This is a genomic window from Mesorhizobium sp. CA6, assembly GCF_020165035.1.
GTDB lineage: Bacteria > Pseudomonadota > Alphaproteobacteria > Rhizobiales > Rhizobiaceae > Mesorhizobium.
On record NZ_JAIUHI010000008.1, the window covers coordinates 223,553 to 279,307 of the forward strand.

Sequence of the window (55,755 nt, forward strand, 5' to 3'; positions counted from 1 at the left end):
CCATATAGATGTCGCCGGCGGCGATCTTCGTCCCAAACGCAAGGCTGGTCAGGATCGACAATTTGTGCGCCGTGTCATGGCCTTCGATGTCGAAGGTCGGATCGGCTTCGGCGTAGCCCAGCCGCTGCGCGTCCTTCAGGCAGACGTCGAAGGAGATGCCTTCGGCTTCCATGCGCGTCAGGATGTAGTTGCACGTGCCGTTGAGAATGCCGAAGACGCGGGTCACCGCGTTGCCCGCCATTGCCTCTCGCATCGTCTTGATGACCGGGATGCCGCCGGCCACCGCCGCCTCGTAGTTGAGCAGCACACCCTTCTTCTCGGCGATCTCGGCAAGCGCCACGCCATGCTTAGCAAGCAGCGCCTTGTTGGCGGTCACGACATGGCGCCCGGCCTCGAGCGCCGCTTTCACCGAGAGCCGCGCCGGCCCCTCGTCACCGCCGATCAGCTCGACGAAGACGTCGATATCGGCCTTTTCGGCCAGCTTGGCCGGATCGTCGAACCATTTGGCGACGCTGAGATCAATGCCTCGGTCGCGTTTCGGATCGCGGGCCGAAACGGCGGTCACAACGATGTCGCGACCGCACTGCCGGGTAAGCTCGGCCGCCTTGTCGCGCAGCACGCGCGCCACCGAGGCGCCCACCGTGCCAAGGCCGGCAATTCCAACACGCAATGCTTCAGCCATGACCGGCGACGCCCCTCAACTTGCAAAAAATGTCAGGTGCAAAAAATGTCAGGCAACTCAACGATGAGCGGCTAAAGGCACCACATTGTTGGGCTGCTTGGCGGTGGTCGCGAGGAACTTCTTGATGTTGCGCGCGGCCTGGCGGATCCGGTGCTCGTTCTCGACCAGCGCCAAGCGCACATAGTCGTCGCCATGCTCGCCGAAGCCGACGCCCGGCGCCACCGCGACATCCGCATGCTCGATGAGCAGCTTGGAGAATTCCAGCGAGCCGAGATGGCGAAACGGCTCCGGGATCGGCGCCCAGGCGAACATCGACGCGGCCGGCGCGGGAATGGTCCAGCCGGCGCGGCCGAAGGAATCGACCATCACGTCGCGCCGCTTGTGGTAGACCTCGCGCACCTCCTCGATGTCCGCGCCGTCGCCGTTCAGCGCATGCGCCGCCGCAACCTGGATCGGTGTGAACGCGCCATAGTCGAGGTAGGACTTCACCCGCGTCAGCGCCGAAATCAGCCGCTCGTTGCCGACCGCGAAGCCCATGCGCCACCCGGGCATGGAAAAGGTCTTCGACATCGAGGTGAACTCGACGCAGACATCCATCGCGCCCGGCACCTGCAGAACCGATGGCGGCGGATTGCCGTCGAAATAGATTTCCGAATAGGCGAGATCCGACAGGATGATGATGTCGTTCTTCTTCGCGAAGGCCACCACGTCCTTGTAGAAATCGAGCGAGGCGACAAGCGCCGTCGGGTTAGACGGATAATTGAGGATCAGCGCCAGCGGCTTGGGGATCGAATGGCGGATGCCGCGCTCGACCGCCGGGATGAAGCCGTCATCGGGCTCCACCTGCAGCGAGCGGATCACCCCGCCCGACATGATGAAGCCGAAGGCGTGGATCGGATAGGTCGGGTTGGGGCACAGGATAACGTCGCCGGGCGCGGTGATCGCCTGCGCCATGTTGGCGAAGCCCTCTTTCGAGCCCAGCGTCGCCACCACCTGCGTGTCGGGATTGAGCTTCACGCCGAAGCGGCGCTGATAATAATTCGCCTGGGCGCGGCGCAGGCCCGGAATGCCGCGCGAAGCGGAGTAGCGATGCGTGCGCGGATCGCGCACCACTTCGCACAATTTGTCGACGATGGCTTTCGGCGTCGGCAGGTCCGGATTGCCCATGCCAAGGTCGATGATGTCGGCGCCGCGCGAACGGGCGCTGGCCTTCAGCCGGTTGACCTGCTCGAACACGTAAGGCGGAAGCCGGCGGACCTTGTGAAATTCTTCCATTTCAGTTCCAGACCATCAGAGTTTCGGCGCGCGATATAGACCTAATTGCAGCTAGGGTCGAGGGCGGGGTCGCATTTGCCCTCGATCTGCTTCAGCGTGTCGGCGCCATGCGTCTTGGCCAAAGTGTTGAGCGCTGCCGAATTCGCCGGCGCCTTGACGCCGCTGCCCTTGGCAATCTGCATCTGCTCCTCGGCCTTGAGCTGGGCGAGGTTCGCCGCGGTCTCTTCCTTGGTGAGCTGCTTGGCGGCCACCTGCGGCGGGATGTTGAGGTTCGGATAGGAACCGGTGTCCCTCGGACCTTCGGTCAGCGCCGTCGGCGCATTGTTCGTGCTGGTGCTCGTGCAGCCGGCAGCGGGCACAAGCATGCCGACCAGCCCCGCCATCAGCGCCATGCGGCAAATCGAACCCGGCTTGAGAAAAAAAGTCCCGCCAACATTAATCGTCATATTGTTTTCCTGGCAGCCGGGTTAGAGCGAATTGGACCCGGTCAGATGTCCCATGGTAATATGTCAAGAAAACGCTCCGGGAGGAACCCCGCGAACCATGTCCAAACCTGACGATTCGGACAAAGCGGAAAATGGCGGACCTTCGGCCATCGAGCAATATCTGGTGAAGGATCCCGAGCGCTTCGCCCTGAACATGGCGCGCATGGTCGAGCAGGCTGGCAAGGCGGCTTCCGCCTGGGCGGAACCGCGCGAGAAAGGCGAAGTGCGCGACCATGTCGCCGAACCCGTCGTCGACATGGTCAAGACCTTCTCAAAGCTTTCGGAATACTGGCTGGGCGACCCGCAACGCGCGCTCGAAGCGCAGACGCGGCTGTTTGCCGGCTACATGACTGTCTGGGCGAACGCCATCCAGAAGGTCAATCCCAACGCCGAAGCGCCACAGGACGCGGTTCAGCCCGAGCGCGGCGACAAGCGCTTCCAGGACCCCGAATGGGGCCGCAACGCCTTCTTCGACTTCCTCAAGCAGGCCTATCTGGTCACGTCGCGCTGGGCGAACGAGCTTGTCGAGCATGCCGAGGGCCTGGATGAGCACACCCGCCACAAGGCGAGCTTCTACGTCAAGCAGGTGTCGAATGCGATCGCCCCGTCGAACTTCATCCTGACCAATCCCGAGCTGTTCCGCGAGACCATGGCCTCGAATGGCGAGAACCTGGTGCGCGGCATGAAGATGCTGGCCGAGGACATCGCCGCGGGCCGAGGCGACCTGAAGCTGCGCCAGGCCGATTACACGCCCTTCGAGATCGGCAAGAACATCGCCACCACACCCGGCAAGGTCATCGGCCGCAGCGATGTCGCAGAGATCATCCAATACGACCCGGTAACCGAGACGGTGCTGAGACGGCCGCTGCTGATCTGCCCGCCATGGATCAACAAATTCTATATTCTCGACCTCAACCCGCAAAAGTCCTTCATCCGCTGGGCGATCGAGCAGGGCCACACCGTCTTCGTCATCTCCTGGATCAATCCCGACGAGCGTCACGGCGCCAAGGGCTGGGAGGCCTATATCCGCGAAGGCCTGCAATTCGGCCTCGACATGGTGGAGAAGGCGACCGGCGAAAAGGAAGTCAACGCCATCGGTTACTGCGTCGGCGGCACGCTCCTGGCTGCCGCGCTTGCGCTGTTGGCGCAGGAAGGCGACCACCGCATCAGATCGGCCACTTTCTTCGCCACCCAGGTGGACTTCACCTATGCCGGCGACCTCAAGGTGTTCGTCGACGAGGACCAGGTCGCCGCGGTCGAGCGCTCGATGAACGAAAAGGGCTATCTCGACGGCACCAAGATGGCCACCGCCTTCAACATGCTGCGCTCGGGCGACCTGATCTGGCCCTATGTCGTCAACAACTACATGCGCGGCAAGGAGCCCCTGCCCTTCGACCTGCTCTACTGGAATTCCGATTCCACGCGCATGGCGGCGGCCAATCACTCATTCTACCTGCGCAATTGCTATCTCGAGAACAATCTCTCGCGCGGCACAATGGAGCTTGCCGGTCGCACGGTCTCTCTGGCCGACATCACCATCCCCGTCTACAACCTGGCCACGAAGGAAGACCACATCGCGCCGGCGCTTTCGGTGTTCCTGGGGTCGCAGTTTTTCGGCGGCGACGTCGAGTATGTAATGGCGGGTTCCGGTCACATCGCGGGCGTCGTCAACCCGCCTGCCGCCAGGAAATATCAGTACTGGACCGGCGGCAAGCCGGTGGGCGATTTCGGCGCGTGGCTTGCCGCGGCGCACGAGCATCCTGGTTCATGGTGGACGCACTGGCAGCACTGGATCGAGGCCCAGGACGACATTCGCGTACCCGCCCGCAAACCCGGCAAGCGTATGAAAACCTTGGGAGATGCGCCGGGCACCTATGTCAAGGTGCGTGTGTAACGGGCTGTAATGTGTGGTGAGTTGACGGGCCGCCAAAACAGGGCGAAATGGTGGCGTCAATCGTTCGGCGGCCTCAAATCACCTTCCGACGCAGAATAATTCCGAGGCTTGCAGATTCGACACACGTCCCGTTTCCCGGTTGGGAACAGGAGGGTTATCGCGGCGCGATACTGGAGTGGCGCGGCGATGACGAACCGACCGGATCTCGAGGGGGAATTTGTTTTGAAATCAGCAGGTTGGCGTCTTGCACGAGGGGGAAGCTGCAGCATTGCGGCAGCGCTTTTCTCCGTGCTCCTGGCCTCCTGCACATCGACCGGCGACCCAACGATGTCGGTCGTTTCGCCCGCCTACAATTCAACTGCCGGCGAAATGAGCGCGACATCCAGCGCCAAGACTGCGACTTCGGCCGATTCGTCCTTGCAGGCATCGGCGCCGGCCGAAGCGACGTCGACCGTGATGAGCGAGGGCGATGCGCCTTTGCCCGAGAAGGTCGCCTATGTGCCGGAGACGCGGCCGGACGGCACGTTCCCCATCGCCATTCCTGCCGGCGCCCAGGCCATTGCCGGGAGCACGCCGCAACCGCTGGTTCAGCAGGCGCAAACGGCGGAACAGACGCTAGCCGTCGCCAAGCAGGTCGCCGCCGGCGATGCCGCCACCGTCGCGTCGAAGGCGCAGGCGACCACGCAGGCCATGAGCAACGGCGTCTATGTGACCGCGGCCGAGCCGGCGCAGCCGCAGATCGCCGCGCCGAAGAAGAGCCTGTTCGCCTCGCTGTTCAGCACCACGCCGGCTTCGGCCGCCCCCGCCCCCCTGATCAACAATGCGCGCTCCGGCGACCAGCCCGCCGCGCAGGCCAAGACCACGCCGCCGCCGGCCAAGCCGATCGTGACGCTGGCCTCGGCGACCCCGGCCGAAAAGCCGGTGCAACTGGCCTCGCTCGACAACCCGAGCAATCACATCACGGGCGCCGACGCTCTTCCCGGCGTGCGCCAGACGGCGCTGTTCGAGATCAAGCGCAAATCCGGCATCGACGACGAGAGCGACGTCGACCTCAACGAGGACGAAGGCGGCGGCGGTTCCTACCAGGTGGCGTCGGCCGCCGGCTTGGCCAGGCTCGCGCCCAATGGCCTTTTGAAACAGAACGAAAGCGTCGACGTCGCCTGCCTCAAGCCGTCGCTGGTACGGGTGCTGAAGACGATCGAGGGCCATTTCGGCCGCAAGATGATCGTCACCTCCGGCTATCGCGATCCCTCGCGCAACCGCCGCGCCAACGGCGCCAAGAACTCGCTGCACATGTATTGCGCCGCCGCCGACATCCAGTTGCCCGGCGTGTCGAAATGGGAACTGGCGAGCTACGTCCGCTCGATGCCCGGTCGCGGCGGCGTCGGCACCTACTGCCACACCGAATCCGTCCATATCGACGTCGGCCCCGAGCGCGACTGGAACTGGCGCTGCCGCAGGCGCAGCGGCGGCGGCGAGGACGGCTGATACGTTTGGCCTGGTCTGGAGCGGCATGGCCGGTTTTACCCGGTTGCGAGCCGATCGCCGCCAACGCCGACATTCGTCTCAACACGTCACCACAGACGTCAGTTTCAACACGCCACCACAGACGTCGGCGATTAGCCGAAGCCCTTCGAACTTCGTCATCCACGGGCGGAGCGGGAGCGAAGCGGACGCGCAGACCGAGGATCCATCCTTGACCTTGACCGCGGAGTGCAGCGGCGCACGTTCTGCACCGGTGCGGCACGTCAGCCTCGCGGAGTCTATGGTCTGCGCGCGTCGCTTCGCTCCTTGCTCCGCCATAGAATGACGATCGCGAGGATGTTCCGGCTAATCTCCAGGGATGCGCGGCCAAGCGAAACCGCCACCCGAGGGGCTTTGTGCCGCCTTTGAAAAAAGTTGTCGCATATGGCGGCAGATGGGTTGCCGGTTGGCAACAACGCAATTATAAGCCGCTTCGTCTGAGCGCGCCCATCGTCTAGCGGTTAGGACACCGCCCTTTCACGGCGGTAACAGGGGTTCGATTCCCCTTGGGCGTACCAGACTTTTCAAGAACTTAGCGACGCTTATGCCGACTCTGTCCAATCTTTGGCCAATATCGGGCTCGAATCCGGCTTGGTCCGGTGTCGCGTTGACGGTTGGTTAACGTTACGTTACCCTCTCATTAGCTATTGCTAAAGAAGGGGTAACGCTATGAAAACGGCAATCGTTTGTGCGGCTCTCGTTCTCGCGGCGTCAAGTGCCGCTGTGGCCCACGATAAGAAGCCAACGCTCACTGCCCAAAAGACATGTGCAGGGCTGTCGATCAAGGCGACTGCAGCGGCCAAACTTGACTGTACTGCGACCGGAACCGCCAATTCACCACAGACCGAGGTGGGCAGTTCCAAGCCCCGCCTTGGCTACGAGACGAGCCGTCCCGAAGTGTTCTCTTTCGGACTTTAGTTACTGGCGTGCCCGCCCCAATGAGGCAGCGGGCCGCTCAAAGATCGGTGGTGCAGATCGTGTTTTAGTTGATTGCCGAATGCGTCTCGCCGGTCAGGCGCCCTGACGGCCGAAGGTCTCTGCCGCCAGGGCTTTCATCTCCGCAGTCACAATGAATTTCGCCACGCAAACGCGTTCCTGGCTCCCATCACAGGCGCGCTGGTTAACGAAGTAAGACACCCGGAACAGATTGGCTGCCATCGAGAACCCTCGCTGCCACCACCACCGCCGCCCGTCAGTAACGCTCTCCGCACTTATGAGCTTAGTTCAAGCCAGCCCCGTCATGTGGACGAGCCGAAAAAGCCCATGGCCGATCGCGAGCATGAATTCACCATGGTTGGCGGCCAAATCCCAGCCGAAGAACGCAGCCCAACAAAAGAGCACCAAAGTAAAGCGCATTAGCGAATTCTAATGTGCGATAGTTGACCAAACCTTTACGCAATGACCGCATTCCGGCGCCTGGAAATCGGTGGAAAAGGTATAGAAACCTATATCAATGCAGAGATGCTAATTTAGCCTCGCTTTAGCCGACTCTACCCACCCCTACCGAGTCGGCTAGGGCCCGGCGGTTCACCCAACGCAAACCCCAACGCGGAACTGTCGGGCCGCTCTATGGCTAAGGCGTCCCCCTTACGCTGTGCTGGAATTCCGCGCGTTGCTGTATAATGACCCGGTCGCGGAAGGCGCGCTGCCTGTGTTGGATGTGGGCGGAGTCACCTTCAGCAAGCCAGCACGCCCGGCCACCTAAGCAGCCGCGTCAATTGCGACACATGTCGGGTTCTCACTAGACTAGGCATCACAGCTCAAGCTTCGCTGTTTTGCATCTCGACAAGAACTTTGCGATCCGCGGCTCGATGGGCACTCGATAAAAGGCCCTCATATTTGATATCGGCCGCCGGAATCTGTTAGAGTTCGGCTCGACATAAAAAGCGAAATCCGACATGTGATCGTGATTAAATATCGTGCAGTAAATTACCTGCCCGACTACAGCAAAACCTCTTTTTCAGCAAATCCGCCGCTCACGAACTCACGCAATAGCTGATCATTCTTTGCGTTCAGCGTGACTGTAAGTTCGTCGCCAGCACCAATGGCCGTCCAGAGCTTCCAGGGTTGTGGCAGCGTTGACAATCAGGTTGCGCAGCGCGCGGCGGCGCAGGCCGAGCGCGCCGGCGCCGTTATCTCGGTCTCGATGTCGCGGATCAGCCGGTCCAGTTCCACCGCGTCCTGGTTCACCTCCTCGCGCACCAGGCGGATGGCGCTGTCGGCGATGCGGTCGAGCTCGTGAAGATCGCTCAGCCATTTTTCGCACTCCCTCAAGAAACTCGTCTCTGAGCCGCCAAGGACGCGCAGTTAGCTATCGCGCAGTTAGTTATCTAGCCGCGCCCAGAGGTGGGCCTGTGAAGGTCAGACCGAAACGCGCTCCAATGGCGGCGATTTGATCCATGTCATCCGGGATTCGGCACTTGTGTTTGGCCATCTCCGCGAAGAAGCCTTCGAAGCCGCCGGGCGTCATGATGGTGAGCATTCTGGCGGGTCGATCGCCAACCACCCGAAATGCATGCTCGATTCCGCGCGCAACGTGCACGACACAGCCCGGGCCGACTATGCGCGTTTGACCGTTCATCCAGAACTCTACTTCGCCGGACTGGATCTGGAAGGTCTCGTCCTCGTTATTGTGGATGTGGCGCGGAGGACCGTAGCCGGGCTGATCGAGGCTTTCGAACATTCCCAGCCGCGAGGCCGTTTGCTCCGCCGTGAGGCAAATCCGGTAGGACGTTCCAAGCCACTGGACGCTGTAGGGTACCGACGCAGCCACCGAAACCTCCCGCGATCCGACGCCATTTTCGATGCTGCGAAGTTGCCAGAACCGATTTCATAATTGAAATCGATAGCTACTATAAAATATATTCGGCGAATGAATTTATCGAGCTTCGACCTCAATCTCCTGCGGGTGCTCGACGCGCTGCTGCGCGAGCAATCGACCGTAAAGGCCGGAGAACGCATCGGCCTGTCGCAACCGGCGATATCGGCCAGCTTGGGACGACTTCGGAATTTTGTCGGCGATCCGCTGTTCGTGCGCCAGGGACAGCACATCGTGCCGACACAATACGCCCGGAACCTCGAGCTTCCGCTTCGCCGCATCCTCGATGAACTGTCGGCGCTGCTTGCCGGGCCTGGCAGCTTCAATCCGGCCGAAGCCGAGCAAAGCTTCAAGATCGCAGGTTCGGATTTCTTTGCCGAGATGCTGATGCCTGCCCTGGCCAATGCAATCTCCGGGCTTGCTCCCAAAATACTGATCCAACTGGTGGATCTTGTGCCCGACGACTATGTCGGCACGCTCGAAAAGCACGGTATCGACCTTGCCCTCGTTCCCAAGGTCGATTTCCCCAGTTGGATCGACTATCTTCCTGCCTTCCGGTCGACATTCGTGACGATCGCCCGCGCTGGGCACCCAAGACTCGAGCGGGCGAAGGTGAGCCCCGGAGACGTCATTCCGATCGACCTTTTCTGCGACCTCGGCCACGTCGTCTTCTCGCCCGAGGGCAAGCTCAAGGCCATGGGCGACGCGGCGCTGGCCCGGATGGGGCGCGAACGGCGGGTGGCCATGACGATGCCGGTGTTCGGCGGCGTCTGTAGCGCAGTGGCGGGAAGCGATCTGGTCGCTCTCGTTCCGGAACAGCTCGCGCGCAAGGTAGCATCTCGCTTGGGGCTGGCGATCTACAGTCCGCCCATGCCGATCGATCCTGCCCTCATCTGCATCGTCTGGCATAAACGCAACACAACCGATCCTACGCACCGATGGCTGCGGGAAATCGTGTTGAAGCTGCTCTCGCAACTGAGCGCCGGCGAAGCCGGCAGCAGCGCCCATAAACCACGCCCGGTCTGAATGGCGGGCCAGCGTCGTGCCTTGTCGGTAACAAGACAGGACGCAAGCGGAAACGCGCTGTTAACGCCGTTCGCGGACGACAGGAGCCGTCCTCGACTCGAAAGTGTAAAATTCCCTCCGCTCTCGGCCGTGGAGGCGGGAATGAAGATGCTTCGGACAGCGCTCTTATGCGCGGCAATGACCGGCCTGGCAGGCGTGCCGCTCGTTCACGCAGACGATCAGCCTGTCCAGCCGAATAGCCAAGCAATGCCGCGGCCGCCGGCAGTCCATTGCCAAGGGCAAAATTGTCTTCCTCCGGCTGACGATCCGGTGCTGGATTGCAAGGGCCCGGATTGCACGCCGGCCCCGGCAACTGATCAGACGCCGAGCCCGGAGATTCAACCGGAGATTCAAAAGGTCAAGTAAGCCGCATCGGCAGTGTCTGAGGCTCCCGTGAAAAGCCGGGAGAGCTCACAGGCCTTCGGTCAATCCGGAACCATTGGAGCCGGCTCCTCGCACCGGTAAACCATGCACCGGCCGGCGCTGGTCGGAAAACATAGTCGGCCATCGGCGCGTAAGGAGCGTCGCACTCATTGCCGAATTGGCGGACATAGCGGTCATAGGTATTCGGTCCCGTGCTCAGCACCGCAGCGTGCTGGCTCTGGATCAGTGCCTGCGTCTGTTCACACGTCATCTTGCGCGTATCGGATCGGGCGTCGGCGAAATTTGAAGCAGCAACGAGCATGGCTGCCGCGCAAAGCATAATCTTGCGTCCGGACATGGTGGCGTCCTGGCAAAACATCGTATCGCCAAATTCGCATCTTGTGTCGCAGTTCCGCAATGATCGCGCTGTCACGATGCAGCGAGCGAGACCGACATCGTTTCGATTTTGGCATGGCAGCCTGCGATGTCCATCTCCGTGTTGACGGCCCGAGCAAATCTCCGTGAGCGATGGCCGCAAGCAATATCGCACTATATAACAGCATCGTTGAGGTAATGAGATGTCAGGCGCCTACGATCTCGGAACCAATCTGGTCCGCCGCATCTATGAAAAGCGCATAGATGCACCGGCCATTCTTGACGCCGGCACACATTTTCCCAATGCCGCGAAGTTCACCGCAGCCTGGCGCGATATCCGCGACGAGGCCCTGGCGGCGAAGCTGAACAAGGCGCCGCGCTTCCACGACATCATGCCGGAGCAGATCGATATCTCGGCCAATGACGGTCTCGACTGGCGCATGTTCGTGCTCAAGGCCTATGACATGACGATCCCGGCGAACCTCACGCGCATGCCGGTCCTGAGCCGGCTGCTTTCGGAGTGCCCCGAGGTCAAATCGGCCGCCGTCTCGTTCCTCGCCCCGCGCAAGCACATCCCGCCGCATCGCGGACCCTTTCGCGGCATCATGCGGTTCCATCTCGGCCTGGTCATCCCCCAACAGCCTGACGGCCGTCCGGCAACGATCATGATGATCAATCATGAGGAAAGGCGCATCGCCGACGGCGAGTGCTTGCTGTGGGACGATACTTTCGAGCACGAAGTGATGAACAACTCGGATCAGCCCCGCGTCGCTCTCCTGCTCGACGTGTGGCGTCCGCAAATGCCGCTGGATATGGAAATCCTGTCGCGCGTGATCGTGCGCGGCGTGCAGGTGGGAATGCGCTATCGGGGCGTGTCGTTCGGCGGCTGAACCGATCGAAATCTACGCTCTCGCCTCGCGATACGTCCCTGCCCCGCTGCGACGCTTGCCGGGAAACATCGCGTCCCTCGCCAGCAATCCGCTGACGCGGCAGAAGGCTGCGAACGCGCGGCAGGCCTCCTCGGCGCTGGTCACGTCGACCGTCGCCCCGAAGCAGGCATTGAACGCGGCTTCGTAGACCTTGCCTTGGCGGCGCTTCGGCCAATCCTGCAGGAAATCGAGCGCCTGCTCGACGCTGTAGATTTCCTCGATCGGCAGGCCGGGCGCGGGCGTGATGCGCACCGGCACCTCGAATTGCAGTCTGTCCATCCCCTGTCTCCCGAACTGGCGTAGCCGGAGCAACGCCGTTCGTTCTGAAAAGTTGCTTTTGCGGCCTTCTGACTCGCAAATGTGACCTCAGTGCGATGAAGAATCGGTTCGCCGGTGCGGCGGATCCGGGTCAGTCCGCATCGATACCGGCTGCATTGCCAATGCCGGATTTCCACCGTACTGCCGGCCATCGCAGCCCCTTGTCCCTCTTCCACGCCCTTGCCGTTATTGGTTAGCCGGGTCGGTCTCCGCATCATAGGCCATGCGGGTAACTACCATCAGCACATAAGCGGACGGCAGCGCGAAGATGGCGCCGAGCACGATCGCCGCCGTTCCTTCCATGCGAAGGGTGGCGGCAATGGCCCAGTAGACGGTGCCGATGCAGATTGCCGCCTGGACCGCCAGAAAGCAGGCCGCCGCGACCGCGCAGGTGAGTGTCTTGAATGTCTTGATGCGTTGCATTGAACGGAATCCGAACTGACGCGCACGCGACCGGCGGACGACCGGCGGCCGTCACCGGATCGCGGCGCTAAGGAATTTTTGGTTTGAATGCCGCGCCTAGCGGCTAAGGCTTCACGCGGCCGGCGGCGCGCGCGGTTGGTTGGTGCGCGAAGCGGTAGCGCTTGCCGATACGGGCGTGGCGCTAATCTCGGACGGCAACGCCCGGCCGATAACCAGGAAATCGGATGCATGGGCGAGCGCGCCGGAATTGCCGCCGACGAGCTTTGTCGCGAGCGGCCGGCTGGCCCGGACCTCAAGCGCCTGCGCCTTGCCGGTCGTTCTGAGCAGCGCGATCGTATCGCCCTGACGAACGGCGCTGATGCTGGAACCGCCCGAGAACGGGGTCGCGAACGCGGAGATTTCGGCCTGAGCGAAGCCCAGCAGCGCGAGCATCAGCAGCGCCATCAGGCCCGCAAAAGCGGTCCTGGCCGGCAGCAGCATCGATCTTTCGCGTTCAGGCGCCGTCAAGTCAGTCTCCGGATTCCAAGGCCCGACCTAGCTCATGGGATGGCCGAAGGAAAGCCGCAATGGAGGCCGCAATCGCACTTCGTCCTTGAACCTTGCGGCTTCCGGTGCCAAATCTGGAGCAGATTTTTCGCGTTCGGCTCCTTTGAAGCCTACGCCGGCAAACGGACAAAATGGTTACCTATCTCGACGCCTCCACGGCTCCCCCTCGAAATACCGGTCAGATCCGCCTCTATGGCGAGGACGGCTTCGCCGGCATGCGCAAGGCCTGCGACCTCACCGCGCGCTGCCTCGACGAGCTTGTGCCGCTTGTGAAGCCCGGCGTGACCACGGAAACGATCGACCGCTTCGTCTTCGAATTCGGCATGGACCATGGTGCGCTGCCGGCAACGCTCAATTATCGCGGCTACACCAAATCGTCCTGCACCTCGATCAACCATGTCGTCTGCCACGGCATCCCCGACAACAAGCCGCTGAAGGAAGGCGACATCGTCAACATCGACGTCACCTATATCCTCGACGGCTGGCATGGCGATTCCTCGCGCATGTATCCGGTGGGCACGATCAAGCGTGCCGCCGAGCGCTTGCTCGAAGTGACCTATGAGTGCCTGATGCGCGGCATAGCCGCGATCAAGCCCGGCGCCCGCACCGGCGCCATCGGCGCCGCGATCCAGACCTATGCCGAGGCCGAGCGCTGCTCGGTGGTGCGCGACTTCTGCGGCCACGGCGTCGGCCAGCTTTTCCACGACGCGCCCAACATCCTGCATTACGGCACCGTCAATGAAGGCGTCGAGATGCGGCCGGGCATGATCTTTACCGTCGAGCCGATGATCAATCTCGGCCGGCCGCATGTGAAGGTGCTGTCGGACGGCTGGACGGCAGTCACGCGCGACCGCTCGCTGTCGGCGCAGTATGAGCATACGATCGGCGTCACCGACACAGGCTGCGAGATCTTCACGCTGTCGCCGAAAAAGCTCGACCGCCCCGGCCTGCCGGCGTAGCACTTCGACCTAAGCCTGAGGGGAGCGGGCGGACCATGGGCAAAGTCGAGGACGAGCGGGCATTCTTTTCCGAAGGCTGGATTGAACCGCCTGAGGCAGTGCAAAAGAAGGCGGCACCTACCGAGAAACCGCACTATCACGGCCATCGCGACCGCCTGCGCGAGCGCTTTGTCGCCGGCGGACCGGACGCCCTGCCCGACTATGAACTGCTCGAGCTGCTGCTCTTCCGGCTGATCCCGCGCGTCGACACCAAGCCCATCGCCAAGGCGCTCATCGCCCGCTTCGGCTCGCTGGCCGAAGTGCTCGGCGCGCCGGCATCCCTGCTTGAAGAAGTCAAAGGCATCGGACCGGCCGTCGCGACCGATCTCAAGGTCATCGCCGCCACAGCCCAGCGCATGGCGCGCGGCGAGGTGCGCGGCCGCGAAGTCCTGTCCAACTGGACGCAATTGCTCGACTATTGCCGCTCCGCCATGGCCTTCGAGAACCGCGAGCAGTTCCGTATCCTGTTCCTCGACAAGAAGAACGGGCTGATCGCCGACGAGGTGCAGCAGACCGGCACCGTCGACCACACACCGGTCTATCCGCGCGAGGTGGTCAAGCGCGCGCTCGAGCTCTCAGCCAGCGCCGTCATCCTGGTGCACAACCATCCTTCTGGGGACCCCACACCTTCCCGCGCGGACATCGAGATGACCAAGCAGATCATCGACACGGCCAAGCCGCTCGGCATCGCCGTGCACGACCACATCATCATCGGCCGCAAGGGCAACGCCTCGATGAAGGGTCTGCTGCTGATCTGAGGCGTTTGCCCGGCATTTCGGGATTGCCGGGACATCGTCTCCTCATCAGATAGTCGGCTCTGGAATTTCAGCAAGAAATCAAGCATGATGGCACTTGGTATCTTCCCGGGATGCTTCGCGCTCCCGTGAAATACCGGGAGGACGGGACATGGCCATTGTGCTTGTACTCGTTTTGATCGTTGTGGGCTCGGTGCTGTTCCACCTCCTGAGCCCATGGTGGTGGACGCCCATCGCCTCGAACTGGGACTACATCGACAACACCATCACCATCAGCTTTTGGATCACCGGCATCGTCTTTGCCGCTGTCGTGCTCTTTATGGCTTATTGCGTCTTCCGCTTCCGGCATCGGGAAGGCAATCGCGCGGCATATCAACCGGAGAACAGGCGGCTCGAATCGTGGCTGATGATCGCAACGGCGGCCGGTGTCACCGCCTTGCTGGTTCCCGGCCTCTTCGTCTGGAGCCGCTTCGTCAACGTTCCCGGCGAGGCCGCCGATATCGAGGTTGTCGCCCAGCAATGGCAATGGAGCTTCCGTCTGCCCGGCAAGGACGGCAAGCTCGGCACCTCCGACACCCGCATCGTCTCGGCTGAAAACCCGCTCGGCATCGTACCCGGCGACCCGAACGGCCAGGACGACGTCGTGGTCGAGGCGGCGGACCTGCACCTGCCGGTCGGCAAGCCGGTCAAAGTGCTGTTGCGCTCGATCGATGTGCTGCACGATTTCTACATCCCGGAATTCCGCGCCAAGATGGATATGATCCCGGGATCGGTCACGTATTTCTGGTTCACGCCGACGCGGACCGGAACCTTCCAGGTCTTGTGCGCCGAGCTGTGCGGCCAGGGACATCCGCTGATGCATGGCGTGGTCATGGTCGATACCGAGCAGGACTATCTGGCCTGGCTCGGCCAGCAACAGACCTTTGCGCAATTGTCCGCGCCCCAGCAAACGGGCTCGGCGAACCAACCGTCGGAAAAGACGATGGCGTCCAGTTTGGATGTCGCGGCAAAACTCGAAACGCTCGAGGCCCGCTGAACAGGGCGCGGAGGTGCTCCCATGGTCGACGTCACACCCGCAGATGCCGTTCCACCCGCCGAAGTCGCGGAGATGGAACTCTACCATCCGCACAGCTGGTGGACGAAATACGTCTTTTCACAGGACGCCAAGGTCATAGCAGTCCAGTATTCGGCGACGGCCATGGCTATAGGCCTCGTCGCGCTGATGCTGTCCTGGCTGATGCGCCTGCAGCTCGGCTTCCCCGGCACGTTCGATTTCATCACTCCGGAGGCCTACTATCAGTTCATCACCATGCACGGCATGATCATGGTGATCTATTTGCTCACCGCGCTCTTCCTTGGCGGCTTCGGCAATTACCTCATTCCGCTGATGGTCGGCGCCCGCGACATGGTCTTTCCCTATGTCAACATGCTGAGCTATTGGGTCTATCTGCTTGCCGTGCTGGTCCTGGTGTCGAGCTTCTTCGCGCCCGGCGGGCCGACAGGCGCCGGCTGGACGCTTTACCCGCCGCAGGCGATCATGACCGGCACGCCGGGCGGCCAGGACTGGGGCATCATCCTGATGCTCTCTTCGCTCATCCTGTTCATCATCGGCTTTACCATGGGTGGCCTGAACTATGTGGTGACGGTGCTGCAAGGCCGCACCCGCGGCATGACCTTGATGCGCCTGCCGCTCACCGTCTGGGGCATCTTCACCGCCACGGTCATGGCGCTTCTGGCCTTCCCGGCACTGTTCGTTGCTTGTGTGATGATGCTGCTCGACCGTCTGCTCGGCACTTCCTTCTTCATGCCGGCAATCGTCGAGATGGGCGAGCAACTGCAACACAATGGCGGCAGCCCGATCCTGTTCCAGCATCTGTTCTGGTTCTTCGGCCACCCGGAGGTCTACATCGTGGCGCTGCCGGCCTTCGGCATCGTGTCCGACCTGATCAGCACGCATGCGCGCAAAAACATCTTCGGCTATCGCATGATGGTCTGGGCCATCATCGCCATCGGCGCGCTGAGCTTCGTGGTCTGGGCGCACCACATGTATGTCAGCGGCATGAATCCTTATTTCGGCTTCTTCTTTGCCACCACGACGTTGATCATTGCGGTGCCGACCGCGATCAAGGTCTATAACTGGGTGCTGACGTTGTGGCGCGGCGACATCCATCTCACCATCCCGATGCTGTTCGCGCTCGCCTTCATCGTCACCTTCGTCAATGGCGGCCTGACGGGCTTGTTCCTCGGCAACGTCGTCGTCGACGTGCCGCTGTCGGACACGATGTTCGTCGTCGCACATTTCCACATGGTCATGGGCGTCGCGCCGATCCTGGTGATCTTCGGCGCGATCTATCACTGGTATCCGAAGGTCACCGGACGGATGCTGGACGAGACACTCGGCCGCTTCCATTTCTGGATCACCTTTCTCGGCGCCTACCTGATCTTCTTCCCCATGCACTATCTCGGCCTGATGGGCGTTCCGCGGCGCTACGCCGAACTCACCGACATGAATATCATGACGGAATCGGCCCACCATCTGAACTCGTTCATCAGTATCATGGCCTTCATCGTCGGCTTCGCCCAGATGGTGTTCCTGTTCAACCTGATCTGGAGCATTCGCCATGGCCGTGAGGCCGGCGGCAATCCGTGGCGGGCGACGACGCTCGAATGGCAAACGCCTGAGACGCCGCCGGCGCACGGCAATTTCGGCAAGGAACTGCCGATCGTCTATCGTTGGGCCTACGACTACAGCGTGCCGGGCGCCAAGGAGGACTTCATCCCGCAGAACGTGCCGGGCTCCTTCGGCCCCTCCAGGGAGCCGGCATGAGCGTCATCCTGGTCTTCATGTTGGTGATCGCCGGCTTTGCCGGTTGGTGGCTTTCGCACCAGCGGTTGACAGCCAAGCCGTGGCTGGAGCAAGGCGTGGCCGGGGACGTCGTCGGCTTCGACCGGTCTTCCCTGCCCACCGCCAAGATCGGCCTCGGCGTCTTCCTCGCCGTCGTCGGCTGCCTGTTTTCGCTGTTCACCAGCGCCTATTTCATGCGCATGGGCCTGTCGGACTGGCGGCCGCTGCCGCTGCCGCGCCTGCTTTGGCTCAACACCGGCGTGCTGGCGCTGAGCAGCGTCGCGCTGCAATGTGCGGTGGTCGCCGCGCGCAGAGGCCAGGTGGACATGGTAAGGCTTGGTCTTGCAACGGCGGGACTGACCGCCCTCGCCTTCCTCGCCGGCCAGTTGATGGCCTGGCGGCAGCTGACCGAGGACGGCTACCTGTTGGCCTCCAACCCGGCCAACAGTTTCTTCTATCTGATCACGGCGATGCATGGCCTGCACATTCTGGGCGGGCTGGTCGGCCTTGGCCGGACGAGCGCCGGCGCCTGGAACGGAACGCGGCGGGAGCGGCTGCGCCTCAGCGTCGAGCTGTGCGCCATGTACTGGCATTTTCTGCTTTTCGTCTGGCTGTGCATCTTCGCCGTCCTGGCCGGTTGGGCGGCGACGTTCGTGAGCATTTGCCAACGGCTGCTGACCTAGGAGACTGGCGATGGCCGAGACCACGCTGACGCATACCAGCCAGATGGATCGCCCCCAGGGCTTGCGCGGGATCGCCGCCGACTGGGCCTCGGATCAGCGCGCGTTCAAGAACGTGTCCTGGGGCAAGGCCATGATGTGGATCTTCCTGCTCAGCGACACCTTCATTTTCGGTTGCTTCCTGCTTTCCTATATGACGGCGCGGATCTCCACGCGCGTGCCGTGGCCGAATCCAAGCGAGGTCTTCGCCTTGCGCATCGGCGGCTCGGAGATCCCGCTGATCCTGATCGCCATCATGACATTCGTTCTCATCTCGAGCAGCGGAACCATGGCCATGGCGGTCAATTTCGGCTATCGCCGCGATCGTCGCAAGACCGCGATCCTGATGCTTTTGACCGCCGCGCTCGGCGCAACCTTCGTCGGCATGCAGGCCTTCGAATGGACCAAGCTGATCACCGAAGGGGTTCGGCCGTGGGGCAATCCCTGGGGAGCCGCGCAATTCGGCTCGTGCTTTTTCATGATCACCGGCTTCCACGGCACGCACGTCACGATCGGGGTGATCTTCCTGATCATCGTAGCGAGAAAAGTCTGGCGTGGTGACTTCGACACCGGCCGGCCCGGCTTCTTCACCAGCCGCAGGGGCCGCTACGAGAACGTCGAGATCATGGGGCTCTACTGGCACTTCGTCGACCTGGTCTGGGTGTTCATTTTCGCCTTCTTCTATCTGTGGTGAGAGGCAGGTTCTGTTGAGAGGAAGACATGGCTGAAGCAACCGCAAACGGTCTCGGACAACACGCACTGCATCCCGCCCATGATGCGGCGATCGTCGCCAAGGCGGAGACGCATCAGGAGCACCCCATCAAGCTCTATCTGGTCGTCTGGGCGTGGCTGTTCATTCTCAGCACCTGCTCCTATCTGGTCGACTATTTCGGCCTCCACGGCTATCTCAGGTGGTCGCTGATCCTGATCTTCATGATGCTCAAGGCAGGACTGATCGTCGCCGTCTTCATGCACATGGCCTGGGAGCGGCTGGCGATGATGTATGCAATCATCCTGCCGCCGATACTGGTGCTGGTTTTCGTGGCGATGATGGTCTTCGAGGCCGACTATACGCTGCTGACTCGTATCGCGTTTTTCGGGCCTGGCCCCTGACACCCGATACGGGGTCCAGCCGCAGCATGACGGGCCGGGGACGGCCGGTTCCGATGGCTTGAAACAACAGGCCGCCGGCCCATTTTGGTTTGGCGTATGCGCCGTGAACTCAAGCAAAGGACGCGGACAATGACGATAGCGAACAGACTGAGAAACTTTATCGACCGCAAGGGCATCTCCTACGATACCGTGGGGCATCATCGAACTGCCACCAGCAGGCAGGCCGCCATTGCCGCGCACGTGCCCGGCAGCATCATGGCGAAGTCCGTGGTCGTTCACCACGAACTCGGTTATGCGCTGGCCGTGGTGCCAAGCACCCACAGAATCGAACTCGGCAAGCTGCAGGACGTCATGGACAAACGCCTCGGCCTCGCTTCCGAAGACGAAGTGGTATCGCTCTTTGACGATTGCGACGTCGGCGCCATACCGCCGATCGGTGCGGCTTATGATGTGCCGGTCATTCTGGACGAAAGCCTGCGTGATGCCGCCGATATCTATTTCGAGGGCGGCGACCACAAGACGCTTGTGCATGTCAGCGGCAAGGATTTCCGCAACCTGACGACGGACGCGCGCCAGGCGCGGTTCAGCTATCCGGCCTTCTGACGCATAGAGACTCCCGCCGCTGCGTCACGGCAGGGCCTGATTGCTTCGACGGTCTGGGGCAGCCGGCGGCTCTACGACCTTGCGGTAAAAACATGCCGGGGCCGAGGATCGGCAGCACGACCGCCAGTCGTCCAGGGCTGCTTTTTCGGTATTCTCAAGATGCGAAGGTGAACGTCATGGACACGCGGACGCTTCTCATACTCGGCCTTGGCATAGTCATTCTGTTGCTCTTGGGTTTTTTTGCGCTCCCGGCGTGACGGTGCTGGGGGCGATATTCATCTGCGCAACTGCCGGCGTCTTCCTTCCGGATAAGCAGGCGACCATCAAAAGAGTCTGGACGGCGGTGTTTATTTGGAAAACTGCTTCAGGTAGGCGATGACGTTGGCTATGTCCTGATCGTTCTTGAGGCCGGGAAACGCCATCTTCGTCCCTTTGACCATCGCCTTGGGGTCGTGAAGATATTTTGTCAGCGTAGGCTCGTCCCATTTGATGCCGGATTTTCCGGCCTCGATCATGGCCGTGGAATAGGTGAAATCGGGATGCGTGCCCGCGGTGCGCCCGATGACGCCGTGCAGAGACGGGCCGACTTTATTCTGGTCCTGGTCGGCAATGTGGCAGACCTTGCACTTGGTGAACACCTTCTCGCCTGCGGCGGCGTCCTGCGCCTGCGATGGGCTTGCAAGGAAGCTCGTAGCGGACAAGACGATGAAAAGCGCGGTTGCGCGCATGGCACTTCCTCCCTGATCGTCATTTACGTCGGACGGCCCGCGCCACGCTGGCGTATCCTGCATGGCGGGCGGCCGCGTCTCTTCAGTGGAATTGCGGCACCTACATACCACAGAATCGAACCAATGGGCAAAAATTGCCGGCCTGCGAAGGCTTAGGCCATGCGCCGAGGACTAACTGCCCAAAAAGCGGTCCAAGCCTTCTGAACGGCGACGGTCAGGGCGGGTCGGTATTGCAGCTTGCCGCGATCTGCCCGATCACGTCCGAAAGGCCCGCAAGCTCGAAATCGGCCTCGCCGCGTCCCGACAAAAGGCCGAAGCGCCACGACAGCGTCAGCCGGTTCGCTGACGCCAGACGCTTGATGCCGTCGTCTCCATCCCTGACCAGTGTTCTGCCGCGCGGGCCGACCGACCAGCTTTCATCGGTTTTGCCGCCGCCGTCGACCGCGACGGAGATGGTGATCTTGCGGCTGGCCGAGACAGCATCGTTGAGCTGGAGCCACTCGCTCCAGCGTGGTTCGCCGTCGGGCCGGCAAGCCAATGTCAGCACAGGGCTGTAGCCCAACGCTCCGCCGCCGGTGATCAGCTTGTTGCTGGCGTGGAGCGACGCCGTGATCTGACCATCATTGCCGGCGCCAACGCTCCAGTTGCCGAGAGCCGGCTCGGCCCGAGCGACACCGGCGGCTGCGGCAAACATGAGCGCCGCGGCGACGACCACGTCTCTCATCGTGAATCCCAGCCTCACCAATGCCTCCATACACCCGCGAATGCGATGAAGCGCAGATAATGTTCAACCGTTGGTATCGCCAGCGGCAGGCCTTCAAGACAAGTTGTCTGTGTTGCCGCGCCGCCACAATAAAGTAGCTCCTAATGAAAAAGGCCGCCCGGAGGCGGCCTTTCGAAGTCTCGGCATTGAAACCTGTTACTCGGCTTCCTTGGCGGCTTTTTTCTTCGGCGCGGCCCTCTTCTTCGGCTCTTCCGCCTCGTCGGTGGCTTCGCCTGCCTTTGCTTCGCCAGCCTTTGCGTCGCTTGCCTTGGCTTCGGCCTTCTTCGAGGAAGCCTTCTTGGCCGGCTTCGCCTTAGTCGCGGTTTCGGCCTCCTCGTCGTCGGCCATCAGCTCGTCCTTGCCGACCTTGACGTCGTTGACCGAGATCTGGCCAAGCAGATAGTCGACCACCTTCTCCTCGAACATCGGCGCGCGCAGCGCGTTGATGGCTTCCGGGTTGCTGCGATAATACTCGAAGGCTTCCTGCTGCTGGTTGGCCGGGAAGCGGCGCACCTGCTCGAACAGGCCGCGCTGCAGTTCCTCGTCCGACACGGTGACGCCGGCCTTCTCGCCGATCTCGGCCAGGACCAGACCGAGGCGCACGCGGCGCTCGGCAAGGCGCATATATTCGGCACGCGCTTCTTCTTCCGTCGTCTCTTCGTCGGCGAAAGTGCGGCCGGCGGCTTCCAGGTCGCGGTTGACCTGGCCCCAGATGTTGTTGAACTCGGCCTCGACGAGCTTCGACGGCGCCTCGAAGGAATAGGATGCGTCGAGCTGGTCCAGCAACTGGCGCTTCACCTTCTGGCGGGTCATGGAGCCGAACTGGTTCTCGATCTGCCCGCGCACGATCTCGCGCAGGCGCTCGAGCGATTCCAGGCCGAGATTCTTGGCCGTCTCGTCATTGATCTCGAGCGCGCCGGGCGCCGACACTTCCTTGACCGTGACGTCGAAGGTGGCTTCCTTGCCGGCCAGATGCGCCGCCTGGTAGTTTTCGGGGAAAGTGACGGTGACCTGCTTCTCGTCGCCGGCCTTCGTTCCGATCAGCTGCTCCTCGAAGCCCGGGATGAACTCTTTCGAGCCGAGCACCAGCGGCTGGTCGGTGCCGGCGCCGCCGGCGAAGGCCTCGCCGCCGATCTTGCCGACATAGTCGATGGTCACACGGTCGCCCTCGGCGGCCTCGCCGGTCTTCGGCTCGTAGCTGCGCGCCGATTCGGCGACGCGCTTGACCTGATCCTCGACTTCCGCGTCCGGCACGTCATAGACCTGACGCGTCACCTTGATGTCGGAGAAATCCTTGATCTCGATCGGCGGGATGACTTCGTAGTTGAGGCTGAATTCGAAATCGGCGCCGCCGGCCAGGATCTTCTCGGCCTCCTTCTCGTCCTCGGTCATGATCACTTCGGGCTGCATGGCGGCTTTTTCGCCGCGCCCCGAGATGATCGAACGGGTCGAGTCATTGAGGATCTCGTTGACGACCTCGGCCATGAACGACTTGCCGTACACCTTGCGCAGGTGCTGCACCGGCACTTTGCCCGGGCGGAAGCCGTTGATGCGCACCTTGCCGCGGGCGTCGGTCAGCCGCGCCATCAGCTTGGCTTCCATGTCACCGGCCGGCACGGTGATCTTGATCTCGCGCTTGAGACCGGAGTTGAGCGTTTCGGTGACCTGCATCCTAGAACCTTTGTTTTCAACAATGAGACTGCCGAACGGTTTTAGCCGTTTACAGCCTGCCGGTATGATCTTGCCGGAAATGGCTTTTGGGACGGAACCTGGCGATTTGACCGCGAATGCGGCTCAAATTCTCCTGAACTGCGCCTTGCCGGATGCGAATAAGTCTTTGTTTTTCCTATAACTTTTCACATCTTGCGAAAGCGGAAACTCACTTTCCGTCACATTCGACACGCCTTTTGTCACAGGCTAGGCTAATTTTCAACTATCTTCGCTCCAATGCATGCCGCCCAAAACTGCGCAGCGGTTTTGGGAGAACGGCATGCATCAAGACAAGGCCTGAAGCGCGTCGCCCGAACCGTTTCGACACGACCCGCTTTAGCCGGATAAGCATACTTGAGCGCCGACATTGACAGAATGATGGCTACATGGGATTTCCGGGGAAAGCGGATGTGGCGGAATTGGTAGACGCCCTGGATTTAGGTTCCAGTGCCGAAAGGCGTGGGGGTTCGAGTCCCTTCATCCGCACCATCCTTCGCTCTTCGAGCTTCGGATGGCAGGCCATCACCTGAGGCTCGAAGAGCCGAAGGTGTCCTCCGAAGTCTTGGCGAAGGAGGACCGCAGCAATCTCCTGGCGGCGCAACCAAAGGCCCTCACGCTCTCGGAGACCATCCCGCTTTGCGCATCCGATGCACTTGAAATAGCCCTTTAACAGGTTCTTACTTGCAATAGGCGGGTCGGGGCTCTGTCAGATTGTGCGTGTAACTTCTCTAGTTCTGGGGCTTGGGTCAGCTCTCGCGGCGGCGTCTCAGGTTGACGCTTTGGAGTACACTCCGGCTTCTCTTCCGGGTCAGCGGCCAATGCTCATTGTCTCCGGTGAGTTTAGCGCCAATGAGTCCTTGAACGGCTTCAGCCGCGCGGTTGCGAGCAGCGGGGCCAAGGTGATTGTATTCAACTCCCCTGGTGGCAATGTCGGCGGTGCTATTCGTTTGGGGCGTATGATCCGCGCAGCAGGGTTGGATACGCTTCAGGTTGGCCAATTGCAGTGCGCTTCAGCCTGCTCATTGGCCTTCCTGGGTGGCATCCACCGTGTTGCCGAACCAAGTTCCATCGGCATCCACCGGGCGTTTCTCAAACCGGCTGACGGGATGTCCACCGAAGAAGCGAAGGCCCGCGTCCAGCTCGGAACGGCTGCAATCACGTCTTATGTGGTCGAGATGGGAGTGGACCCCAAGCTGATAGAATTGGCTTCGAGCTACGGCAAGCATGACATAAGATATCTATCGGCCAGCGAAATGGCTGACTTGCATGTGACCAATGCCGCAGCGAACCAGTCGCCGGCAGATATTTCACAGGTGTTAACGAGGCCAAATCCTGCGCCCGTGTCCGCTCCTGCACCCGACGCCAGGCTACTGCCGGAAAGCATTGCGGTCGCCTTCGTCAGGGATCTCATCGAGCATCATGGCGACAACGACGATTTCGCTCTTGCCCAAGTTGGGGCGTCCTACGCTCCCAAGGTCGATTATTATGGCAGGCTGACGAAGTTGAGGTCGATCATTCAGGACAAGAGGAACTATTACCGGCGGTGGCCTGAACGCGGATATAGCGTCCGCAAGGACAGCATCGTGGTCAACTGCACCAACGATCGCTGCATGGTCTCGGGCGTCTACGACTGGGCTGTGCGCAGTCCCTCGATACACAAGCAGGAAAAAGGCGTGGCAAACTTTAGCTACACGATTTCGATCGGTCCCTATCCCAAAATTATCGCAGAGACAGGGAGTGTCCAGCGATAAGCGGGACCACCGTTAGCGCGGACACAGACGTCAAGCACCTATACGCTCAATAAAGCGGCTCCTCGAACAGCGTCTTGTCGCCGTCCATCAGCGCCTTGATCTGTGCCGTGCCGTCGGAGGCGAGCGCGAGCTTAATGCCGAACGGCCGCACGCGCATGTCGTCCTGGATCGCCATTCCTTCGCCTTCCGGCAGATAGAAGCGGTCGATCCCGTAGTCGGGCGCGATCGTCGCTTCCGGATCGCTGAGGCCCCAGCCTTCCCCGACATGGCCGGCAATGTCTGCTTCGTCCGCGCCGGCCGGGACCGGCGCTTTGCCGAACCACGCCGCGGTCGGCTGCCAATAGCCGTCGGAGCCCTTCTTCAACCGCACCACGATCGCTGTGTCTTCGCTGGAGAACTTGCCTTGCGGAAGGTTGGCGATCAGCTTCACCGGGATGCGTGAAATGTTGTTGTTGAGCGAGATATAGTCGCCGCGCAGGAGATCGCGCGGGTCGATCGGTTGGACCTTCAGCAGCACTTCCTTGCCGTTGCGCAGGATCGCGGCCCGGCCGGCGATGATCCAGCTGAGAAAGCCGATCTGGACGAGCGCCAGCACCAACGCCGAGATGATGAGCTTCTTGCCGGTCATGCTGCTGCTCCTGTCTCGGCGGACGCTCTCATGCGCTTCTCGATACGGATGATGATCAGCGCCAGCACGCCGAGCAGCACGGCAGCCGCCAGGAAGAAGCCGGCCGTATCCAGCATCGAAAGCAAGGTGACGCTATAGATAATGGCGAGTTCGAAGGCGAAGCCGGCATAGGCCAGCCAGCGCAGGCCCCTGCTCTCGCGGCCGGCCAACATGATCGCCGCCACGATGCCGGCAAGCGCTATGATCGAGGCGAGGGCGAAACCGCTGTTATAGGTGCTTTCATCCGCCAGCTCGAACTGGATCATCGCCATGCCGGTCAGGAAGCCGAGCAAGGCGTGCAAGGACAGCCGGCCGCCCAGCTGCAGGATCCTGTCGATCGGATCGCCGGCAAAGACCGCAGCGGCGAAGAGCAGCACTGACGCGATGGCCAGCGACATCGCCACCGGCAGCGTGTCGTGATCCGTCGCCAGCAAGACCAGATACAGAATGACAGACAGGACGATGAGGTGGCGCGCTGCCCGGCTGCGCGTCCAGAACGAAATGGCGAACAGGACGATCGCCATGACGATGAAGAGATGAGGAATTTCCGCGCGCCAGTAGAAGCCGAACCCCTTGAGGACCAGCCAGGCATCGGCAATGCCGACTGCAGCCACCGTCAGCGGGTTCGAACGCAGCGCTACTGCCGCCAGCGCCGTGCCGGCACACCATGTCACCAGCGCCGAGGCTTCGTCGCCCAAAAGATGGTACATCTGGCCGATCAGGGCGATCGATCCGCCGAAGGCGGCGGCTGCAATGATCCACAGCGCCTCGCCGATCGCGGCATGGTCGCGCGTCTTCAGCACCGCGCCGCCGACATAGCCGGCCAGGATGACGGCGAAAAGCGCCGCCACACGAACGACACGCGGAATGGCCTCCCAGTTGGCGGCGACGAAAATCAGGATCGCTGCGCCGAACAGAAGCGCCGCCATCATCGCCAGGATGGAGCCGAAACTCAGCGACGCGCGCTCGTTGGCAGCGACGTCGCGCGTCAACGCCTCCGCCGTGGCAGGATCGATCAGCCCTCTCTCCCGCCAGCGGGCGATATCCGCCCTTAGCCGTGTCGAATAGCTCGCCATGCTTTCCCCCGAAGCCTGGTCATTTCCTCAGCCGGGGTAGCCAAACCGTTGACGCGGCGGCACTTTCCGATTCGGCCTTCTTTGCGACGCAGGCGTGAACGGCCGTTAATGTTGCATTGCACAATTTGCATTGCTGCCATGCGCCAACGGCACTTTTAAACCGATATGATCCCACCTATTTTCTGTTCGTACACAAACGGAATGATCCGAAGTTAAAGACGAAACGAGAACTACCATGAACCTGATCCGCAACTACCGCAACTGGCGCCGCTACCGGGACACCGTCTCCGAGCTGAACCGCCTGTCGAACCGTGAACTGACCGACCTCGGCATCAGCCGCAGCGACATCCACTACGTCGCCCGCAAGGCGGTCTAATCCGCTTCGGACCGCAAATGGTCCGAACCAGTTTTGAAGAGAGTTAAGACAATGAACCTGATCCGCAGCTATCGTAACTGGCGCGTTTATCGCGACACCGTTGCTGAGCTGGGTCGGCTTTCAAACCGCCAGCTCAACGATCTCGGCATCGTTCGCGACGAGATCAAGATGGTCGCCCGCAAGGCGATCTAAGCAAGGCATTTCGCCAGGGTCGACCTCCTCCCCGACCCTGACGGATACGGCCAACCCTCACCTCCTCCCGAGGGTTGACCACCAAAACGGCGCCCGCCGGACCTCCTCCCCCGGCGGGCGTTGTTCCCGAAGCGAACGCAGTTCGTCTTCGAAGGCTTCGCCCCTTCTCAAAGGCGAAAAGAATTTTCGTCCTCAAGGGCGATAAGGAATTTCGTCAAAGCCGACCTCCTCCCCGGCAATGACGAATAAGGTCGATCTTCACCTCCTCCCGAGGATCGACCCCCAAAACGACACCCGCCGGACCTCCTCCCCCGGCGGGTGTTGTTGTTTCTGGCGCAGGCACCGGCCTCGTGCGTTGTCAGCTGGCAATTGCAATCGCGTCCCCAAGCGATTATTCCGGCGCTCATGAGCAAAAATCCCGTACACGTCATCGGCGGCGGCCTCGCCGGCTCCGAAGCCGCATGGCAAATTGCGCAAGCCGGCGTTCCGGTCGTGCTGCATGAAATGCGCCCGGTACGCGGCACCGACGCGCACAAGACCGACGGCCTGGCCGAGTTGGTCTGCTCCAACTCCTTCCGCTCCGACGATGCCGAAAACAATGCCGTCGGGCTGCTGCACGCCGAAATGCGGCTTGCCGGCTCGCTGGTCATGAGTGCCGGCGATGCGAACCAGGTGCCGGCCGGCGGCGCGCTGGCCGTCGACCGCGACGGCTTTTCCGACGCGGTCACCGCGAGGATCGAGGCGCATCCGCTGATCACCATCCAGCGTGAGGAAGTGCCGGGGCTGCCGCCAACGGATTGGGACCAGACGATCATCGCCACCGGCCCGCTGACGGCGCCTTCGCTGGCCCAGTCGATCGCCGAAGCTACCGGCGCCGATGCGCTCGCCTTCTTCGACGCCATCGCGCCGATCGTGCATTTCGACACGATCGACATGAACACAGCCTGGTTCCAGTCGCGCTATGACAAGGTCGGTCCAGGCGGCACCGGCAAGGACTACATCAACTGCCCGATGGACAAGGAGCAGTATCTCGCCTTCGTCCAGGCGCTGCTCGACGGCCAAAAGACCGAGTTCAAGGAGTGGGAAGGCACGCCCTATTTCGACGGCTGCCTGCCGATCGAGGTGATGGCCGACCGCGGTGTCGAGACCCTGCGCTACGGGCCGATGAAGCCGATGGGGCTGACCAACGTCCACAATCCGTCGGTCAAGGCCTATGCGGTGGTGCAGCTCCGGCAAGACAATGCGCTGGGCACGCTCTACAACATGGTCGGCTTCCAGACCAAGCTGAAGCATGCCGAGCAGGTGCGCATCTTCCGCACCATCCCCGGGCTTGAAAACGCGGACTTTGCGCGTCTCGGCGGCCTGCACCGCAACACCTACATCAACTCGCCGACGCTGCTCGATCCTTCGCTGCAGCTGAAATCGCGCCCCGGCCTGCGCTTTGCCGGCCAGATCACCGGCTGCGAAGGCTATGTCGAAAGCGCCGCCATCGGCCTGCTCGCCGGCCGCTTCGCCGCCGCCGAGCGCCTCGGCCAGGCGCTATCGCTGCCGCCCTCGACCACCGCCTTCGGTGCGCTGCTCAACCACATCACCGGCGGCCACATCGTCTCCGACGACGAGCCCGGCAAGCGCTCCTTCCAGCCGATGAACGTCAATTTCGGCCTGTTTCCGCCGGTCGAGGCGCCGAAGACCGAAGGCAAGCGCCTGCGCGGCAAGGACAAGACCGTCGCCAAGCGCCACGCCATCACCTCGCGCGCTCTGGCCGATTGCAGGGCATGGTTGGGGCTGCCAGCGCGGGCCGAGGCGGCCGAGTAACTTATGGCTGCCGTCTCCAGGTTGCCTCAGCTCCTGCCGCCGGGTTTGCCGGCAAGTGAAGAACCCTTCGCGGGGGGCTACGAGATTGTCTGGAGCGTCTATATTCGCTGCAAGAGCCTCCAAAAATTGCGCGAGGTTCATATCCCAGCGCTCGAAGCGCTGATCGGCCAGCCACATGGCGGCAACGGCTGGCTGTACGACAACGAACGCTACATCAAGAACCGGGACCGGAGGCTGAAGAGGATTATTGCCTTAAAGCGCGTCCCAGGCCCCTACACCGATCAGATCCTCGTCGATTTCATGAAGACGCTTTATTCGCTCTCTTCGTATTGGACAATTCAAGCCCGGCTGGACCCGTCGCACCCCCGCGGTGTGTACGTGTGCGCCAGCTTCAGATCCGAACCTCCGCCCTCAGAGACACCGGCGGTCGTCGACGCGCACGTTGAATTGGAGGCCAATTTCACCGATGCGATGGGCGGTGAATCAGGGCGCTATCTCGGCTCCGGTCAGCGCATCAGCTAGTGATTTCCAACTACTCCGCCGGCTCCGCGCCTGTCCTCGGCAATCCCGGCCTGCCCGCTTCTCCCGGATTCCTCCGCACATAAGCCGACTTCAGCGTCTCGGACGTATCGCGCGAACCGTCATGGCTCCAGCCTGGCGGCTGGATGAGATAGTTGACACGCTGACCAGGCGTCAGCCCCGGCGCCAGCGCATCCTTAGACATGCCGATCCATTCGTGGAACGCAACCTTCAGCGGATTGAAGGTGCCGATGTTCTTTACGATGCCGTAGCGCGGCCGGTCCTCCTCCAATTCCTCGACGAAGGTGCCGAACATGCGGTCCCAGACGATCAGCGTGCCGGCATAATTGGCGTCGAGATAGCGCGGATTGGTGGCGTGGTGGACACGGTGGTGCGAAGGCGTGTTGAAGATGAATTCGAACCAGCCCCACATCTTGCCGATCGTCTCGGTGTGGATCCAGAACTGCCAGACCAGGTTGAAGCCGAAGACGAAGGCTATCACCGCAGGATGGAAGCCGAGCAGCACCAGCGGCGCCTGCAGGATGAAGGTGAAGGTGAACAGCCCTGTCCAGCTTTGCCTCAGCGCCGTCGAGAGATTGTAGTGCTGGCTGGAATGATGGTTGACGTGCTCGGCCCACACCCAGCGCACCCGGTGCGCGATGCGGTGATAGACATAGTAGCGCAGGTCGTCGAGCAGGAAGGCGGCGGCGAACACCCAGATCGACAGGCCGAGATTGAAGAAGCGGAATTGCCACAGCCACAGCAGCGCCCAGTAGGACACGACGCCGAGCAGCAAGCCTGCGACGACATTGCCGGTCCCCATCATCAGGCTGGTCAGCGTGTCGCGCGTTTCGAAGGATCCCCTGGCGCGGCCGGTGCGCACCAGCCAGAGTTCGATCAGGATCGCCGCGACGAAGAACGGGATCGCAAGCTGGGTGACCTGCGGGAAATTATACTCGTCCATCACGCCGCCTCCCGGATCCGATCATGGCTTTGCAATGCCGCCGCCACGGCCAGCGCGCCGGCTTCGTCGGCAAAAGCAAACCGCCCGCCTTTCCAGGTGAAATCATTGAGCCGCAGCGAGACCACATTGCCTTCCCTAGTCAGCGCCAGAATGTCGTGGGGCGTGACGATGCGCGTCAGAAAACAATCGCCTATGCTCCGGACGATGCCGCAGCGCTGCGGGCCAAGATCGAGAAACGCGGCATGGCTGTCGGCTGTCAGCCGTATTGAACCCGGTCTTTCGTCGGGAAAATCCTCGGCAAAGCGTGCGAGCGCATGATCGGCGCCGGCAAGCGTCGCGGTCGTCGTGCCGCCGGTGAAATGCACGGCCGCGACCGACAGCGCGATGCCGAACACGACAAGGACGACCAGGACTGGCAGGCTCATGGAAAGACGGCTCCTCCGGCGGCCCGCATTTCTTCGACGCGAGTCCACATGGACGGAATCCCTAGCACGGTTGACGTTTACGTCAAAGGGGCGTCCAGCCCCGCATCGCATGACGCAAGAGCAGCCAGTGCCGGCGCAAGGTTGAGAGCGTTGCCGTCACACTGAGCGGCGACCTGCCCGTCTTCTCCATCCTGTCGAGATAGGCATGGGTCAGCGCTAGCGGCAGGAAGGCGGGCCGCAGCGCAACGGGAAGCGCTGGCGCACCTTTCTCGAAGGCGTTGAGATGCTCGCGCGCCAGCGCAATCATCGCCGCAACCGCGCGCTCGGCGGCTGCCCCGCCTTCGCCTTTGACGAACTCTTCCGGCGTCGTGCCGGCCGCCGAAAGGATGTCGGCGGGCACAAAACACTGTCCGCGCCGACGATGGAGCGGCAGAAGCAACAACAGGCCGGTGATCGCCTGCGCGCAGCCGGCCCTGCCCGCCAGTTCGGCAAAGCCGGGCGCCGCGGCGGGATCGAGCACCATGGCCGCAAGCTGGATCAGCGCCGCGGCCGTCTCGCCGCAATAGCCCTCGAGATCGGTCCGCGACGGCATCGGGTCGTCGTAGAGATCGAAGATGCGCGCCTCGAGCATGTTCTCGAAAGCAGCCTTCGGCAACCGGCAGGCGGCGATCGTCGCGCGCAGCGCATCGGCGGTCGGGTGGCCTGTCTCGGCATCCCCTTCGGCCGAAATGACGTCTCGCCACCATTGCAGCCTGACCTCGCCCGGCAGCGGCTCATGGATGCGATCGCGCACGCCGGCGATCTCGGCATTGAAGGCGTAGAGCGCGAGCAGCGCGTCGCGCTTGTCGGCCGGCGCGTAAAGCGCCGACAGATACCGGTCATGGTCGACGGCGCGCACCGCACCCATGACGATGTCGCCATTCTTGATGATCTTGGACGTGCCGGGCATTCAATTGACGGCGATCAGCGCCGCGGCCACGGCGCGGTCTTCGGCGAGCAGCACATTGTAGGTCCGCACCGCCGCTCCCGTCGACATCGGGTCCGCCGAGATCCCGGCCTCCTTTAGCGCGGCTCGCAGCGCCGCCGGCAGCGGCCGCAGTTCCTTGCCCATCCCGACCAGCAGGATCTCGACTTTGCCGGTCTCGGCGAACAGCTTGTCGAAATCCGTGGCCTTCAGCGCCAGCGGATCGGCGGGCTCCCAGCCATGGATGCCCGACGGCAGGACGAGCAGCGATCCGCGATGCGACATATCGGCAAAGCGAAAGCCGCCATTGCCATAGGCCTCGATCGGCGCCTTGCCCGGGAAATGCGCCTCGCGGATGATGATGCCTTTGGCCATGGCTCTAGAGCGTGATGCCGAAACGGCGTCAGGTCGCCACCGCCTTGCCGTTCACCGGCTCCTCAGCCGAGGCCTGCGGCCTCAGCTTGAAGAGGATCAGCAGCGGCGCGGCGATGAAGATCGACGAATAGGTGCCGAACACCACGCCGAACAGCATCGCCAGCGTGAAGGAACGGATCACCTCGCCGCCGAACAGCACCAGTGCCAACAGCGCGAGCGACGTGGTGACGGAGGTCAGCGTGGTTCTGGACAGCGTCTCGTTGATGGCATTGTTCAAGAGCTGCGGCAGCGGCATTTTCTTGTATTTTCGCAGATCCTCACGAACGCGGTCATAGACCACGATGGTGTCGTTCAGCGAATAGCCGATGATGGTCAGGATGGCCGCCAGCGACGACTGGTTGAACTCCAGCCCTGTCAAGACGAAGAAGCCGATCGTCATCACCACATCGTGCACCGTGGCCACGATGGCGCCGACGGCGAACTGCCATTCGAAGCGGAACCAGACATAGAGCAGGATGCCCGCCAGCGCGATCAGCATGGCGATCGTGCCCTGCTTGGCCAACTCGCCTGAGACCGTCGGCCCGACCACCTCGACCCGGCGGAAGTCATACTGGTCCTGCAGTTCGCCCCGCACCTTGTCGATCACGGTCTGCTCGGCATTCTCGCCGGCGTCCTGCGTGCCGACACGGATCAGCACGTCGTTCGGCGCGCCGAACTGCTGCACCTGGATCTCGCCGATATTGAGCTCCGACAGCCTGTTGCGGATGTCGCCGAGATCGGCATCGCCCTTCTTGGACTGCACCTCGATTATCGAGCCGCCTTTGAAGTCGATGCCGTAGTTGATGCCAAGTGTCAGGAATCCGACGACAGACAGGATCGACAACGTGCTGGAGAGAGCGAAGGTCCAGCGGCGGATGCCCATGAACGGGATCTTCGTGCCCGGCGGAATGAAGGTGACCGGCGCGCGCGGCAGTTCCTTCGGCCGGGCGCGGCGCAGCCAGATCGACACCAGCATGCGGGTGAAGGTGAAGGCCGTGAAGACCGTGGTCAGAATGCCGATCGCGTAGGTGATCGCAAAGCCCTTGACCGGCCCTGTGCCCAGCCAGAACAGCACCACGGTGGCGATCAGCGAGGTGACGTTGGAATCGATGATAGTCGCCAGCGCCTTGGAGAAGCCGGTGTCGATCGCCTGGATCACCGAACGGCCGTTGCGCCGCTCTTCGCGGATGCGCTCATAGATCAGGACGTTGGAGTCCACCGCCATGCCGATGGTGAGCACGATACCGGCGATGCCGGGCAAGGTCAGCGTGGCGCCGAGCAGCGACAGCGCGCCGACGATCATCGCCACGTGCACGGCCAGAGCGATGTTGGCCAGGAAACCGAGGAACCCATAGGCGACGAACATGAAGGCGACGACGAGAATTGAGCCGATCACGCCAGCCACCTTGCCGGCGTGGATGGAGTCCTGACCAAGGCCCGGGCCGACCGTACGCTCTTCGATGATCGTCAATTTGGCCGGCAGGGCGCCGGCGCGCAGCAAGACGGCGAGGTCGTTGGCGCTCTCGGTCGTGAAATTGCCGGAGATCTGGCCACTGCCGCCAAGGATCGGCTCGCGGATCACCGGTGCCGAAATCACCTGGTTGTCGAGCACGATGGCGAACGGCTTGCCGACATTCTGTTGGGTCGCCTGACCGAACCTGGTCGCCCCGCGGGAATTGAAGGTGAACGAAACCACCGGCTCATTGGTCTGTGAATTATACGTCGGCGTCGCATTCGACAGGTCTTCGCCCGAGACGATAACGCGGTTCTCGACGAGGTAAGGAACCGGAGGGTCGTCCTGCGAATAAAGGACCGAGTCGCCAGCCGGCGGGCGATTCTTCATCGCGTCCTGGACCGGCACCGACGTGTCGACCATCTGGAACGTCAGCTTGGCGGTCTGGCCGATAATGTCCTTGAGCCTTTGCGGGTTCTGGAGCCCGGGCACCTGGACCAGGATGCGGTCGTCGCCCTGCCGCTGCACAATCGGCTCGGTCGTGCCAAGCGCGTTGACGCGTCGCTCCACCACCTCGATCGCCTGCGAGAGAGCGGTCGTGGTGCGGTATTTGATGCCCGCATCCGTGACGGTGAACTTCAACAGCCCAGGCTCGGAATCGTCCAGCGCCATCGACTGCACGGAACCGCCGGCAAACAGGCCGGCGGTCACCGGATTGGTTATCGGCTTCAGCGCTGTCTTGGCGGCTTCGACCTGGCTCGCATCGTTGATGCGCACCTGCACGGTTCGGCCTGTTCCGCCAAGGCCGGTATATTGGATCTTGGCGTCGCGCAGCAGTGTCCTGATCTCGTCACGCGTCGTCTGCAGCTGATCCTTGATCAGGTCGTTCTGATCCATCTGCAGCAGGATGTGCGAGCCGCCCTGAAGATCGAGGCCCAGCGTCATCTGCCGCTTCGGCACCCAGCTCGGCAATTGCGCCAGCATGCTCGCCGGGAAGAGATTGGGCGCGGCGAGGATCACTGTGACGGCCACCGCCAGCCAGATCAGGATCATCTTCAGGCGCGAGAAATAGAGCATTCGTTTTATCCGTTCAGGCGTACAAGCGGCAGCGTTCCGCCATCGAGGTTAGGATTACTTCTTGGCGTTCTGGTTCGCCACCGGCTCGCCCTTGACGCGCACGTCCGAAATCGTCGAGCGCAGCGCCGTCACCTTGGTTCCGCCGCCAAGGTCGATCTCCAGCTCGTTGTCGTCGATCACCTTGGTCACCTTGCCGACGAAGCCGCCGCCGGTCACCACCGTGTCGCCGCGGCGCACCGCCGACAGCATTTCCTGGCGCTTCTTCAACTGCGCACGCTGCGGCCGGATGATCAGAAAATACATGATCACGAAAATCAGGACAAACGGCAAAATCGAGATCAACATGTCTGGCGAGGCGCCGACGCCCTGGGCGTATGCCGGTGTAACGAACATTAAGAAACTCCTGGATGGTGAAATACCGCCGGGGCGGCCCCGCGAAATTTGGCCGGAATATAGTCGGTAAACTTGCCAATGCAACTGCGCTGCGAGCCCGATCCGTTGCTTTTCCAGCCGTTTGCGGCGTGCTAGAGCGTCGCAGCAGAAGCGGCTTCGAGGCCACCGAAAAGATCATGCTCCAACAAAAGCTTGGAGCTGGTTCTTGCAGCGATGTCATGGAAGCTGCTCCCACACGCTGAAATGCCTAAACAAAAAGACCTGATATGACCGACAGCCTGGACGCATTGAACAAGAAACTCGATCGCCTGATCGAGGCAGTCGCTCGCCTCGCTCCGCCGCCGGTTCCTCAGACCGATCTCGGTGTTGCCGACTGCTTCGTGTGGCAGGCAGACCCTGGCTTCCTGGAACCGGTGCGCAAGGTCAACCGCGTCGACATCGGCCTGATCCGCGGCGTCGACCGCGTGCGCGACATCCTGCTCGACAACACCGAGCGTTTCGCGTCCGGTTATGCGGCCAACAACGTGCTTTTGTGGGGCGCGCGCGGCATGGGCAAATCGTCCCTGGTCAAGGCCGTGCATGCCACGGTGAACGCATCCGACAAGCTCGAGCGGCCGCTGAAGTTGATCGAAATCCACCGCGAGGACATCGACGCGCTGCCCAAGCTGATGGGTCTCCTGAAGGCCGCCCCCTGGCGCTTCATCCTGTTTTGCGACGACCTTTCCTTCGATCACGACGACACGTCGTACAAGTCGCTGAAGGCGGCGCTCGAAGGCGGCGTCGAGGGCCGGCCCGGCAACGTCATCTTCTACGCCACGTCCAACCGGCGGCATCTGCTGCCGCGCGACATGATCGACAATGAGCGCTCCACCGCCATCAACCCTTCGGAAGCGGTCGAGGAAAAGGTCTCGCTTTCCGACCGTTTCGGCCTGTGGCTCGGTTTCCACAAATGCTCGCAGGACGAATATCTCGACATGATCGACGGCTATGTCCGCTACCACGATCTGGCGATCGACCCCGAGCAGCTGCGCGCCGAGGCGCTGGAATGGGCAACCACGCGCGGCAGCCGTTCCGGCCGTGTCGCCTGGCAATTCACGCAGGACCTCGCCGGGAGGCTCGGCAAGCCGCTCAAGGATTGAAACGTTAACGTCAACTGGGCGACTGCGCTCGTCGCAAGTCGCGCGGCGTCTGGCCGATTTCGCGGCGCATTCAATGCGCCAGATGTGACTGATGCGCGAAGCCCGTCAATGCTGCAACCTCGCTCGTGCTCAGATCGCCTTGCTTGAGCAGAACGCGCGCCCTTTCCACGCGGCGTCGCAGCACGTAGCGATGCAGGGTGACGCCCGTCGCCACCTTGAACCATGTCCGTAAGTGCGAGCTGCTCGCGCCGGCAACCCGGCTCAGCCGGTCAATCGAAAGCGGCTCGTGGAGAGCGGTCTCTATGTGTTCCAGAACCCGCTTGAGCTGCGCATCCGACAACCGGTTCACTCGAACCGTGTCCGGCCCATCGAGACCGAGCAGCCTCACCGCAAGGGCGGCGCCGATGCTGTCGGCAAACAAAGGGCCGCCCGGCGCGCCGGCATTGAGGTCGCTCTGCAGCGCTCGGGCAAGATGTTCGATGCGCTGGTCACGAAGCAAATGGCGCGTGTCGAGCCGCGACGCTCGCGCCCTGCCGCCAAGTTCCGCGGCGACCCTTTCCATCAACGCCGGCTGCAAGACGATCTCGATCGTGTCGAACGGGGTTTCGGCGTCGAAGCCCCCCTCCTCGCCAGCCGGCACTAGGTCGATATCGCCGGCGCGCCTGACGAAATATCGCCCAACCTGGTTGCAGTAGGAGCGCGTTGCCGCGCTTGCATGCACCATGATGCGATGGTGTGGCGCCCGGGACAGGCGATGGACGCCTGCTTCAACACGGCGGGAGACCATTGCTATGTCGGACGAGGATCGGGCCGGCTCGAATTGCGAAGGCATGCTCTCTCGATTCATGGCAAAACCTGTCCAAGATTTGGCAATTCCCGCGCGATTTTCAACGCCGTGAACTCGTACTCACGCCTCTCCATCAAGCTTGGAAGAGAGGTTGCCATGAGTTTTTATGTTGTTGTCGGCGCGGGCCCGGTTGGGCGCGAGACGGCTCGTCGTCTTGGCGAAGAAGGACACGATGTCGTTCTCACAAGCCGAAGCGTCGGTTCGAACGCGTCGCCGAATGTGCGGACGATACGGGCTGACGCCACGGACGCCGCGGAGCTGTCACGCGTTTGCCGAGGCGCCGATGCCATTTTCATGTGCGCCATGGCCACATATCATCGGTGGCCCACCGACTTTTTCCCCATAATCGACGGCACCGTGCGCGCGGCGGAAGCCGTCGGCGCGAAGCTCGTCGTGCTTGGCAACCTCTATGGTTATGGGGGACATGCCGACCGCCCGCTTCGCTCTGACATGTCTTTAGACCCGACTTCGAAGAAGGGAACCGCCAGGACCATCATGTGGCAGCGGGCGGTCCGCGCCAGTGTGCCGGCGATCGAAGTGCGGTCCAGCGACTATCTCGGACATGGCGCGATCAGCTACTTCTCGCTGGTCGCGCTGCCTTCCATTATCGAAGGCAAGCCCACCGCCTTCATTGGGGACCTCGACGCAACTCATGCCTGGGCCTTCACCAAGGACGTCGCGAGCACGCTTGTCGCGGCCTCCCGCTACACGGGTGAATGGGGACGGGCGTTTCATGTTCCTTCGCAATACGCCTCGCCCCGCGAGCTTATCCGGAAAACCGCGGCTATGCTCGGACACGAGACCCCAGAGACACGCTCCTATTCCGTCCCCGAGATGGAAGCCCTTGGCATGCATGAGCTCGTCGAGATGCGGTACCTCTTCGAGAGCCCCTTGCTCGTTGATAGCTCCGACGCGGAGACACTTCTTGGCGTGAAGGCCAGCAGCCTTGAAGAGATGATCGCCGATACGCTCCGTGATTATCTCTGAACCTTGCGGGCAGGCATGTTGCACGAATCTGAAAAAGCCCGCTCCTTGCGGAGCGGGCTGAAGACGGCGGGCCGGACTGGAGGTCAGGCGGCCCGCAAACGGTTCTTGTTCTATTCGAGGTAGCCGCTCGGATCGACCGGGGCCGAGTTCTTGCGCACTTCGAAGTGCAGCTTGGGCGAGTCGGTGGTGCCGCTCATGCCGGAGAGCGCGATTTCCTGACCGCGCTTGACCTTCTGGCCGCGCTGCACCTCGATCGAGCTTGCATGGCCATAAACGGTGACCAGGCCGTTCTCGTGCCGCACCAGCACGGTGTTGCCGAATTCCTTGAGGCCGTCGCCGGCATAGATGACGACGCCGTTCTCGGCTGCCTTGATCGGCGTTCCTTCCGGCACCGCTATGTCGACGCCGTCCTTGCCGGAACCGAAGCCGGAGATCACGCGGCCGCGCACCGGCCAGCGCATCTTGCCTATCCCGGTCGCGTCGGGCGCCACCGCATCGTCGTCCTCGGCCTGCTGGATGACCTTGGCGTCCTTCTTCGGCGGCGTATAGGAGGCGAGCGTCTCGGTGGTCTTGGCCGCCGGCGGCGTCGTTGCCGTCGTCACCGGATCGACCGCCGGCTTGGTGGCCGCGGGCTTTGCCGCGGCAACGGCGACCGTGCCGCCGGCCGGAACCTTGAGCGTCTGGCCGATCTTGAGCAGGCCGTCCTGCATGCCGTTGGCCTTCTTCAGCGCCACGACGCCGACGCCGGTCTTCCTGGCGATCGACGACAGCGAGTCGCCCTGCTGTACCGTGTAGGAGTCGCCGGCGCCGGCCGGCTTGGCCTCGGCCATCTGCGCCGCTGGCTTGGGGTCCTTCGAGCCGCTGGCCGCGACCGACGTATCGACCTCAGCGGCCGACTTGCCGTCTTTGATTTTCGGCTGCTGCGGCAGCACCGCGACCTTCTCCGGCGCGCCGGCAGGCTGCTTCGGCGTATTCACCGGCTTGCCCTCGGCGACCTTCGGCTCCTTGCTGGAATAGGCATAGGCGGGAATGACGATCTTCTGGCCGCTGCGGATGCCCTTCTTCGGATCGATCCCGTTGACCTTGGCGATGGCATCGGCAGGCACGTGATAGTGCTGCGCCAGGCCCGAAAGCGTCTCGCCGTCCCTGACCACGATTTCGGTCGCATGCGGGGCAGCACTGGCGTTGCGCACGGCGTCGGGCTCGGCCGTCTTGAACGGCTTGGCCGGCGCGACGGTGTTGGTAGTCGTCCTGTCGACATGCGGTGCGGGGGCAAGCGCGGGAGCCGGAGCAAGGGCGGGGGCTGACGCTGTGCGCATCGGCCTGGCTGGCGCGGCGGCAGGCTGCGAGGGCGGCGGCAGCTGCTGCGCCGTGACCGGCTCGAGGCTCGAGCGGCTCACCGACTGGGTGTGGGTGCCGTCGACCGGCGCCGGCGCGACCGTGTCGCCCGGATAGGGCTGGTCGACATTCTGCTTGTTGATGATGGCGCGCTGATTGTTGGTGGATGATGTGAAGACATCATCGACACCGTTGAAGCGCATCGACTGGGAACTGCACCCGGCCGCCGCGCCGGCAATCATCAGGACAGCGCAACCGCGCGCCAGATTACGTCTGTTTGCCTTCAAGTGATTGAATTGCATCGCACTAACCCGCACAGACCCGGTACAAACTGGTCACGATTAAAGCGCGTTAATGTTACTGGGCGGTTAACCCATTAGAATCCGACAAAAATTTTCTTAAAACATTGGCGGAAATTTTGGCGAGGGCTGTGAAGCCCTTAAATCACCATCGCGACGCTGCGCAGGATCGGCTGCAGCCTGACCATGCCGATGTCCTCGCGCTCGAAGCGGCTGCCGACCTTGGTGAGCTTGGCCAGCACCTGCTCGCCCTCCTCCGGGCCGATCGGCGCGATGACCACGCCGCCGCTCGACAGCTGGTCGAGCAGGAAGCGCGGCAGGCTGTCGAAGGCCGCCCAGGCGACGATGCGGTCGAACGGTCCTTCATTGGGCAGGCCGTTGGACCCGTCGGCCTGACGGGCGATGACGTTGCTGATCGCCAGCGCCTCGAAGCGTTGCTTTGCCTGCTCGGCCAGCGTCTTGTAGCGGTCGACGGTGATGACGCGCGCCGCAAGCCTCGACATGACAGCGGCCGTGTAGCCCGAACCGGTGCCGATCTCGAGCACGCGGTTGCCCGGCTCGATATGGAGCGCGGCGATCACCGCCGCCTGCAGATCGGCGCCCTCGATCGCCTCGCCGCATTCGATCGGCAGCATGCCGTCCGACCAGGCGACCGCATGGAACTGCGCCGGCAGGAAACCACGCCGCGGCGTCGCCTCGAAGGCGGCGACCAGCGCCTTGGGCGCCGCGCCCCTGCCCCGCAGCCTGAGCAGGAAAGCGGCAAAACCTTCGCGGTCGTCGATGCCCGTATTCATGCCAAAACCCTATTTTATGACAGCGCCTTGGTCAGTTGGTCGCGGAGCTCATGCGCGGTGAGGTCGAGCTGCAACGGCGTCACCGACACCAGCCGGTTGCGCAGCGCATGGAGATCCGTGCCCTTCTTGCCTTCGACCGGCTCGCGGCCGAAGCGCAGCCAGTAGTAAGGCAGGCCGCGCCCGTCGCGCCGCTCGTCGACCCAAAGGCTGTGCACCAGCTTGCCCTGCGCGGTGACGACGGTGCCCTCCACCTCGTTCGGCGCGCAGTTCGGGAAATTGACGTTGAGCAGCACGCCGTCCGGCAACGACGTCTCCACCAGCCGCTTGAGCAGTGCCGGCGCCAGCGCCTCGGTCGTCTCGTAAGGCACGACGCGATCCTCGCCGACATAGGAATAGGCCTGGCTCACCGCGATCGAGCGGACGCCGAGCAGCGCGCCTTCCATGGCGCCCGCAACGGTGCCCGAATAGGTGACGTCGTCGGCGATATTGGCGCCGGAATTGACGCCGGACAGGATCAGATCCGGCGGTCCAGGCAGGATTTTTTTCGTGCCCATGATGACGCAGTCGGTCGGCGTGCCGCGCACGGCATAGTGCTTCTCGCCGATCTTGCGCAGCCTGAGCGGTTCCGAGATCGACAGCGAATGCGCGTAACCGGACTGGTCCTGCTCCGGCGCAACCACCCAGACGTCGTCCGACAGCGTGCGGGCGATACGCTCGAGCGACGCCAGCCCCTCGGCATGGATGCCGTCGTCATTGGTCAGCAGGATGCGCATCAAGTCACTTCGCTTCGATCTTGGCGAGACCACCCATGTAAGGCCGCAGCACTTCAGGAATGGTTACGCTGCCATCCTCATTCTGGTAGTTTTCGATGACGGCGATAAGAGCCCGGCCGACTGCGGTGCCCGAGCCGTTCAACGTATGGACGAAGCGATTGCCCTTGCCGTCCTTGTCTTTGTAGCGGGCATCCATGCGCCTGGCCTGGAAATCGCCGCAGACCGAGCAGGACGAGATTTCGCGATAGGCGTTCTGCCCCGGCAGCCAGACCTCGATGTCGTAGGTCTTGCGCGCGCCGAAACCCATGTCGCCGGTGCAAAGCGTGACGGTGCGGAACGGCAGGCCGAGCCGCTTCAGCACCTCTTCGGCGCATTCAGTCATGCGCTCATGCTCGGCGAGCGAGCTTTCCTGGTCGGTGATCGAGACCAGCTCCACCTTGTAGAACTGGTGCTGGCGCAGCATGCCGCGCGTGTCGCGGCCGGCCGAGCCCGCTTCCGAGCGGAAGCACGGCGTCAGCGCCGTATAGCGCAGCGGCAGCTTCTCATGCGCGGTGATCTCTTCGCGCACGAGATTGGTGAGCGGCACTTCCGCCGTTGGAATGAGACCAAGCCGACTGTCGCCATGCGGCGTGAAGAACAGGTCGAGCTCGAATTTCGGCAGCTGATTGGTGCCGAACAATACCTCGTCGCGCACCATCAGCGGCGGGATGATCTCTTCATAACCGTGCTCTGTCGTGTGCAGGTCGATCATGAACTGGCCGAGCGCCCGCTCCATGCGCGCCAATTGGCTCTTCAGCACCGTGAACCGCGAGCCGGACAATTTCGCCGCCCGCTCAAAATCCATCATGCCCAGCGCTTCGCCTATCTCGAAATGCTCCTTCACCCAATTCGGACGCGTCGGCACCTCGCCGACGATGCGCTTGACGACATTATCGTGCTCGTCCTTGCCGACCGGCACGTCATCAAGCGGCACGTTGGGCAGAACCGCCAGCGCGTCGTCCAGCGCCTTGTCGAGTTCGCGCTCGCGCGCCTCGCCATTCTGGATGAACGCCTTGATCTCGCTGACCTCGCCCTTGAGCTTCTCGGCGAGCGCTGAATCGCCTGAACGCATGGCGTTGCCGATCTCCTTCGAGGCGGCGTTGCGGCGTTCCTGCTTGACCTGCAATTCGCTGAGATGCGAACGCCGCGCTTCGTCCTTGGCGACCAGGTCGTCGACCGTGGACTGCGCTTCATCCGCCGGCCACGAGCGCTTCACCAGCGCTTCGACAAGGGCCTTGGGGTTGTCGCGAATCCATTTGATATCAAGCATGGTCGATCCTCAAAGCAATGCATGTCGCCCAGAAGTATGTCGCGGTTCTGGGACAACGACATGCATCAAAACTAAGACTTAAAGCGATGCGCTTTAAGGATCGAGGGCGTAAACCGCATCCGTCATCGATGCAAGACGGCGGTCAGGACGACAGCCGCGATTTTCCCGGCTTGACGCCTTTCGCCTAGGCCGACGGCGCGTCCGGCGTGTTGCTGGCGGCAGAGCTCCCCGCCTCCGCCTGCTCGCGCGCCAGGCGGTCGCGCGCCTGGCTGCGCTCGATCATGCGCGAGGACCAGATGGCGACCTCATAGAGAATGATGGTCGGGATGGCGAGGCCGCACTGGCTCATCGGATCGGGCGGCGTCAGCACGGCGGCGACGACGAAGGAAAGGACGATCGCCCATTTGCGCTTCTCGGCCAGCGCCTGCGACGACAATATGCCGACGCGCGTCAAAAGGCTGGTCACCACCGGCAGCTGGAACACCAGGCCGAAGGAAAAGATCAGCGTCATGATCAGGCTGAGATATTCCGACACCTTCGGCAGCAGCGAGATCTGCACCTGGTCGTTGGTGCCGGTCTGCTGCATGGCCAGGAAGAACCACATGACCATCGGGGTGAAGAAGAAATAGACAAGCGAGGCGCCCATCAGGAACAGGATCGGCGAGGCGATCAGGAACGGCAGGAAGGCGCTGCGCTCGTTCTTGTAGAGGCCGGGCGCGATGAACTTGTAGATCTGCGTTGCGATCAGCGGGAAGGCGATCACCATGCCGCCGAACATGGCGAGCTTCACCTGGGTGAAGAAGAACTCCTGCGGCGCGGTATAGATCAGCTCGACCTTATGCGGGTCGAGCCCTGCCCACTGCGTCGCCCATTTGAAGGGGACGACCAGAAGGTTGAACAGGCGCTTGGCGAAGAAGAAGCAGACGAGAAAGGCGACGAAGAAGCCGCCCAGCGACCAGATCAGGCGGCGGCGCAACTCGATAAGATGCTCGATCAGCGGCGCTGACGATTTCTCGATTTCTTCCCGCTCCTTGTCCGAAACGCTCACTTGGTGCCGCCCGTCATCTTCTTGCCGTCGGTTGCCCTCTTCGCGGCCGGCTTCTTCGCCGCGGCAGGCTTTGCCCCAGCCTTCGGCGCTGCCTTCGTTGCAGGCGCTGCGGCTTTGGCCGGCGCTTTCGCTGCCGGCGCCTTTGATGCCGCTGCCGTTTTCGCCGCGGCGCCGGCGGTCCTTGCCTTGGCGGTCACCGCCTTTTTCGCCGGCTTGGCCGGCACGGCGGCGTCAGAAACCGGTGCGGTGACGGAGGCGTCGGTCATGGCCGGGAAGGCTGGAGCGGCAGACGCAGCCTCGGGTCCACCGACGCCAGGCAGGTCCGTCGCACCGTTCTTGAGCGGCTCGGCGGCCTGCGGCGTCTCCGCTGCCGGCGCCGCCGGATCGGCGGCCGGCTTGGGTTTCATCATCGTATCGACGCCGGCGCGCACATCGGCCGCGGCCTGCTCGAACGGATTGAGCTGCTTGCGCACCTCGTTCATCGGATTGAGGCCGCGAAGACTATCGATCGAGCTCTTCACATCGTCGAGCTCGGCTTCCTTCAGCGCTTCGTTGAACTGCTTCTGGAAGTCGCCGGCCATGGCGCGAAGTTTCGCCGCGGTGCGGCCGAAGGTGCGCAGCATGTTGGGCAAATCCTTAGGCCCGACGACCACGATCATGACGACCGCGATCACCAGCAGCTCGCTCCAACCGACTTCGAACATGACAATCTATTCCGACGGGTGCCTGCCGCCCAAAAATGCGAAGCGGTTTTGGGACAACGGCATGCTCAAAGCAACAACCAAGATCAGCTCTTGCTGACCTTTTCCTTGGCCGGCGAAACAGTCTCGTCAGCGCGATGCTCGACGGTACGCTTGTCGTCGGAGTCGTCGTCGGCCATGCCCTTCTTGAAGCTCTTGATGCCCTTGGCCATGTCGCCCATCAGTTCCGGGATCTTGCCGCGGCCGAACACCAGAAGCACGATGACCAGCACGATCATCCAGTGCCAAATCGAAAATGAACCCATAACAATCTCTCTCGAATGGTTTCCCTCGGCGATGATCTATGCGTTTTCGCTCAAGGATTCAAACACAACCGCTACGAAGTTGATAAAATGGCTAGCGGATGTCACGCACTTTCGGCGTGAGCGGCTTGCTACGAATCCGCGCAGCCCCTGCTAATAGACCATTCGCGGCGATTTGATGATCACTCGTCGGTGACGCGCGGCGTCAGCAGCCCGAGCTCCTCGAGGTCGATATCCGTCAGCGCATCCTCGTCTTCGGCGAGCGCGTCCGGGTCGGCCGGCGGCACCGGCATCGAGAAATTCGCCGGCATGCGCGTCGAGAGCAGGCCAGCGCCCTTCAGCTCTTCCATGCCGGGCAGATCGCGGATCTCCTCCAGCGCGAAATGATCGAGGAAAGCGTCGGTGGTGCCGTAGGTCACCGGCCGTCCGGGCGTGCGGCGGCGCCCGCGCATCCTGACCCACTCCGTTTCCAGCAGCGTGTCGAGCGTGCCCTTCGACGTTTCAACGCCCCTGATGTCCTCGATCTCGGCGCGCGTCACCGGTTGGTGATAGGCGATGATCGCCAGCACTTCGAGCGCCGCGCGCGAGAGCTTCCTTTGCTGCACGGAGTCCCGGCTCATCAGGAAAGCCAGGTCGCCGGCGGTGCGGAAGGCCCAGGCATCGCCCACCCGTACCAGGTTGACGCCGCGCTTGGCATAGATTTCCTGCAGATCCGCCATTGCGGCGGCAATGTTGACGCCTTCCGGCAGGCGCGCGGCAAGCTGCTTTTCGCTGACCGGCTCGGCACTGGCGAATATGATCGCCTCGGCCATGCGCACGGCTTCCGACAATTGCAGCCGCTCGGCCGGGTTTTCGATGGAACCCTGCTCGGCCACCTCGTCTTCCGGTTCGTCCTCGACCTTGAACGGGATGACCGACGCGTTGGCGCGTTCGCTCATGATACCACCTCGACTGCCCTTACCCCTTGCGCGCGGCCGCGCAGATAGATCGGCGCGAACACCTGATCCTGCCGCACTTCCAATTTGCCCTCGCGCACCATCTCGAGCGTCGCCGCGAAGGAACTGGCCATCGCCGTGCGCTTCTCTTCCGGCGCCGCCAGATATTCGATCAGGAAGCTGTCGAGCGTCGTCCAGTCGCCGACCGAGCCGATCAGCCGCGCCAGCACCTCGCGCGCATCCTTGAGCGACCACACGGCGCGCCGGGCGATCGTCACATTGTTGATCGCCTGCCGCTGGCGCTGCTGTGCATAGGCGGTGAGCAGATCGTAGAGCGAAGCCGAAAAGCTGTTGCGCTTCTCGACAATGACCATTTCCGGCATGCCGCGCGCAAAGACGTCGCGGCCAAGGCGGTTGCGGTTCACCAGCCGCGCCGAGGCGTCGCGCATGGCTTCAAGGCGCTTCAGCCGGAATTGCAGCACCGCCGCCAGTTCCTCGCCGCTTTCGCCCTCCTCGCCCGGCTGTTTCGGGATCAAGAGCTTCGACTTCAGGAAAGCCAGCCACGCCGCCATCACCAGATAGTCGGCGGCAAGCTCGAGCCTCAGCGCCCGCACTTTTTCGACGAAGGCCAGATATTGCTCCGCGAGCGCCAGGATAGAAATGCGCGCCAGATCGACCTTTTGGTTGCGGGCAAGATGCAAAAGAAGATCGAGCGGGCCTTCGAAACCCGCCACGTCGACGACCAGCGACGGGTCGCCAGTCAGGCGTGAATCGTCGTTCTCGGCCCACAGGCGGTCCATCGGTGCGGCCTTCGCGGCCTTGCCTTCCAATGTCTCCGCCACTTGCCTTTCGTCCCTTCGGTTCAGGCCACCGCTTCGAAATAGGTGGCGAATTCTGCGCGTATGGCCGTTTCGTCGGCGACGTCGCGATCCTTTATATAGGTCAGCGCCCGCTCGGCGCGCTGCAAAGACTTGCCTGACAGCGCCGTCGTGCGCGACGCGATCCCCGACATCTCCTCGAAAACGCCGTTGCAGTGAAGGACGAGATCGCAGCCGGCCGCAAGGATCGAGGCCGCCTTTGTCGGGAAATCCCCAGAAAGTGCCTTCATCGACGTGTCGTCGCTCATCAGCAGCCCGTCGAAGCCGATCTCGCCGCGGATCACCTGATCGACGACCTTGGCGGACGTCGTCGCCGGATTGTCGGGGTCGACTGCGCTGTAGACGACATGCGCCGTCATCGCCATCGGCAGCTCGTTCAACGCCTTGAACGGGGCAAAATCATGCCGTCTGAGTTCATCGAGCGGCGTATCGACGGTCGGCAGCGCGAAATGCGTGTCGGCAAAGGCGCGGCCATGGCCGGGAATATGCTTCATCACCGGCAGCACGCCGCCCGACATCAGCCCCTTGGCCGAGGCCCGGCCAAGCTCGATCGCGGCGTTGGGCTCCTTGCCATAGGCACGCGCGCCGATGACGTCGCTGGCGCCTTCGACGGGCACATCGAGCACCGGCAGGCAGTCGGCGGTGATGCCGAAGCGCGAGAGATCGAAGGCATGCAGCCGTGCCATCAGCCAGGCGGCGCGGCGGCCGGCCTCGCGGTCGTCGCGCCATAACGCGCCAAGCGCGCCGCCGGCCGGGTAGTTCGGCGCCAGCGGCGGACGCAGGCGCTGCACCCTGCCGCCTTCCTGATCGATGAAGACCGGAGCCTCCGGGCGACCGACGCAGTCGCGCATCGAGGCGACGAGGTCGCGGATCTGCCCGGCTTCGCCGATGTTGCGCGCAAACAGGATGAAGCCCCAGGGACGTTCGTCCCGATAGAAATGGATTTCGTCCTCTGTGAGGGATTTCCCGGCGCAGCCGAGGATCATGGATTTTGATTCGCTCATGCCCGGAAGCTTAAGGCTTTGAGCGAGCAAAGGGAATCACCCCTGCCCTCGGACCAGCCAAAGCCCGCAACCGTCCACAACGAAAAGCCGGCGCGGCCTTTCGGCGGCGCCGGCTTTGATAGGCTTGATTTAATCAGCGCGATACGAAGCAGTTGCCGCCGGCCGCCTTGTAGCTGGTGCAAAGGCTGATCGCATCGTTGCGCGACTGGGCCGCAACGCGGACGCGGTAGAAGGTACCCTTGCCCGCGACCTCGGCCTTGACGATGTTGGCCGTGCGGCCGGACAGCACGCCGCCATAGCGGCGCTGCAGGTCCTGATAGGTCGACTGCGCGCTTTCGACCGTCGGCTGCGATGCGATCTGCATCGACCACGAGCCGCCGCCGGCGGCCGCCGCCGGATCGATCGAAGCGACCTGGTCCGGCTTGACCTCGCCGACGATATCGACCGGCTGGTCGGACGGACGCGCCGGCGCCACCGGCGCCACTGCCGGCGTGTTGGCCGACTGCGCCTTGGCTTCAGTCTTCTTCGCGGGTTTCACCGGCTTGACGGCCGGCGCATCGGCCTGGTCCGTAACGGCCTGGCCCGCGTCGGAAGCCACGGTTCCCGTCTGCTGGCCGTCGGAGGCCGGCGCGACATGTTGCGGCGCCGGATCGCTCGGTTCGGCCGCGGCGACCTTCGGCGCAGCGGCTGGAGCCGGGTCCTCGCGCGGCACCAGCGAGCCGTCGGGTTTCACCATCATCGTCTTCACCTTGCGCGGCGCGACGGCGACGACATCGTTGTTGGCGGTGTTCTCGGCATCCTGCTGCAGCACCTGGGCGATGCGGTCTTCCGACTTCGGCGCCGGTGCCGCCGGCTGCGCGCTTGCCGGCGCGGTAGGCTGCGCGCTTGCGGGCGCGGCAGGTTGCGTGCTTGCGGGCACAGCCGCTTGCTCGACGCCGGGCAATGCTGTGCCTGGATCGCCGGCGGCGTCAGTGCCGGCCGCGGCGCCATTGTCGTTGGGCGAAAGGTCGACCACACGGCTCTGCGGCGGTTCCTTCGATGCCAGGTCCACAGGCTGCTCGGTGGTGTTCACCAGCTTCTGCTGCACCGGCTCGGCCGGCTTGGCCGCGCCGCCGCCCTTGGCGACCGCGTCGTAAACCTTGTTGTCCTGGTTCGGCACCACCGTGCCGCCCGGATTTTCCGGCTTCACCTTGATCGGCGAATTGTCGGCCTTGACGATCACCGGGGCCGCGCTGCCGCCTTTGCCGCCGAAGGAGAAGGCCAGCGCGCCAAGGCCGCCGAAAACCACCACTGCGCCGACAAGCGCCGCGATCATCACGCCGCGCCTGCGCGGCTGCGCCGACGAGCGCTCGGCAAGCCCGGGGATCGCCATCGCTTCTTCGAGCTCGGGATCATAGTCGAGTTCATCGGCGGCGAATTCGTCCGCCTGCGAAACCGGCCGGCTGCCGGGCAAATCATCGGCATCGTAATCATTCGCGGCGGCAAGCGCAGCCGGGGTCACCGGAGCCGCCGGAGCCTCGGCACGCAAGTCGCGACGATCATAGCCATTGAAGCCGGCATTATAGGATTCGTCGTCATAGCTGCGGCTCTGTGTCGGCGCCGACGCGATCTCCGTCGCGTTCATGTCGGTGAGCAAGCTGGCGAATTCCGCATCGAGATCGTCATATGCGGGTGCCGCCGGCTGGTCCTCTTCGAAGCTGAGCTCCGGAATGTCGAGGTCGTCCGCGAGCGCGACCACGCGCTCCGGCACGTCGACCGTCTCGACGTCGGGCATGTCATCATGCTCGCGGGCTTGCGGCACGGGCGCCTGCGCCGGCTTGGCGTAGGCGGAATAATCCGTAGCCAGTTCGCTGCGGTAGGCCGGCGCCGCCACCTGCATTGGCGCTGAAGGCGCGGTCATCTGCACCGGCGCCGAGGCTGCCGGCTGCGCAGCAAACGAAGCCTGCACCGGCGGAGCGGCGGTCGGGGTCGAGCGACTCCACGACCTTGCCGGCTCGGCGTTCGTCGAATGCAGCCAATCGGACGAATTTGCCTTCGCCCGGGCGGCCTCCTGCTCGGCCTCGATACTCCGGGCGAAAGCGGCGCCGAATTCGTCGTCATCAAAATCGACCGCGGGCTCTGCCTTGGCCGAGGTTGCGAAATCCTGGTGATCGAGCTCGCTGGCGAGCAGGTCGTCCAAGTCGCTTTCAACCGGCTGACCGCCCTGGCCGCTCTGCGACGGCTGCTGCTCGTCAAGATTCCAGTCGAGATCGTCGGTCTCGGTCTTCTCGCTTTCGTAGCTCGCAGGTTGCGCAACCAGCCGGGGCGCGGGAGCAGGCTCCCTGACAGCCGGCATCGGCCGCGCGGTCATGGCGCCAAGCAGCGCATTGAGCTCGTCTTCCAGGCTGCGCTCGCTGGCGGCCGGCTTCACGGGTTCAACGGCGGCGCTCGGCGGAACCGGAGCGGCGACGACGGGAGCCGCCTCGGCGACGGTCGGCTGCAACGCGGCAACGGGCTCGACGGCCGGAGCTTGCGGCTCCTCGTTCAACGCATCGCGAAAGCTCAACTCGAAATCGTCATCGAGGGTCAGCGCGGCGGCAGGTTCGGGCGCGGCCAGCTCCGGCTCGGCGGCGGCCGTCTCGGCCGGCGCCTCGACAGCCGGCGCAGGCTCGTCGTCAAGCGACGGCTCAGGCTCCCCAAGATCCTGGCCGAGATCCATATCCTGGCCGAGATTGATATCGACATCGGTCATCGCCTGATCGAAATGACCGGCAAAATCATCCTCGGAAATCAGCGGGGCGGCTGCGTGAGCTTCGACCGGCTCGGCGGCCTGCGCATGCTGCTCCGGCTCGTGGCTCTCAAACGACAGCTCGTCTTCGAGCGACATCTGGACCGCGTTGTCGAAATCGGCGTCGAACGCCGCCTCGCTCGCGGCCTGCATGGCCTCGACGGCGTCCTGACGCGCGTCAGCCGGCTCTTGATCGTCGAGGTTGGCGAGCTCTTGATCGTCGAGGTTGGCAGGCTCGTGATGGTCGAGCTGGAAATCCTGGTCCAGCGAAGCCGCCATTTCCCGGTCGATCGCAAGATCATCTTCGACCGGCGAGACATCGAGCGAACTGGCGACGGCCTTGTCGAAATCGTCGTCGAAAGCGACTTCCGGCTCGGAAGCTTCTTCTGGCACCGGCGCGAAATGCGCCTCAGATGCAAAATGCGCCTCTGGCGCGACTTCCGGTTCGGGCGCCGCCTGCGGCTGCGGCGCAAAATCCGGCTCCGGCGCACGGGCCACGGCGAAGTCGGCATAATCCGCCGCGTCGTCGAATACGAAATCCTGCTCGAAGGAAGCGGTAAGCTCGTCGTCATTCGCGGCGGCGCTGGCAGCCTCGAAGGCCGGCTCTTTGCTGATCTGATGCAGTGCAGCCTGCTGAGCGACCGGCGCGCTTTCCTCGACGGAGTCGAACTCGCCCATCAACTCCTTCTCGAGGTCGATGTCGAAATCGTCAGCCTCCACGGCCTGATTGGCCTTCTCGGCCGCGGGGGCCGGCTGCCGCACCGGCTGGCGCGGATCGAAACCCATGATCCGGGTCAGTTCAGCGAACGGATCATCGTCGGCGATGTCGTTGTGGTCGGCTACTTTCAGCGGGGTTCTGTCTGCCATTATTGTTCCCGAACTCGCACACAGTCGGACGCCATGGACGTCGCGCAGGGTTGGCCCTTACCAGCGCAATGTGGGCAAAAGGTGACAGGTTTTTTAGTTAAACCTAACGCATTTCGATGGGCGCGTCTGCCCCGATAAGCGTCAAGCCGGAAGTCAAAACATCCGAAACAGCCTGCACCAGCCCTAGTCTGGCATAAGTTGATTCTCGGTCGTTAACCTTAACAAAACGTAAGTCCTGGTTGTCGTTGCCGCGATTCCACTGTGCATGGAAGCCGGAAGCCAGATCGTAGAGGTAGAATGCCAGCCGGTGCGGCTCCAGCGAAAGCGCCGCGGATTCGATCAGCCGGGGATATTCGGCCAGCTTCCGGATCAGCGCGATCTCGCCCTCGTCGGCCAGCGCAGCCACCGAGGCCGCTAGCCGGTTGCGATCGAAGTTCGCCTCGCCGAGCTGCTCGCTCGCCTGCCTGAAAACGGAATGGCAGCGCGCCGAGGCATACTGCACGTAGAACACCGGATTGTCCTTCGACTGCTCGGTGACCTTGGCGAAGTCGAAATCGAGCGGCGCGTCGTTCTTGCGGTAAAGCATCATGAAGCGGATCGGGTCGCGGCCGACCTCTTCCACGACCTCGCGCAGCGTGATGAAATCGCCGGACCGTTTCGACATGCGGACAGGCTCGCCGTCCCGGAACAGTTTTACGAGCTGGCAAAGCAGCACGGTGAGCTTGACGGCATCGCCGGCAACCGCGCGCGCCAGCGCTTCGAGCCGCTTGACGTAGCCGCCATGGTCGGCGCCGAGCACATAGATCAGGTCGACGAAGCCGCGGTCGACCTTGTCCTTCAGGTACGCGACGTCGGCGGCGAAATAGGTGAACGAGCCGTCCGACTTGACCAGCGCCCGGTCCATGTCGTCGCCGACCGCGGTCGAGCGGAACAGCGTCTGCTCGCGGTCTTCCCAGTCGTCCGGCTTCTCGCCCTTGGGCGGCGGCAGCTTGCCTTTGTAGATGTGGCCCTTCAGCGTCAGGTCGGCGATCGCCGCCCGGATCTTCTTGGCGTTGTCGGCATGCAGCGTGCGCTCGGAGAAGAACACGTCGTGATGCACGTTGAGCAGCGCCAGATCCTCACGGATCATCGCCATCATCGCGTCGACGGTGCGGTCCTTGACGATCGCCAGCGCCTCCTCTTCCGGCATCTCCAGCAGGCCGAGTCCGAACTCCTCAGCCAGCGCCCGGCCGACGGGGATCAGGTAGTCGCCCGGATAAAGCCCGGGCGGTATCTCGCCGATGGCTTCGCCAAGCGCCTCGCGATACCGCAGCAACGCCGAGCGGCCGAGCACGTCGATCTGCGAGCCGGCGTCGTTGATGACGTATTCCTTGGTCACGTCGTAGCCGGCGAAGGCCATCAGATTGGCCAAAGCATCGCCGACCACGGCGCCGCGGCAGTGGCCAACATGCATGGGGCCGGTCGGGTTGGCCGAGACATATTCGACATTGGCCTTGCGGCCGCCGCCGACGGTCGAGCGGCCATAATTGCGCCCCTCGCCGAGCAACGCCGCCAGGTGCGTGTGCCAGAATGCGTCCTTCAGCCTGAGATTGACGAAGCCCGGCCCGGCGATCTCGGCCGAGGCAATATCAGCGTCGCCCCGCAGCGCTTCGGCCAGTTTCTCGGCAAGCGCGCGCGGGTTCTGTCCGGTGGGTTTGGCCAGCACCATCGCCGCATTGGTCGCGAGGTCGCCATGGCTGGCGTCACGCGGCGGCTCGACCGCGACACGCGACAGGTCGGGCGCGGCTCCATCCTTGTCTTTCAGGTCAAGGGCTTCGACGGCTTTTATGATCCGCGCGTTGAAATCGGCGAAGATATTCATCGGAAGTGCTCTGGGCTTTAAGAGGCGACCGGCTCGATGGCCGGCAAAATCGAGGCTCGCCCTAGCTCAAATCGGGCGTATGGTCAAACAGACGCCGATGTTCCTTGAGCGCATAGGTGTCGGTCATGCCGGCCAGGAAGTCGGCGACGCTGCGCGCCTTGATGCGGTCCTCGGCCCGGTCGAGCCCTTCGCGCCAGCCGTCGGGCATAGCGCGCGGATCGGCGAAATAGACGTCGAACAGCTCGCGCACGATCTGTTCGGCATCGGCCCGCACCCGCATAACCTCCGCATGCCGGTAGAGATGCTTGTAGAGAAAGGCCTTCAATTCCTTTTCGGCCGCCGCCATGCTGGCCGAGAAGGTCACCAGGGTCTCGCCGGCCGCTCGTACCGCATCGGCGCTGTCCGGCTTGAGCCGCTCGATATTGGCGATGGTCGATGCGATGACATCCTCGACCATCAGCGTGATCTGCCGGCGCATCAGCTCGTGGCCGGTGCGAACATCGTCGAGCTGAGGATATTTGGCACGCACGCTGTCCAGGATCGAGCCGGGCAGACCGACCTCTCCAAGCATATCCAGCGTCAGCAGGCCGGCGCGCAAGCCGTCGTCGATGTCATGGGCGTTGTAGGCAATGTCGTCGGCGATCGCCGCACACTGAGCCTCGATGCCGGCGAAGCGGTCGAGCTCGAGGTCGTGCAGCTCCGAATAGTCGCGGATCGCCTGCGGCACCGGGCCCTTGAGCCCCTTCCCGCTCGCGTCGGTCAGCGGGCCATTGTGCTTGACCAGCCCCTCCAGCGTTTCCCAGGTGAGGTTCAGCCCGTCGAATTCGGCATAGCGCCGCTCGAGCCGCGTCACGATACGCAGCGATTGGGCGTTGTGATCGAAGCCGCCCCAGGTCGCCATCTTCTCGTTGAGCGCGTCCTCGCCCGTATGGCCGAAGGGCGTATGGCCGAAATCATGCACCAGCGCCACGGCTTCGGCGAGATCCTCGTCGCCGCGCAATGCCCGTGCCAGCGCGCGGGCGATCTGCGCCACCTCGATCGAATGCGTCAGCCGCGTGCGGTAGTGATCGCCCTCATGCGCGACGAACACCTGCGTCTTGTGCTTCAGCCGGCGAAAGGCGGTGGAATGGATGATGCGGTCGCGGTCGCGTTGGAACGGTGTGCGGGTCGGGCTTTCCGGCTCGTCGAACAGGCGACCGCGCGAGCGCGCCGGATCGCTCGCATAGACGGCGCGCGGCCGGTCGCCGAACCCGATGTCGCCGAGAGCATCCTTGCCCTGCCGCTCGTCCATTGATCCACCAGTTGACTTGGCCCCGCCCGCTTCATACCTATCATGTGAAACCGAAAGCAAGGTGACGCCGATGGGCGCGGATGCCAAGACTGCCATGAAGGTCGAGATGACCGATGCCGCGGCGAAGCGGATCGCCAGGATTGTTTCCGGCGAACCGGGCAAGACGGCGCTGCGCGTTTCCGTCGAAGGCGGCGGCTGCTCCGGCTTTTCCTACAAATTCGATTTGGTAGGCGACCGCAACGATGACGATGTCGCCATCGAGAAGGACGGCGCAACCATCCTGATCGACGACCTGTCGCTGGTCTATATGGGCGGCTCGGTGATCGACTTCGTCGACGATCTGATGGGCCAGTCCTTCCAGATCAGGAACCCGAACGCGGTCGCCTCCTGCGGCTGCGGCACGAGCTTTTCCATATAGTCCGATGCCTGCCATCGGCGCGGTCCGTCAGGTCGCGCTCTCGGCTGGCCGCGATCTCGATGCGACGCTTGTTTTCTGGCGCGACGTGCTTGGTCTGAACGTGCACGCTCGCTACGACCCGCCCGGTATTGCCTTCATTATGGCCGGTGACGTGCGCCTCCTCTTCACTGACGGCGTTCCGGCCGGCACCGTCTATTTCGACATCGCCGGCCTCGAAGCCTTCCACGCCGAGGCGAAAGCCGCGGGCATTCCCTTCACCGCGCCGCCGACGCTCGTCCACCGCGACACCGAGGGGCGGTTCGGCCCGGCGGGGGAAAGCGAATGGATGGCCTTTCTAAAGGACCCCGCAGGCAATACGATCGGCCTCGTCGAACGCCTGCCGCCCGAAGAGCATTGAGGTCCTCATGAAGATCGTCACCTGGAACATCAACGGCGTTCGCGCCCGCATCGGCAACCTCACCCACTGGCTGACCGAAAGCGCGCCGGACATCGTGTGCCTGCAGGAGATCAAGACTGTCGACGACCAGTTCCCGCGCGCAGAGATCGAGGCGCTGGGCTACAATGTCGAGACCAACGGCCAGAAGAGTTTTAACGGCGTCGCTCTTCTGTCGAAGCTTCCCTTCGACGAGGTCAATCGCGGCCTGCCGGGCGACGATGCGGATGATCATGCCCGCTTCATCGAAGGCGTTTTTTCCACCGACCAGGGCGCCTTGCGCGTCGCTTCGCTCTATCTGCCGAACGGCAATCCGGTCGACGATGAACGGAAGTTTTCCTACAAGCTCGCCTGGATGGCGCGGCTGGAGCGTTGGGCGCAGGAGCGGCTGCGGCTCGAGGAAGCGCTGGTGCTGGCTGGCGACTACAACGTCATTCCCGAACCCGCCGATGCTCGGTTTCCCGAAAATTGGTTGGGCGACGCGCTGTTCCAGCCGCAGACGAGGCAAGCCTTCCGCCGGCTGAAGAATCTCGGCTTCACCGAAGCTGTGCGCGCCGTGACCGACTCGGCCGGCGTCTACACCTTCTGGGATTATCAGGCCGGCGCCTGGCAGAAGAACAACGGCATCCGCATCGACCACCTGCTGCTCTCGCCCGAAGCCGCCAACCGCTTCTCGTCGGCCTCGGTGGAAAAGCACGTCCGCGCCTGGGAAAAGCCGTCCGACCACGTGCCGGTCGCCATCGACCT

Annotated in this window: 56 protein-coding genes, 2 tRNA genes and 1 pseudogene (2 of these 59 only partly in view); 24 read left to right on the forward strand and 35 right to left on the reverse strand. The window is 63.0% G+C overall.

The window, feature by feature from the left end; translation table 11 throughout:
- The 3 genes in view from LB526_RS14635 to LB526_RS14645 are tightly spaced (at most 57 nt apart) and all read right to left on the reverse strand, a layout consistent with a single transcriptional unit that may run on beyond the window.
- Positions 1-682 carry the 5' portion of a homoserine dehydrogenase gene (locus LB526_RS14635; protein WP_224628169.1) on the reverse strand. Its footprint begins 632 nt before the window's first position, so the window shows 682 of its 1,314 coding nt (coding positions 1-682); it begins with the start codon at positions 680-682; its stop codon lies off the left edge, out of view.
- 57 nt (positions 683-739) lie between these two features.
- Positions 740-1,957: an LL-diaminopimelate aminotransferase gene (locus LB526_RS14640; protein ID WP_095765055.1), complete on the reverse strand. Its 1,218-nt coding sequence runs from the start codon at positions 1,955-1,957 to the stop codon at positions 740-742.
- 41 nt (positions 1,958-1,998) lie between these two features.
- The gene (locus tag LB526_RS14645; RefSeq protein ID WP_224543696.1) at positions 1,999-2,403 is read right to left on the reverse strand and encodes a hypothetical protein; all 405 of its coding nucleotides are present in this window, start codon (positions 2,401-2,403) and stop codon (positions 1,999-2,001) included.
- 97 nt (positions 2,404-2,500) lie between these two features.
- Between LB526_RS14645 and phaC the strand changes: the two genes are divergently transcribed.
- The 3 genes from phaC to LB526_RS14660 all read left to right on the forward strand — a co-directional run bounded on the left by phaC (position 2,501) and on the right by LB526_RS14660 (position 6,378).
- Positions 2,501-4,336: a class I poly(R)-hydroxyalkanoic acid synthase gene (phaC, locus tag LB526_RS14650; protein WP_224628170.1), complete on the forward strand. Its 1,836-nt coding sequence runs from the start codon at positions 2,501-2,503 to the stop codon at positions 4,334-4,336.
- Positions 4,337-4,663: 327 nt separating this feature from the next.
- On the forward strand, positions 4,664-5,824 hold the full coding sequence (locus tag LB526_RS14655) for a D-Ala-D-Ala carboxypeptidase family metallohydrolase (RefSeq protein ID WP_224628171.1): 1,161 nt from the start codon (positions 4,664-4,666) through the stop codon (positions 5,822-5,824).
- Between the two features lie 479 nt (positions 5,825-6,303).
- Positions 6,304-6,378 (forward strand) — tRNA-Glu (locus LB526_RS14660).
- Between the two features lie 493 nt (positions 6,379-6,871).
- Here the strand turns inward: LB526_RS14660 and LB526_RS14665 are convergent.
- The 3 genes and pseudogenes from LB526_RS14665 to LB526_RS14675 form a co-directional block, all read right to left on the reverse strand.
- A complete protein-coding gene (locus LB526_RS14665; RefSeq protein ID WP_224628172.1) occupies positions 6,872-7,018 on the reverse strand; it encodes a hypothetical protein in 147 nt (48 codons plus the stop codon).
- 910 nt (positions 7,019-7,928) lie between these two features.
- A pseudogene (locus LB526_RS14670) lies at positions 7,929-8,153 on the reverse strand (two-component sensor histidine kinase); the annotation flags it as partial.
- A gap of 33 nt (positions 8,154-8,186) precedes the next feature.
- Positions 8,187-8,633 carry a cupin domain-containing protein gene (locus tag LB526_RS14675; protein WP_224628173.1) on the reverse strand — a complete coding sequence of 149 codons (447 nt, stop codon included), beginning with the start codon at positions 8,631-8,633 and terminating at the stop codon, positions 8,187-8,189.
- Between the two features lie 63 nt (positions 8,634-8,696).
- Between LB526_RS14675 and LB526_RS14680 the strand changes: the two genes are divergently transcribed.
- Complete coding sequence (locus tag LB526_RS14680; RefSeq protein WP_224628175.1) at positions 8,697-9,704, forward strand: LysR family transcriptional regulator; 1,008 nt, start codon at positions 8,697-8,699, stop codon at positions 9,702-9,704.
- Between the two features lie 397 nt (positions 9,705-10,101).
- Here LB526_RS14680 and LB526_RS14685 read toward each other — a convergent pair whose 3' ends face one another.
- On the reverse strand, positions 10,102-10,464 hold the full coding sequence (locus tag LB526_RS14685) for a hypothetical protein (RefSeq protein ID WP_318013267.1): 363 nt from the start codon (positions 10,462-10,464) through the stop codon (positions 10,102-10,104).
- A gap of 220 nt (positions 10,465-10,684) precedes the next feature.
- Here LB526_RS14685 and LB526_RS14690 point away from each other — a divergent pair, with 220 nt between their 5' ends.
- A complete protein-coding gene (locus tag LB526_RS14690) occupies positions 10,685-11,371 on the forward strand; it encodes an aspartyl/asparaginyl beta-hydroxylase domain-containing protein (protein WP_140840424.1) in 687 nt (228 codons plus the stop codon).
- 12 nt (positions 11,372-11,383) lie between these two features.
- Here the strand turns inward: LB526_RS14690 and LB526_RS14695 are convergent, their stop codons facing one another.
- The 3 genes from LB526_RS14695 to LB526_RS14705 all read right to left on the reverse strand — a co-directional run bounded on the left by LB526_RS14695 (position 11,384) and on the right by LB526_RS14705 (position 12,631).
- The gene (locus LB526_RS14695; protein ID WP_140840426.1) at positions 11,384-11,689 is read right to left on the reverse strand and encodes a DUF982 domain-containing protein; all 306 of its coding nucleotides are present in this window, start codon (positions 11,687-11,689) and stop codon (positions 11,384-11,386) included.
- A 225-nt stretch (positions 11,690-11,914) separates the two neighbouring features.
- Entirely contained in the window at positions 11,915-12,151 is a 237-nt protein-coding gene (locus LB526_RS14700) for a hypothetical protein (RefSeq protein ID WP_095765046.1), read from the reverse strand.
- Between the two features lie 111 nt (positions 12,152-12,262).
- Positions 12,263-12,631: a hypothetical protein gene (locus tag LB526_RS14705; protein ID WP_140840428.1), complete on the reverse strand. Its 369-nt coding sequence runs from the start codon at positions 12,629-12,631 to the stop codon at positions 12,263-12,265.
- A 197-nt stretch (positions 12,632-12,828) separates the two neighbouring features.
- Between LB526_RS14705 and map the strand changes: the two genes are divergently transcribed.
- The 8 genes from map (at position 12,829) to LB526_RS14745 (ending at position 19,730) form a co-directional block, all read left to right on the forward strand.
- The gene (map, locus tag LB526_RS14710) at positions 12,829-13,656 is read left to right on the forward strand and encodes a type I methionyl aminopeptidase (protein ID WP_095765044.1); all 828 of its coding nucleotides are present in this window, start codon (positions 12,829-12,831) and stop codon (positions 13,654-13,656) included.
- 35 nt (positions 13,657-13,691) lie between these two features.
- Positions 13,692-14,453, forward strand: coding sequence for a RadC family protein (radC, locus tag LB526_RS14715; protein ID WP_224628177.1), 762 nt, complete (start codon positions 13,692-13,694; stop codon positions 14,451-14,453).
- Between the two features lie 148 nt (positions 14,454-14,601).
- A complete protein-coding gene (locus LB526_RS14720; protein WP_224525292.1) occupies positions 14,602-15,486 on the forward strand; it encodes a cytochrome c oxidase subunit II in 885 nt (294 codons plus the stop codon).
- A 21-nt stretch (positions 15,487-15,507) separates the two neighbouring features.
- Positions 15,508-17,277 carry a cytochrome c oxidase subunit I gene (ctaD, locus tag LB526_RS14725; protein WP_095765041.1) on the forward strand — a complete coding sequence of 590 codons (1,770 nt, stop codon included), beginning with the start codon at positions 15,508-15,510 and terminating at the stop codon, positions 17,275-17,277.
- Positions 17,274-17,978, forward strand: a complete 705-nt coding sequence (locus tag LB526_RS14730) for a cytochrome c oxidase subunit 3 (RefSeq protein ID WP_224628178.1) — start codon at positions 17,274-17,276, stop codon at positions 17,976-17,978. Before ctaD ends, LB526_RS14730 begins: the two co-directional genes overlap by 4 nt.
- A 10-nt stretch (positions 17,979-17,988) precedes the next feature.
- On the forward strand, positions 17,989-18,708 hold the full coding sequence (locus tag LB526_RS14735; protein ID WP_095765039.1) for a heme-copper oxidase subunit III family protein: 720 nt from the start codon (positions 17,989-17,991) through the stop codon (positions 18,706-18,708).
- Between the two features lie 26 nt (positions 18,709-18,734).
- Complete coding sequence (locus LB526_RS14740) at positions 18,735-19,127, forward strand: cytochrome C oxidase subunit IV family protein (RefSeq protein WP_095765038.1); 393 nt, start codon at positions 18,735-18,737, stop codon at positions 19,125-19,127.
- Positions 19,128-19,256: 129 nt separating this feature from the next.
- Entirely contained in the window at positions 19,257-19,730 is a 474-nt protein-coding gene (locus LB526_RS14745; RefSeq protein WP_095765573.1) for an aminoacyl-tRNA deacylase, read from the forward strand.
- A gap of 347 nt (positions 19,731-20,077) precedes the next feature.
- Here LB526_RS14745 and LB526_RS14750 read toward each other — a convergent pair whose 3' ends face one another.
- From LB526_RS14750 to tig, 3 genes are all read right to left on the reverse strand, one after another.
- Entirely contained in the window at positions 20,078-20,458 is a 381-nt protein-coding gene (locus LB526_RS14750) for a c-type cytochrome (RefSeq protein WP_224628180.1), read from the reverse strand.
- A 214-nt stretch (positions 20,459-20,672) separates the two neighbouring features.
- A complete protein-coding gene (locus tag LB526_RS14755; protein ID WP_318012563.1) occupies positions 20,673-21,200 on the reverse strand; it encodes a hypothetical protein in 528 nt (175 codons plus the stop codon).
- Positions 21,201-21,377: 177 nt separating this feature from the next.
- Entirely contained in the window at positions 21,378-22,892 is a 1,515-nt protein-coding gene (gene tig / locus LB526_RS14760; protein WP_224628181.1) for a trigger factor, read from the reverse strand.
- Positions 22,893-23,335: 443 nt separating this feature from the next.
- On the opposite strand from tig, the gene LB526_RS14765 reads away from it, so the two are divergent.
- Positions 23,336-23,420: transfer RNA gene (locus LB526_RS14765), tRNA-Leu, on the forward strand.
- 329 nt (positions 23,421-23,749) lie between these two features.
- Positions 23,750-24,682 (forward strand): hypothetical protein, encoded by a 933-nt coding sequence (locus LB526_RS14770; protein ID WP_224628182.1) that lies wholly within the window; start codon positions 23,750-23,752, stop codon positions 24,680-24,682.
- Between the two features lie 46 nt (positions 24,683-24,728).
- Here LB526_RS14770 and LB526_RS14775 read toward each other — a convergent pair whose 3' ends face one another.
- Together LB526_RS14775 and LB526_RS14780 are read right to left on the reverse strand one after the other, a co-directional pair.
- Positions 24,729-25,310, reverse strand: a complete 582-nt coding sequence (locus LB526_RS14775; RefSeq protein ID WP_224602744.1) for a GDYXXLXY domain-containing protein — start codon at positions 25,308-25,310, stop codon at positions 24,729-24,731.
- Complete coding sequence (locus LB526_RS14780; RefSeq protein ID WP_224628183.1) at positions 25,307-26,425, reverse strand: DUF2157 domain-containing protein; 1,119 nt, start codon at positions 26,423-26,425, stop codon at positions 25,307-25,309. Before LB526_RS14780 ends, LB526_RS14775 begins: the two co-directional genes overlap by 4 nt.
- A 235-nt stretch (positions 26,426-26,660) precedes the next feature.
- On the opposite strand from LB526_RS14780, the gene LB526_RS14785 reads away from it, so the two are divergent.
- From LB526_RS14785 to LB526_RS14800, 4 genes are all read left to right on the forward strand, one after another.
- Positions 26,661-26,801, forward strand: coding sequence for a DUF1127 domain-containing protein (locus LB526_RS14785; RefSeq protein ID WP_095765031.1), 141 nt, complete (start codon positions 26,661-26,663; stop codon positions 26,799-26,801).
- A 51-nt stretch (positions 26,802-26,852) separates the two neighbouring features.
- Complete coding sequence (locus tag LB526_RS14790) at positions 26,853-26,993, forward strand: DUF1127 domain-containing protein (protein WP_224628184.1); 141 nt, start codon at positions 26,853-26,855, stop codon at positions 26,991-26,993.
- A 405-nt stretch (positions 26,994-27,398) separates the two neighbouring features.
- Complete coding sequence (gene trmFO / locus LB526_RS14795) at positions 27,399-28,808, forward strand: methylenetetrahydrofolate--tRNA-(uracil(54)-C(5))-methyltransferase (FADH(2)-oxidizing) TrmFO (RefSeq protein WP_224628185.1); 1,410 nt, start codon at positions 27,399-27,401, stop codon at positions 28,806-28,808.
- A 3-nt stretch (positions 28,809-28,811) separates the two neighbouring features.
- Entirely contained in the window at positions 28,812-29,330 is a 519-nt protein-coding gene (locus LB526_RS14800) for a hypothetical protein (RefSeq protein WP_224525271.1), read from the forward strand.
- Between the two features lie 10 nt (positions 29,331-29,340).
- Here the strand turns inward: LB526_RS14800 and LB526_RS14805 are convergent, their stop codons facing one another.
- The 6 genes from LB526_RS14805 to yajC all read right to left on the reverse strand — a co-directional run bounded on the left by LB526_RS14805 (position 29,341) and on the right by yajC (position 35,017).
- Positions 29,341-30,291, reverse strand: coding sequence for a sterol desaturase family protein (locus LB526_RS14805; RefSeq protein WP_224525268.1), 951 nt, complete (start codon positions 30,289-30,291; stop codon positions 29,341-29,343).
- Positions 30,291-30,716, reverse strand: a complete 426-nt coding sequence (locus LB526_RS14810) for a hypothetical protein (protein WP_095765027.1) — start codon at positions 30,714-30,716, stop codon at positions 30,291-30,293. Before LB526_RS14810 ends, LB526_RS14805 begins: the two co-directional genes overlap by 1 nt.
- Positions 30,717-30,798: 82 nt before the next feature.
- Positions 30,799-31,665 carry a phytoene/squalene synthase family protein gene (locus LB526_RS14815; RefSeq protein ID WP_411908983.1) on the reverse strand — a complete coding sequence of 289 codons (867 nt, stop codon included), beginning with the start codon at positions 31,663-31,665 and terminating at the stop codon, positions 30,799-30,801.
- A complete protein-coding gene (locus LB526_RS14820; RefSeq protein ID WP_224525265.1) occupies positions 31,666-32,055 on the reverse strand; it encodes an Mth938-like domain-containing protein in 390 nt (129 codons plus the stop codon).
- 28 nt (positions 32,056-32,083) lie between these two features.
- The gene (gene secDF, locus LB526_RS14825) at positions 32,084-34,624 is read right to left on the reverse strand and encodes a protein translocase subunit SecDF (RefSeq protein WP_224543651.1); all 2,541 of its coding nucleotides are present in this window, start codon (positions 34,622-34,624) and stop codon (positions 32,084-32,086) included.
- Positions 34,625-34,678: 54 nt separating this feature from the next.
- The gene (gene yajC, locus LB526_RS14830) at positions 34,679-35,017 is read right to left on the reverse strand and encodes a preprotein translocase subunit YajC (RefSeq protein ID WP_095765024.1); all 339 of its coding nucleotides are present in this window, start codon (positions 35,015-35,017) and stop codon (positions 34,679-34,681) included.
- A gap of 266 nt (positions 35,018-35,283) precedes the next feature.
- Here yajC and LB526_RS14835 point away from each other — a divergent pair, with 266 nt between their 5' ends.
- On the forward strand, positions 35,284-36,156 hold the full coding sequence (locus LB526_RS14835) for an ATP-binding protein (protein WP_224543650.1): 873 nt from the start codon (positions 35,284-35,286) through the stop codon (positions 36,154-36,156).
- A gap of 70 nt (positions 36,157-36,226) precedes the next feature.
- On the opposite strand, the gene LB526_RS14840 is transcribed toward LB526_RS14835, so the two are convergent.
- A complete protein-coding gene (locus tag LB526_RS14840) occupies positions 36,227-36,988 on the reverse strand; it encodes a helix-turn-helix domain-containing protein (RefSeq protein WP_411967590.1) in 762 nt (253 codons plus the stop codon).
- A gap of 111 nt (positions 36,989-37,099) precedes the next feature.
- Between LB526_RS14840 and LB526_RS14845 the strand changes: the two genes are divergently transcribed.
- Positions 37,100-37,990 (forward strand): NAD-dependent epimerase/dehydratase family protein, encoded by an 891-nt coding sequence (locus LB526_RS14845; RefSeq protein ID WP_224543646.1) that lies wholly within the window; start codon positions 37,100-37,102, stop codon positions 37,988-37,990.
- 110 nt (positions 37,991-38,100) lie between these two features.
- Here LB526_RS14845 and LB526_RS14850 read toward each other — a convergent pair whose 3' ends face one another.
- From LB526_RS14850 to LB526_RS14910, 13 genes are all read right to left on the reverse strand, one after another.
- Positions 38,101-39,630, reverse strand: coding sequence for a peptidoglycan DD-metalloendopeptidase family protein (locus LB526_RS14850; protein ID WP_224525254.1), 1,530 nt, complete (start codon positions 39,628-39,630; stop codon positions 38,101-38,103).
- A 137-nt stretch (positions 39,631-39,767) separates the two neighbouring features.
- Positions 39,768-40,421, reverse strand: coding sequence for a protein-L-isoaspartate(D-aspartate) O-methyltransferase (locus LB526_RS14855; RefSeq protein WP_224525251.1), 654 nt, complete (start codon positions 40,419-40,421; stop codon positions 39,768-39,770).
- Positions 40,422-40,435: 14 nt separating this feature from the next.
- Positions 40,436-41,194: a 5'/3'-nucleotidase SurE gene (gene surE, locus LB526_RS14860; protein WP_224525249.1), complete on the reverse strand. Its 759-nt coding sequence runs from the start codon at positions 41,192-41,194 to the stop codon at positions 40,436-40,438.
- 4 nt (positions 41,195-41,198) lie between these two features.
- Positions 41,199-42,503, reverse strand: coding sequence for a serine--tRNA ligase (gene serS, locus LB526_RS14865; RefSeq protein ID WP_224525246.1), 1,305 nt, complete (start codon positions 42,501-42,503; stop codon positions 41,199-41,201).
- A gap of 184 nt (positions 42,504-42,687) precedes the next feature.
- Positions 42,688-43,551 carry a twin-arginine translocase subunit TatC gene (gene tatC / locus LB526_RS14870; protein WP_224525243.1) on the reverse strand — a complete coding sequence of 288 codons (864 nt, stop codon included), beginning with the start codon at positions 43,549-43,551 and terminating at the stop codon, positions 42,688-42,690.
- Positions 43,548-44,255: a Sec-independent protein translocase protein TatB gene (tatB, locus tag LB526_RS14875; protein WP_224628187.1), complete on the reverse strand. Its 708-nt coding sequence runs from the start codon at positions 44,253-44,255 to the stop codon at positions 43,548-43,550. The genes tatC and tatB overlap by 4 nt, the downstream gene beginning before the upstream one ends.
- An 83-nt stretch (positions 44,256-44,338) precedes the next feature.
- Positions 44,339-44,557 carry a twin-arginine translocase TatA/TatE family subunit gene (locus LB526_RS14880; RefSeq protein WP_224628188.1) on the reverse strand — a complete coding sequence of 73 codons (219 nt, stop codon included), beginning with the start codon at positions 44,555-44,557 and terminating at the stop codon, positions 44,339-44,341.
- A 179-nt stretch (positions 44,558-44,736) separates the two neighbouring features.
- Positions 44,737-45,492 carry an SMC-Scp complex subunit ScpB gene (gene scpB, locus LB526_RS14885; protein WP_224628189.1) on the reverse strand — a complete coding sequence of 252 codons (756 nt, stop codon included), beginning with the start codon at positions 45,490-45,492 and terminating at the stop codon, positions 44,737-44,739.
- Positions 45,489-46,289, reverse strand: a complete 801-nt coding sequence (locus LB526_RS14890; protein ID WP_095765568.1) for a segregation and condensation protein A — start codon at positions 46,287-46,289, stop codon at positions 45,489-45,491. Before LB526_RS14890 ends, scpB begins: the two co-directional genes overlap by 4 nt.
- 62 nt (positions 46,290-46,351) lie before the next feature.
- Positions 46,352-47,371, reverse strand: a complete 1,020-nt coding sequence (gene nagZ, locus LB526_RS14895) for a beta-N-acetylhexosaminidase (protein WP_140840472.1) — start codon at positions 47,369-47,371, stop codon at positions 46,352-46,354.
- A gap of 133 nt (positions 47,372-47,504) precedes the next feature.
- Positions 47,505-51,005: an SPOR domain-containing protein gene (locus LB526_RS14900; RefSeq protein WP_224628190.1), complete on the reverse strand. Its 3,501-nt coding sequence runs from the start codon at positions 51,003-51,005 to the stop codon at positions 47,505-47,507.
- A 103-nt stretch (positions 51,006-51,108) separates the two neighbouring features.
- On the reverse strand, positions 51,109-52,866 hold the full coding sequence (gene argS / locus LB526_RS14905) for an arginine--tRNA ligase (protein ID WP_224628192.1): 1,758 nt from the start codon (positions 52,864-52,866) through the stop codon (positions 51,109-51,111).
- A 61-nt stretch (positions 52,867-52,927) separates the two neighbouring features.
- On the reverse strand, positions 52,928-54,157 hold the full coding sequence (locus LB526_RS14910) for a deoxyguanosinetriphosphate triphosphohydrolase (protein WP_224628194.1): 1,230 nt from the start codon (positions 54,155-54,157) through the stop codon (positions 52,928-52,930).
- Between the two features lie 70 nt (positions 54,158-54,227).
- Between LB526_RS14910 and erpA the strand changes: the two genes are divergently transcribed.
- The 3 genes in view from erpA to xth are tightly spaced (at most 7 nt apart) and all read left to right on the forward strand, a layout consistent with a single transcriptional unit that may run on beyond the window.
- A complete protein-coding gene (gene erpA / locus LB526_RS14915) occupies positions 54,228-54,575 on the forward strand; it encodes an iron-sulfur cluster insertion protein ErpA (protein WP_042644753.1) in 348 nt (115 codons plus the stop codon).
- Positions 54,576-54,579: 4 nt separating this feature from the next.
- A complete protein-coding gene (locus tag LB526_RS14920; protein WP_224628195.1) occupies positions 54,580-54,972 on the forward strand; it encodes a VOC family protein in 393 nt (130 codons plus the stop codon).
- 7 nt (positions 54,973-54,979) lie between these two features.
- Positions 54,980-55,755: the 5' portion of an exodeoxyribonuclease III gene (gene xth / locus LB526_RS14925; protein WP_095765010.1), read on the forward strand. It continues 19 nt past the right edge of the window; 776 of the gene's 795 nt are visible here — the first part of the coding sequence; it begins with the start codon at positions 54,980-54,982; the stop codon falls past the right edge of the window.

Bases quoted from the DNA above. Each gene is read 5' to 3' on its own strand.
- LB526_RS14640 (WP_095765055.1), bottom strand. From the start codon at position 1,957: ATGGAAGAATTTCACAAGGTCCGCCGGCTTCCGCCTTACGTGTTCGAG.
- LB526_RS14645 (WP_224543696.1), bottom strand. From the start codon at position 2,403: ATGACGATTAATGTTGGCGGGACTTTTTTTCTCAAGCCGGGTTCGATT.
- phaC (WP_224628170.1), top strand. From the start codon at position 2,501: ATGTCCAAACCTGACGATTCGGACAAAGCGGAAAATGGCGGACCTTCG.
- LB526_RS14655 (WP_224628171.1), top strand. From the start codon at position 4,664: ATGTCGGTCGTTTCGCCCGCCTACAATTCAACTGCCGGCGAAATGAGC.
- LB526_RS14665 (WP_224628172.1), bottom strand. From the start codon at position 7,018: ATGGCAGCCAATCTGTTCCGGGTGTCTTACTTCGTTAACCAGCGCGCC.
- LB526_RS14685 (WP_318013267.1), bottom strand. From the start codon at position 10,464: ATGTCCGGACGCAAGATTATGCTTTGCGCGGCAGCCATGCTCGTTGCT.
- LB526_RS14690 (WP_140840424.1), top strand. From the start codon at position 10,685: ATGTCAGGCGCCTACGATCTCGGAACCAATCTGGTCCGCCGCATCTAT.
- LB526_RS14695 (WP_140840426.1), bottom strand. From the start codon at position 11,689: ATGGACAGACTGCAATTCGAGGTGCCGGTGCGCATCACGCCCGCGCCC.
- LB526_RS14700 (WP_095765046.1), bottom strand. From the start codon at position 12,151: ATGCAACGCATCAAGACATTCAAGACACTCACCTGCGCGGTCGCGGCG.
- LB526_RS14705 (WP_140840428.1), bottom strand. From the start codon at position 12,631: ATGCTGCTGCCGGCCAGGACCGCTTTTGCGGGCCTGATGGCGCTGCTG.
- map (WP_095765044.1), top strand. From the start codon at position 12,829: ATGGTTACCTATCTCGACGCCTCCACGGCTCCCCCTCGAAATACCGGT.
- radC (WP_224628177.1), top strand. From the start codon at position 13,692: ATGGGCAAAGTCGAGGACGAGCGGGCATTCTTTTCCGAAGGCTGGATT.
- LB526_RS14720 (WP_224525292.1), top strand. From the start codon at position 14,602: ATGGCCATTGTGCTTGTACTCGTTTTGATCGTTGTGGGCTCGGTGCTG.
- ctaD (WP_095765041.1), top strand. From the start codon at position 15,508: ATGGTCGACGTCACACCCGCAGATGCCGTTCCACCCGCCGAAGTCGCG.
- LB526_RS14730 (WP_224628178.1), top strand. From the start codon at position 17,274: ATGAGCGTCATCCTGGTCTTCATGTTGGTGATCGCCGGCTTTGCCGGT.
- LB526_RS14735 (WP_095765039.1), top strand. From the start codon at position 17,989: ATGGCCGAGACCACGCTGACGCATACCAGCCAGATGGATCGCCCCCAG.
- LB526_RS14740 (WP_095765038.1), top strand. From the start codon at position 18,735: ATGGCTGAAGCAACCGCAAACGGTCTCGGACAACACGCACTGCATCCC.
- LB526_RS14745 (WP_095765573.1), top strand. From the start codon at position 19,257: ATGACGATAGCGAACAGACTGAGAAACTTTATCGACCGCAAGGGCATC.
- LB526_RS14750 (WP_224628180.1), bottom strand. From the start codon at position 20,458: ATGCGCGCAACCGCGCTTTTCATCGTCTTGTCCGCTACGAGCTTCCTT.
- tig (WP_224628181.1), bottom strand. From the start codon at position 22,892: ATGCAGGTCACCGAAACGCTCAACTCCGGTCTCAAGCGCGAGATCAAG.
- LB526_RS14770 (WP_224628182.1), top strand. From the start codon at position 23,750: ATGCTCATTGTCTCCGGTGAGTTTAGCGCCAATGAGTCCTTGAACGGC.
- LB526_RS14775 (WP_224602744.1), bottom strand. From the start codon at position 25,310: ATGACCGGCAAGAAGCTCATCATCTCGGCGTTGGTGCTGGCGCTCGTC.
- LB526_RS14780 (WP_224628183.1), bottom strand. From the start codon at position 26,425: ATGGCGAGCTATTCGACACGGCTAAGGGCGGATATCGCCCGCTGGCGG.
- LB526_RS14785 (WP_095765031.1), top strand. From the start codon at position 26,661: ATGAACCTGATCCGCAACTACCGCAACTGGCGCCGCTACCGGGACACC.
- LB526_RS14790 (WP_224628184.1), top strand. From the start codon at position 26,853: ATGAACCTGATCCGCAGCTATCGTAACTGGCGCGTTTATCGCGACACC.
- trmFO (WP_224628185.1), top strand. From the start codon at position 27,399: ATGAGCAAAAATCCCGTACACGTCATCGGCGGCGGCCTCGCCGGCTCC.
- LB526_RS14800 (WP_224525271.1), top strand. From the start codon at position 28,812: ATGGCTGCCGTCTCCAGGTTGCCTCAGCTCCTGCCGCCGGGTTTGCCG.
- LB526_RS14805 (WP_224525268.1), bottom strand. From the start codon at position 30,291: ATGGACGAGTATAATTTCCCGCAGGTCACCCAGCTTGCGATCCCGTTC.
- LB526_RS14810 (WP_095765027.1), bottom strand. From the start codon at position 30,716: ATGAGCCTGCCAGTCCTGGTCGTCCTTGTCGTGTTCGGCATCGCGCTG.
- LB526_RS14815 (WP_411908983.1), bottom strand. From the start codon at position 31,665: ATGCCCGGCACGTCCAAGATCATCAAGAATGGCGACATCGTCATGGGT.
- LB526_RS14820 (WP_224525265.1), bottom strand. From the start codon at position 32,055: ATGGCCAAAGGCATCATCATCCGCGAGGCGCATTTCCCGGGCAAGGCG.
- secDF (WP_224543651.1), bottom strand. From the start codon at position 34,624: ATGCTCTATTTCTCGCGCCTGAAGATGATCCTGATCTGGCTGGCGGTG.
- yajC (WP_095765024.1), bottom strand. From the start codon at position 35,017: ATGTTCGTTACACCGGCATACGCCCAGGGCGTCGGCGCCTCGCCAGAC.
- LB526_RS14835 (WP_224543650.1), top strand. From the start codon at position 35,284: ATGACCGACAGCCTGGACGCATTGAACAAGAAACTCGATCGCCTGATC.
- LB526_RS14840 (WP_411967590.1), bottom strand. From the start codon at position 36,988: ATGCCTTCGCAATTCGAGCCGGCCCGATCCTCGTCCGACATAGCAATG.
- LB526_RS14845 (WP_224543646.1), top strand. From the start codon at position 37,100: ATGAGTTTTTATGTTGTTGTCGGCGCGGGCCCGGTTGGGCGCGAGACG.
- LB526_RS14850 (WP_224525254.1), bottom strand. From the start codon at position 39,630: ATGCAATTCAATCACTTGAAGGCAAACAGACGTAATCTGGCGCGCGGT.
- LB526_RS14855 (WP_224525251.1), bottom strand. From the start codon at position 40,421: ATGAATACGGGCATCGACGACCGCGAAGGTTTTGCCGCTTTCCTGCTC.
- surE (WP_224525249.1), bottom strand. From the start codon at position 41,194: ATGCGCATCCTGCTGACCAATGACGACGGCATCCATGCCGAGGGGCTG.
- serS (WP_224525246.1), bottom strand. From the start codon at position 42,503: ATGCTTGATATCAAATGGATTCGCGACAACCCCAAGGCCCTTGTCGAA.
- tatB (WP_224628187.1), bottom strand. From the start codon at position 44,255: ATGTTCGAAGTCGGTTGGAGCGAGCTGCTGGTGATCGCGGTCGTCATG.
- LB526_RS14880 (WP_224628188.1), bottom strand. From the start codon at position 44,557: ATGGGTTCATTTTCGATTTGGCACTGGATGATCGTGCTGGTCATCGTG.
- scpB (WP_224628189.1), bottom strand. From the start codon at position 45,492: ATGAGCGAACGCGCCAACGCGTCGGTCATCCCGTTCAAGGTCGAGGAC.
- LB526_RS14890 (WP_095765568.1), bottom strand. From the start codon at position 46,289: ATGGACCGCCTGTGGGCCGAGAACGACGATTCACGCCTGACTGGCGAC.
- nagZ (WP_140840472.1), bottom strand. From the start codon at position 47,371: ATGAGCGAATCAAAATCCATGATCCTCGGCTGCGCCGGGAAATCCCTC.
- LB526_RS14900 (WP_224628190.1), bottom strand. From the start codon at position 51,005: ATGGCAGACAGAACCCCGCTGAAAGTAGCCGACCACAACGACATCGCC.
- argS (WP_224628192.1), bottom strand. From the start codon at position 52,866: ATGAATATCTTCGCCGATTTCAACGCGCGGATCATAAAAGCCGTCGAA.
- LB526_RS14910 (WP_224628194.1), bottom strand. From the start codon at position 54,157: ATGGACGAGCGGCAGGGCAAGGATGCTCTCGGCGACATCGGGTTCGGC.
- erpA (WP_042644753.1), top strand. From the start codon at position 54,228: ATGGGCGCGGATGCCAAGACTGCCATGAAGGTCGAGATGACCGATGCC.
- LB526_RS14920 (WP_224628195.1), top strand. From the start codon at position 54,580: ATGCCTGCCATCGGCGCGGTCCGTCAGGTCGCGCTCTCGGCTGGCCGC.